Source organism: Streptomyces sp. cf386 (genome assembly GCF_900103585.1).
GTDB lineage: Bacteria > Actinomycetota > Actinomycetes > Streptomycetales > Streptomycetaceae > Streptomyces.
Genome location: NZ_FNHV01000017.1, coordinates 65,471 through 122,311 on the forward strand (window position 1 = coordinate 65,471; position 56,841 = coordinate 122,311).

Annotated in this window: 53 protein-coding genes and 3 tRNA genes (1 of these 56 running past the window's edge); 42 read left to right on the forward strand and 14 right to left on the reverse strand. The window is 70.2% G+C overall.

What is annotated here, in order from left to right; genetic code table 11:
• The 3 genes from BLU79_RS35175 (at position 1) to BLU79_RS35185 (ending at position 269) form a co-directional block, all read left to right on the forward strand.
• Positions 1-73: transfer RNA gene (locus BLU79_RS35175), tRNA-Glu, on the forward strand.
• 20 nt (positions 74-93) lie between these two features.
• Positions 94-165, forward strand: a tRNA-Gln gene (locus BLU79_RS35180).
• 28 nt (positions 166-193) lie between these two features.
• A tRNA-Glu gene (locus tag BLU79_RS35185) sits at positions 194-269 on the forward strand.
• Positions 270-319: 50 nt separating this feature from the next.
• Here the strand turns inward: BLU79_RS35185 and BLU79_RS35190 are convergent.
• Positions 320-967 (reverse strand): MerR family transcriptional regulator, encoded by a 648-nt coding sequence (locus BLU79_RS35190; RefSeq protein ID WP_093910052.1) that lies wholly within the window; start codon positions 965-967, stop codon positions 320-322.
• 89 nt (positions 968-1,056) lie between these two features.
• Here BLU79_RS35190 and BLU79_RS35195 point away from each other — a divergent pair, with 89 nt between their 5' ends.
• Positions 1,057-1,581 (forward strand): DUF4188 domain-containing protein, encoded by a 525-nt coding sequence (locus BLU79_RS35195; protein ID WP_093910053.1) that lies wholly within the window; start codon positions 1,057-1,059, stop codon positions 1,579-1,581.
• A 71-nt stretch (positions 1,582-1,652) separates the two neighbouring features.
• On the opposite strand, the gene ndgR is transcribed toward BLU79_RS35195, so the two are convergent.
• Positions 1,653-2,369, reverse strand: a complete 717-nt coding sequence (gene ndgR, locus BLU79_RS35200; RefSeq protein ID WP_093910054.1) for an IclR family transcriptional regulator NdgR — start codon at positions 2,367-2,369, stop codon at positions 1,653-1,655.
• Between the two features lie 202 nt (positions 2,370-2,571).
• On the opposite strand from ndgR, the gene leuC reads away from it, so the two are divergent.
• The 4 genes from leuC to BLU79_RS35220 all read left to right on the forward strand — a co-directional run bounded on the left by leuC (position 2,572) and on the right by BLU79_RS35220 (position 5,874).
• Complete coding sequence (gene leuC / locus BLU79_RS35205) at positions 2,572-3,996, forward strand: 3-isopropylmalate dehydratase large subunit (RefSeq protein WP_093910055.1); 1,425 nt, start codon at positions 2,572-2,574, stop codon at positions 3,994-3,996.
• A gap of 5 nt (positions 3,997-4,001) precedes the next feature.
• On the forward strand, positions 4,002-4,595 hold the full coding sequence (gene leuD, locus BLU79_RS35210) for a 3-isopropylmalate dehydratase small subunit (protein ID WP_093910056.1): 594 nt from the start codon (positions 4,002-4,004) through the stop codon (positions 4,593-4,595).
• 266 nt (positions 4,596-4,861) lie between these two features.
• Positions 4,862-5,092 (forward strand): SCO5555 family protein, encoded by a 231-nt coding sequence (locus BLU79_RS35215; protein ID WP_093910159.1) that lies wholly within the window; start codon positions 4,862-4,864, stop codon positions 5,090-5,092.
• Between the two features lie 137 nt (positions 5,093-5,229).
• On the forward strand, positions 5,230-5,874 hold the full coding sequence (locus BLU79_RS35220) for an HU family DNA-binding protein (RefSeq protein ID WP_093910057.1): 645 nt from the start codon (positions 5,230-5,232) through the stop codon (positions 5,872-5,874).
• A 76-nt stretch (positions 5,875-5,950) separates the two neighbouring features.
• On the opposite strand, the gene BLU79_RS35225 is transcribed toward BLU79_RS35220, so the two are convergent.
• Together BLU79_RS35225 and cofC are read right to left on the reverse strand one after the other, a co-directional pair.
• Positions 5,951-6,154 carry a hypothetical protein gene (locus tag BLU79_RS35225; protein ID WP_093910058.1) on the reverse strand — a complete coding sequence of 68 codons (204 nt, stop codon included), beginning with the start codon at positions 6,152-6,154 and terminating at the stop codon, positions 5,951-5,953.
• 102 nt (positions 6,155-6,256) lie between these two features.
• On the reverse strand, positions 6,257-6,895 hold the full coding sequence (gene cofC, locus BLU79_RS35230; protein ID WP_093910059.1) for a 2-phospho-L-lactate guanylyltransferase: 639 nt from the start codon (positions 6,893-6,895) through the stop codon (positions 6,257-6,259).
• Positions 6,896-7,064: 169 nt separating this feature from the next.
• On the opposite strand from cofC, the gene BLU79_RS35235 reads away from it, so the two are divergent.
• Genes BLU79_RS35235 through BLU79_RS35245 form a run of 3 tightly spaced genes read left to right on the forward strand, consistent with a single transcriptional unit; the run spans position 7,065 to position 10,076 of the window.
• On the forward strand, positions 7,065-7,853 hold the full coding sequence (locus tag BLU79_RS35235; RefSeq protein ID WP_093910060.1) for a lysophospholipid acyltransferase family protein: 789 nt from the start codon (positions 7,065-7,067) through the stop codon (positions 7,851-7,853).
• Positions 7,850-8,860: an NAD(P)H-dependent glycerol-3-phosphate dehydrogenase gene (locus tag BLU79_RS35240; protein ID WP_093910061.1), complete on the forward strand. Its 1,011-nt coding sequence runs from the start codon at positions 7,850-7,852 to the stop codon at positions 8,858-8,860. The genes BLU79_RS35235 and BLU79_RS35240 overlap by 4 nt, the downstream gene beginning before the upstream one ends.
• A 58-nt stretch (positions 8,861-8,918) precedes the next feature.
• On the forward strand, positions 8,919-10,076 hold the full coding sequence (locus BLU79_RS35245) for a D-alanine--D-alanine ligase family protein (protein ID WP_093910062.1): 1,158 nt from the start codon (positions 8,919-8,921) through the stop codon (positions 10,074-10,076).
• A 117-nt stretch (positions 10,077-10,193) separates the two neighbouring features.
• On the opposite strand, the gene BLU79_RS35250 is transcribed toward BLU79_RS35245, so the two are convergent.
• Positions 10,194-10,718 carry a DUF3515 domain-containing protein gene (locus BLU79_RS35250; protein WP_093910063.1) on the reverse strand — a complete coding sequence of 175 codons (525 nt, stop codon included), beginning with the start codon at positions 10,716-10,718 and terminating at the stop codon, positions 10,194-10,196.
• 19 nt (positions 10,719-10,737) lie between these two features.
• Entirely contained in the window at positions 10,738-10,971 is a 234-nt protein-coding gene (locus BLU79_RS35255; RefSeq protein ID WP_003997603.1) for an Lrp/AsnC family transcriptional regulator, read from the reverse strand.
• Positions 10,972-11,177: 206 nt separating this feature from the next.
• Between BLU79_RS35255 and BLU79_RS35260 the strand changes: the two genes are divergently transcribed.
• Together BLU79_RS35260 and thiD are read left to right on the forward strand one after the other, a co-directional pair.
• Positions 11,178-12,146 (forward strand): thiamine-phosphate kinase, encoded by a 969-nt coding sequence (locus BLU79_RS35260; RefSeq protein ID WP_093910064.1) that lies wholly within the window; start codon positions 11,178-11,180, stop codon positions 12,144-12,146.
• Complete coding sequence (gene thiD / locus BLU79_RS35265) at positions 12,143-12,934, forward strand: bifunctional hydroxymethylpyrimidine kinase/phosphomethylpyrimidine kinase (protein WP_093910065.1); 792 nt, start codon at positions 12,143-12,145, stop codon at positions 12,932-12,934. Before BLU79_RS35260 ends, thiD begins: the two co-directional genes overlap by 4 nt.
• Positions 12,935-13,032: 98 nt before the next feature.
• Here the strand turns inward: thiD and rpmB are convergent, their stop codons facing one another.
• Positions 13,033-13,218 carry a 50S ribosomal protein L28 gene (gene rpmB / locus BLU79_RS35270; RefSeq protein WP_003993230.1) on the reverse strand — a complete coding sequence of 62 codons (186 nt, stop codon included), beginning with the start codon at positions 13,216-13,218 and terminating at the stop codon, positions 13,033-13,035.
• 256 nt (positions 13,219-13,474) lie between these two features.
• On the opposite strand from rpmB, the gene BLU79_RS35275 reads away from it, so the two are divergent.
• A complete protein-coding gene (locus BLU79_RS35275; protein ID WP_093910066.1) occupies positions 13,475-15,211 on the forward strand; it encodes a DAK2 domain-containing protein in 1,737 nt (578 codons plus the stop codon).
• 113 nt (positions 15,212-15,324) lie between these two features.
• Here BLU79_RS35275 and BLU79_RS35280 read toward each other — a convergent pair whose 3' ends face one another.
• On the reverse strand, positions 15,325-18,276 hold the full coding sequence (locus BLU79_RS35280) for an FUSC family protein (protein WP_256333581.1): 2,952 nt from the start codon (positions 18,274-18,276) through the stop codon (positions 15,325-15,327).
• Positions 18,273-20,111 carry an HSP90 family protein gene (locus BLU79_RS35285; protein WP_093910067.1) on the reverse strand — a complete coding sequence of 613 codons (1,839 nt, stop codon included), beginning with the start codon at positions 20,109-20,111 and terminating at the stop codon, positions 18,273-18,275. Before BLU79_RS35285 ends, BLU79_RS35280 begins: the two co-directional genes overlap by 4 nt.
• A 191-nt stretch (positions 20,112-20,302) precedes the next feature.
• Here BLU79_RS35285 and recG point away from each other — a divergent pair, with 191 nt between their 5' ends.
• From recG to mutM, 8 genes are all read left to right on the forward strand, one after another.
• Positions 20,303-22,519, forward strand: a complete 2,217-nt coding sequence (gene recG / locus BLU79_RS35290) for an ATP-dependent DNA helicase RecG (RefSeq protein WP_093910068.1) — start codon at positions 20,303-20,305, stop codon at positions 22,517-22,519.
• 80 nt (positions 22,520-22,599) lie between these two features.
• Positions 22,600-23,187: a 16S rRNA (guanine(966)-N(2))-methyltransferase RsmD gene (gene rsmD, locus BLU79_RS35295; RefSeq protein WP_093910069.1), complete on the forward strand. Its 588-nt coding sequence runs from the start codon at positions 22,600-22,602 to the stop codon at positions 23,185-23,187.
• 26 nt (positions 23,188-23,213) lie between these two features.
• Positions 23,214-23,693, forward strand: a complete 480-nt coding sequence (gene coaD / locus BLU79_RS35300; RefSeq protein WP_218137809.1) for a pantetheine-phosphate adenylyltransferase — start codon at positions 23,214-23,216, stop codon at positions 23,691-23,693.
• Positions 23,694-23,750: 57 nt separating this feature from the next.
• A complete protein-coding gene (locus BLU79_RS35305; RefSeq protein ID WP_093910071.1) occupies positions 23,751-24,863 on the forward strand; it encodes an ATP synthase F0 subunit B in 1,113 nt (370 codons plus the stop codon).
• Between the two features lie 138 nt (positions 24,864-25,001).
• Positions 25,002-25,643 (forward strand): YceD family protein, encoded by a 642-nt coding sequence (locus BLU79_RS35310; RefSeq protein WP_093910072.1) that lies wholly within the window; start codon positions 25,002-25,004, stop codon positions 25,641-25,643.
• A 2-nt stretch (positions 25,644-25,645) separates the two neighbouring features.
• Entirely contained in the window at positions 25,646-25,819 is a 174-nt protein-coding gene (rpmF, locus tag BLU79_RS35315; RefSeq protein WP_003951102.1) for a 50S ribosomal protein L32, read from the forward strand.
• A 19-nt stretch (positions 25,820-25,838) separates the two neighbouring features.
• On the forward strand, positions 25,839-26,639 hold the full coding sequence (gene rnc / locus BLU79_RS35320) for a ribonuclease III (protein ID WP_093910073.1): 801 nt from the start codon (positions 25,839-25,841) through the stop codon (positions 26,637-26,639).
• Positions 26,640-26,732: 93 nt separating this feature from the next.
• Entirely contained in the window at positions 26,733-27,593 is an 861-nt protein-coding gene (mutM, locus tag BLU79_RS35325) for a bifunctional DNA-formamidopyrimidine glycosylase/DNA-(apurinic or apyrimidinic site) lyase (RefSeq protein ID WP_093910074.1), read from the forward strand.
• Here the strand turns inward: mutM and BLU79_RS35330 are convergent.
• Positions 27,566-27,967, reverse strand: a complete 402-nt coding sequence (locus BLU79_RS35330) for a winged helix-turn-helix transcriptional regulator (protein WP_093910075.1) — start codon at positions 27,965-27,967, stop codon at positions 27,566-27,568. The genes mutM and BLU79_RS35330 overlap by 28 nt on opposite strands.
• Before the next feature lie 107 nt (positions 27,968-28,074).
• Here BLU79_RS35330 and BLU79_RS35335 point away from each other — a divergent pair, with 107 nt between their 5' ends.
• Positions 28,075-28,665 (forward strand): flavodoxin family protein, encoded by a 591-nt coding sequence (locus tag BLU79_RS35335; RefSeq protein ID WP_093910076.1) that lies wholly within the window; start codon positions 28,075-28,077, stop codon positions 28,663-28,665.
• A 65-nt stretch (positions 28,666-28,730) separates the two neighbouring features.
• On the opposite strand, the gene BLU79_RS35340 is transcribed toward BLU79_RS35335, so the two are convergent.
• Positions 28,731-29,897: a CAP domain-containing protein gene (locus BLU79_RS35340; RefSeq protein WP_093910077.1), complete on the reverse strand. Its 1,167-nt coding sequence runs from the start codon at positions 29,895-29,897 to the stop codon at positions 28,731-28,733.
• A gap of 152 nt (positions 29,898-30,049) precedes the next feature.
• Between BLU79_RS35340 and BLU79_RS35345 the strand changes: the two genes are divergently transcribed.
• From BLU79_RS35345 to BLU79_RS35360, 4 genes are all read left to right on the forward strand, one after another.
• On the forward strand, positions 30,050-30,331 hold the full coding sequence (locus BLU79_RS35345) for an acylphosphatase (protein WP_093910078.1): 282 nt from the start codon (positions 30,050-30,052) through the stop codon (positions 30,329-30,331).
• Between the two features lie 383 nt (positions 30,332-30,714).
• Entirely contained in the window at positions 30,715-30,918 is a 204-nt protein-coding gene (locus tag BLU79_RS35350; protein ID WP_030048901.1) for a hypothetical protein, read from the forward strand.
• Between the two features lie 262 nt (positions 30,919-31,180).
• Positions 31,181-34,789 carry a chromosome segregation protein SMC gene (smc, locus tag BLU79_RS35355; protein ID WP_093910079.1) on the forward strand — a complete coding sequence of 1,203 codons (3,609 nt, stop codon included), beginning with the start codon at positions 31,181-31,183 and terminating at the stop codon, positions 34,787-34,789.
• 226 nt (positions 34,790-35,015) lie between these two features.
• Complete coding sequence (locus BLU79_RS35360) at positions 35,016-36,431, forward strand: sugar porter family MFS transporter (RefSeq protein WP_093910080.1); 1,416 nt, start codon at positions 35,016-35,018, stop codon at positions 36,429-36,431.
• Positions 36,432-36,576: 145 nt separating this feature from the next.
• Here BLU79_RS35360 and BLU79_RS35365 read toward each other — a convergent pair whose 3' ends face one another.
• A complete protein-coding gene (locus BLU79_RS35365) occupies positions 36,577-37,548 on the reverse strand; it encodes an LLM class flavin-dependent oxidoreductase (RefSeq protein WP_093910081.1) in 972 nt (323 codons plus the stop codon).
• A gap of 105 nt (positions 37,549-37,653) precedes the next feature.
• Here BLU79_RS35365 and ftsY point away from each other — a divergent pair, with 105 nt between their 5' ends.
• Positions 37,654-38,865: a signal recognition particle-docking protein FtsY gene (gene ftsY, locus BLU79_RS35370; protein ID WP_093910082.1), complete on the forward strand. Its 1,212-nt coding sequence runs from the start codon at positions 37,654-37,656 to the stop codon at positions 38,863-38,865.
• Positions 38,866-38,975: 110 nt separating this feature from the next.
• Here ftsY and BLU79_RS35375 read toward each other — a convergent pair whose 3' ends face one another.
• A complete protein-coding gene (locus BLU79_RS35375; protein ID WP_093910083.1) occupies positions 38,976-39,632 on the reverse strand; it encodes a bifunctional DNA primase/polymerase in 657 nt (218 codons plus the stop codon).
• A gap of 458 nt (positions 39,633-40,090) precedes the next feature.
• On the opposite strand from BLU79_RS35375, the gene BLU79_RS35380 reads away from it, so the two are divergent.
• The 6 genes from BLU79_RS35380 to ftsH all read left to right on the forward strand — a co-directional run bounded on the left by BLU79_RS35380 (position 40,091) and on the right by ftsH (position 49,824).
• Positions 40,091-41,584 (forward strand): transcriptional repressor NsdA, encoded by a 1,494-nt coding sequence (locus BLU79_RS35380; protein WP_093910084.1) that lies wholly within the window; start codon positions 40,091-40,093, stop codon positions 41,582-41,584.
• A 335-nt stretch (positions 41,585-41,919) separates the two neighbouring features.
• Positions 41,920-43,263 (forward strand): ammonium transporter, encoded by a 1,344-nt coding sequence (locus BLU79_RS35385; RefSeq protein ID WP_093910085.1) that lies wholly within the window; start codon positions 41,920-41,922, stop codon positions 43,261-43,263.
• Positions 43,260-43,598, forward strand: coding sequence for a P-II family nitrogen regulator (locus tag BLU79_RS35390; RefSeq protein WP_003997576.1), 339 nt, complete (start codon positions 43,260-43,262; stop codon positions 43,596-43,598). The genes BLU79_RS35385 and BLU79_RS35390 overlap by 4 nt, the downstream gene beginning before the upstream one ends.
• A gap of 24 nt (positions 43,599-43,622) precedes the next feature.
• Positions 43,623-46,067: a [protein-PII] uridylyltransferase gene (locus BLU79_RS35395; protein ID WP_093910086.1), complete on the forward strand. Its 2,445-nt coding sequence runs from the start codon at positions 43,623-43,625 to the stop codon at positions 46,065-46,067.
• 129 nt (positions 46,068-46,196) lie between these two features.
• On the forward strand, positions 46,197-47,750 hold the full coding sequence (ffh, locus tag BLU79_RS35400) for a signal recognition particle protein (RefSeq protein WP_093910087.1): 1,554 nt from the start codon (positions 46,197-46,199) through the stop codon (positions 47,748-47,750).
• A 136-nt stretch (positions 47,751-47,886) separates the two neighbouring features.
• Positions 47,887-49,824, forward strand: coding sequence for an ATP-dependent zinc metalloprotease FtsH (gene ftsH / locus BLU79_RS35405; RefSeq protein WP_093910088.1), 1,938 nt, complete (start codon positions 47,887-47,889; stop codon positions 49,822-49,824).
• Positions 49,825-49,844: 20 nt separating this feature from the next.
• Here the strand turns inward: ftsH and BLU79_RS35410 are convergent, their stop codons facing one another.
• Complete coding sequence (locus tag BLU79_RS35410; RefSeq protein WP_093910089.1) at positions 49,845-50,702, reverse strand: class I SAM-dependent methyltransferase; 858 nt, start codon at positions 50,700-50,702, stop codon at positions 49,845-49,847.
• Between the two features lie 198 nt (positions 50,703-50,900).
• Between BLU79_RS35410 and proS the strand changes: the two genes are divergently transcribed.
• From proS to lepB, 8 genes are all read left to right on the forward strand, one after another.
• Positions 50,901-52,316: a proline--tRNA ligase gene (gene proS / locus BLU79_RS35415; RefSeq protein WP_093910090.1), complete on the forward strand. Its 1,416-nt coding sequence runs from the start codon at positions 50,901-50,903 to the stop codon at positions 52,314-52,316.
• Positions 52,317-52,577: 261 nt separating this feature from the next.
• Positions 52,578-53,174 (forward strand): hypothetical protein, encoded by a 597-nt coding sequence (locus tag BLU79_RS35420; protein ID WP_093910091.1) that lies wholly within the window; start codon positions 52,578-52,580, stop codon positions 53,172-53,174.
• 357 nt (positions 53,175-53,531) lie between these two features.
• A complete protein-coding gene (rpsP, locus tag BLU79_RS35425) occupies positions 53,532-53,951 on the forward strand; it encodes a 30S ribosomal protein S16 (RefSeq protein ID WP_093910092.1) in 420 nt (139 codons plus the stop codon).
• Positions 53,952-53,953: 2 nt separating this feature from the next.
• Complete coding sequence (locus BLU79_RS35430) at positions 53,954-54,193, forward strand: RNA-binding protein (protein WP_003973401.1); 240 nt, start codon at positions 53,954-53,956, stop codon at positions 54,191-54,193.
• A 108-nt stretch (positions 54,194-54,301) separates the two neighbouring features.
• The gene (gene rimM, locus BLU79_RS35435) at positions 54,302-54,853 is read left to right on the forward strand and encodes a ribosome maturation factor RimM (protein WP_093910093.1); all 552 of its coding nucleotides are present in this window, start codon (positions 54,302-54,304) and stop codon (positions 54,851-54,853) included.
• Positions 54,853-55,686: a tRNA (guanosine(37)-N1)-methyltransferase TrmD gene (trmD, locus tag BLU79_RS35440; protein ID WP_093910094.1), complete on the forward strand. Its 834-nt coding sequence runs from the start codon at positions 54,853-54,855 to the stop codon at positions 55,684-55,686. Before rimM ends, trmD begins: the two co-directional genes overlap by 1 nt.
• 134 nt (positions 55,687-55,820) lie before the next feature.
• Positions 55,821-56,171: a 50S ribosomal protein L19 gene (gene rplS / locus BLU79_RS35445; RefSeq protein WP_093910095.1), complete on the forward strand. Its 351-nt coding sequence runs from the start codon at positions 55,821-55,823 to the stop codon at positions 56,169-56,171.
• 60 nt (positions 56,172-56,231) lie between these two features.
• Positions 56,232-56,841 carry the 5' portion of a signal peptidase I gene (lepB, locus tag BLU79_RS35450; protein ID WP_093910096.1) on the forward strand. Its footprint extends 110 nt past the window's final position, so 610 of the gene's 720 nt are visible here — the first part of the coding sequence; the start codon lies at positions 56,232-56,234; its stop codon lies beyond the right edge, outside the window.

Genomic DNA, 56,841 nt, shown 5'->3' on the forward strand with positions numbered 1-56,841 from the left:
GCCCCCGTTGTGTAGCGGCCTAGCACGCCGCCCTCTCAAGGCGGTAGCGCCGGTTCGAATCCGGTCGGGGGTACGAACTGGTCTAAACCACATTGGTCTATGGTGTAATTGGCAGCACGACTGATTCTGGTTCAGTTAGTCTTGGTTCGAGTCCAGGTAGACCAGCTCGGACCTGCGGAAACGCAGAGTCCACGCCCCCGTTGTGTAGCGGCCTAGCACGCCGCCCTCTCAAGGCGGTAGCGCCGGTTCGAATCCGGTCGGGGGTACCACATGAAGGCCCTTCGCTTCGGCGGAGGGCCTTTGTCGTGCCCGGCGCCGGCTACTCGTCGAAGCCGTACCGCCGCGTCGACTCCTCCTCCTGGGCCAGGCGGTGCAGAGCCTGCAGTACCGGCTCGTTGAGGATCGCCCCCAGGATCGCGAACTCGACCCGCTCCGCCGCGGACGGGTGCGTCTCCATGTTGTCCAGGTCGAGGACGGCCGTCCGGTGCATCAACTCGGCGTACGGTGCGAGCAGTTCGGCCCCGAAGCCGTAGCCGAGCCGGCGGAACGCGGCCACCGCCACCACCAGTGAGCGGTACGCGGGGGAGATGCTCGTGAGCTGCTTGGCGTTCTCCCAGCCGAGTTGGTCCAGGAGTGCGGTGACCTCCTGGTGCGCGGCCTGGACGTACTCGTCCTCCTCGTCCGGCTCCGGCACCTGTGGCAGTGCCCACATGGCGGCGCCCAGGCGGATCGCGCGGGGCAGGGAGTCGTCGTCCACATGCCCCAGCACCTCCCTGACCGTCGCCACCGGCACCCGGCCGACCTGGATCATCGCGCGGATCAGCCGCAGCCGGCGCAGATGCTCCTCGTCGTACTCGGCCGTCGTCGTGTTGATCTGGCGGCCGGGCGCCAACAGCCCTTCGCGCAGGTAGTACTTGATCGTCGCGGTGGACACCCCGCTGCGCTCGCTCAGTTCGGCCAGCCGCATCTCTTGCGCCCTTCCTTGGGGAGTGTCACTATCCAAGCACCACTCGAAAGGATAGTGCCGCTATCCGACTGGGGAAACGAGGGCTCGTCATGTTCGCCAAGCCGGTACCGGGTCGCACCACCGCGGACACCGAGGGCGATGTGGTCGTCCTGCTGATCGGTATGCGCATCAACCACTTCTGGGCCGTGCATCACTGGTTCCCGGTCTTCCTGGCCATGCCGCGGATGCTGCGCGAGCTGGGGAAGGCGCCCGAGCGTGGCCTGCTGAGCCATGTCCTGCTGACGGCCAACCCGCGGACGTACTACGTCGTCCAGTACTGGGAGTCCAAGGAGAAGCTGTACGAGTACGCGCAGGCGCCGGACATGTTCCACCGCCGGGCGTGGGCGATCATCAACCGCAAGGAGAAGGCCGGGAAGGCCAAGCAGCACGTCGGGCTGTGGCACGAGACCTATGTCGTGCCCGAGGGGTCGTACGAGTCGATCTACGCCGACATGCCGGCCTTCGGGCTCGCGGCGGCGCACGGTCAGGTGCCGCTGGAGCGGCGGGGGCGTACCGGGAAGGACCGGTTCGCGCACCGTTTGGCGAAGGCGAAGGTGGCCGAAGAAGCCAGGTGACGGGGGATCGGGGGACGGGGAGGGCCTGCCGCGGCGTTGAGGCGGTCCCTCCCCGCTGACGTGTCCCGGAGTCAGCCGGTGCGGCGCAGGGCCTCGGAGAGGCGGGCGGCGGCGTCGATGACCGCCTGGGCGTGCATACGGCCCGGGTGGCGGGTCAGGCGCTCGATGGGGCCGGAGACCGAGACGGCGGCCACCACGCGGTTCGACGGGCCGCGTACCGGTGCGGAGACGGACGCGACGCCCGGCTCGCGCTCGCCGATCGACTGGGCCCAGCCCCGGCGTCGTACGCCCGAGAGCGCGGTGGCCGTGAAGCGGGCGCCCTGCAGGCCCCGGTGCAGGCGCTCCGGCTCCTCCCAGGCCATGAGGATCTGCGCGGAGGAGCCCGCCTTCATCGTGAGCGTCGAGCCGACCGGGACCGTGTCCCGAAGGCCGGACAGGCGTTCCGCCGCGGCGACGCAGATGCGCATGTCGCCCTGGCGGCGGTAGAGCTGAGCGCTCTCGCCGGTGATGTCACGGAGGTGGGTCAGGACCGGGCCCGCCGTGGCGAGGAGACGATCCTCACCGGCCGCCGCGGCCAGTTCCGCAAGCCGAGGGCCGAGAATGAAACGGCCCTGCATGTCGCGCGCCACCATGCGGTGGTGTTCCAGAGCCACGGCCAGCCGGTGGGCCGTGGGTCGTGCCAGTCCGGTGGCCGAGACGAGCCCTGCGAGGGTGGCCGGACCGGACTCCAGGGCGCTCAGGACAAGGGCTGCCTTGTCCAGAACGCCGACGCCGCTACTGTTGTCCATGAAACGATACTCGCGTCTCACTCTGTGAAACGCAAGTTCAATTTTCCGTGGAACGCGCCACTCTGGAAGAACGAAGGCAGAGCGGCCCGCGGACCAGAGCGGGCCTGGCGGCGGACGCCCGGTAGCAGGGGCGCGGGCGGTGGCCGCCTTCTCAAGATCTCTAGTTGGGCCGGTGGACCGTTTGCCGGCCGGAGGGAAAGCGATGGGTAGGACACTCGCGGAGAAGGTCTGGGACGACCACGTCGTCCGGCGCGCCGAGGGCGAGCCCGACCTCCTCTTCATCGATCTGCACCTGCTGCACGAGGTGACCAGCCCGCAGGCCTTCGACGGCCTCCGTAAGAGTGGTCGCCAGGTGCGCCGACTCGACCTGACCATCGCCACCGAGGACCACAACACCCCGACCCTCGACATCGACAAGCCCATCGCGGACCCGGTCTCCCGCGTCCAGCTCGAGACGCTGCGCAAGAACGCCGCCGAGTTCGGCGTGCGGCTGCACCCGCTGGGCGACGTCGAGCAGGGCGTCGTGCACGTCGTCGGCCCGCAGCTGGGGCTGACCCAGCCCGGCATGACCGTGGTCTGCGGCGACTCCCACACCTCCACCCACGGCGCCTTCGGCGGTCTGGCGTTCGGCATCGGCACCTCCCAGGTCGAGCACGTCCTGGCCACCCAGACGCTGCCGCTGGTCCGCCCGAAGACCATGGCCATCACGGTCAACGGTGAGCTGCCCGACGGCGTCACCGCCAAGGACCTGATCCTGGCGATCATCGCCAAGATCGGTACGGGCGGCGGCCAGGGCTATGTCCTGGAGTACCGCGGCTCCGCCATCGAGAAGCTCTCGATGGAGGCCCGGATGACCATCTGCAACATGTCGATCGAGGCCGGCGCCCGCGCGGGCATGATCGCCCCCGACCAGACCACGTTCGACTACCTCGAGGGCCGTCCGCACGCGCCCAAGGGCGAGGACTGGGACGCGGCGGTCGCGTACTGGAAGACGCTGAAGACGGACGAGGACGCCGAGTTCGACGCCGAGGTCGTGATCGAGGCCGCCGAACTGTCGCCGTTCGTCACCTGGGGCACCAACCCGGGCCAGGGCGCACCGCTTTCGGCGGACGTCCCCGACCCGGCTTCGTACGAAGACGCTTCGGAGCGCCTCGCCGCCGAAAAGGCCCTGGAATACATGGGGTTGGAGGCCGGTCAGCCGCTGCGCTCCATCAAGGTGGACACCGTCTTCGTAGGCTCCTGCACCAACGGCCGCATCGAGGACCTGCGCGCCGCCGCCGAGCTCGTCAAGGGCCGCAAAGTCGCCGACGGCGTACGGATGCTGGTCGTGCCGGGCTCCGCGCGGGTGGGTCTGCAGGCCGTTTCCGAGGGTCTGGACGTCGTCTTCAAGGACGCCGGCGCCGAATGGCGGCACGCGGGCTGCTCGATGTGCCTGGGCATGAACCCGGACCAGCTGGCCCCCGGTGAGCGCTCCGCGTCCACCTCCAACCGCAACTTCGAGGGCCGGCAGGGCAAGGGCGGTCGTACGCACCTGGTGTCGCCGCAGGTCGCCGCCGCGACCGCCGTGCTGGGCCACCTGGCCTCGCCCGCCGACCTGTCCGACGCCCCTGTGCCCGCTGGAGTCTGAGAGTCATGGAAGCATTCACCAAGCACACCGGTCGGGCCGTCCCGCTGCGCCGCAGCAACGTCGACACCGACCAGATCATCCCTGCTCACTGGCTCAAGAAGGTGACCCGGGACGGGTTCGAGGACGGGCTGTTCGAGGCCTGGCGCAAGGACTCCGAGTTCGTGCTCAACCGCCCCGAGCGCGAAGGCGCCACGGTGCTGGTCGCCGGTCCCGACTTCGGTACGGGTTCGTCTCGTGAGCACGCCGTGTGGGCGCTGCAGAACTACGGCTTCAAGGCCGTCATCTCCTCGCGCTTCGCGGACATCTTCCGCGGCAACTCGCTCAAGAACGGCCTGCTCACGGTGGTTCTGGAGCAGAAGATCGTGGACGCGCTGCAGGAGCTCACCGAGCAGGACCCGCAGGCCGAGATCACGGTCGACCTCGAGGCTCGCGAGGTGCGCGCCGAGGGCATCACCGCCGCCTTCGAGCTGGACGAGAACTCCCGCTGGCGGCTGCTGAACGGCCTCGACGACATCTCGATCACCCTGCAGAACGAGGACGACATCGCCGCCTACGAGGCGAAGCGGCCCTCGTTCAAGCCGCGCACGCTCCAGGGCTGATCCGAAGCCGCCGCGCAAGGCGACTTTCGGACACCGAAACACCCTCCCAGTACCCCCGATCGGCCCCGATCGGGGGTACTGCCATGTCTGCACCCGAACGGCCCCCGCATGGCCCGGCGCCGACCTCAACTTCCCACGTTACGAAGGGTGTTGCCGGGGTACGCGAGTCCTGTGGTCGCGGCTTCCGCAAGTGCCCGGAAGGCCATTTGAGGCCGGAGTTGCACCCCTGGCAGGCGACAACTCGCCCCAGATGGCACAATCTGTGCATGGAACACGACGGCCAACTCGAGCTCTATGCGGCAGTCGCGGACCAACTGAAGGAAGCGCACACAAGAGTGCGCGCACTGCAAGTCCCGGAGGGCGTACGGATGGCGCTGACCCGGAAGCTGCTGGTCATTACGGCCGCGGCCAAGCACGACGTAGCCGAAGCGACAAGGCGTCTGGAGCGGTTCATCGCGGACCTCGACGCGGGGCGATTCCCCGAAGAGGAACGCTGAACACCTTCGAGACCGTCGAGTCTGTTGCGGCACAAGGGTGATTAGCCCGTTTCGTGTTTGATTTGCGGTATATATCTGCCTAACGTGCGAAAAAGCTTGAACACTTTCGTTCTGGCGATGTCTCCGAAGGGGAAGACGTGAACAAGGCGCAGCTCGTAGAAGCGATTGCCGACAAGATGGGCGGCCGTCAGCAGGCCGCCGAGGCTGTCGACCATGTCCTGGACGCCATCGTCCGCGCGGTCGTCGCGGGTGAGCGGGTCTCGGTCACCGGCTTCGGTTCGTTCGAGAAGGTCGACCGCCCGGCTCGTTACGCCCGTAACCCTCAGACGGGAGAGCGGGTTCGGGTCAAGAAGACCTCCGTTCCGCGCTTCCGTGCGGGTCAGGGCTTCAAGGACCTGGTGAGCGGCTCGAAGAAGCTCCCGCGGGGCGGCGAGGTCGCCGTCAAGAAGGCGCCCAAGGGCAGCCTGACCGGTGGTGCCGCGGCGACGGTCAAGAAGGCCGCCGCGAAGAAGACCACCAAGGCGGCCGCGGCGAAGAAGACGACCGCGAAGAAGACGACGGCGAAGAAGACGACGGCCGCCGCCAAGAAGACCACCGCGAAGAAGACGACGGCGAAGAAGACGACGGCCGCCGCCAAGAAGACCACCGCGGCGAAGAAGGCCACCGCCAAGAAGGCGACGGCCAAGAAGGCCCCGGCGAAGAAGGCGACCGCCAAGAAGGCCCCGGCCAAGAAGTCGACGGCGCGCAAGTCCACTGCCAAGAGGACCACGCGCAGCAGGTAGGACCGCGAAGGGCACTCACGCGCCGGGCCGGACTCCGTGGGGAGTCCGGCCCGCGGCGTGTTCGGGGTTCGGTGCCTCAGAAGGTCTGCAGCGTGATCAGGGTGATGCGCAGGGAGTCGCCCTTGCCCTCGGTCTCGATGCGTACGCGCTGGCCGGGGCGAAGCAGCCGGAGGCCTCCGGCGTTGAACGCGGGGGCGTCGAAGGGGACGGGGGTGCCGTCGTCCAGTAGGACGCTGCCGGAGTGGGTTTCGGCGTCGTAGGTGTACGCGGTGGCCTGCATGGGGGTCAGCCTACGACGGGTTGTGGATGGGGTGCGGCGCCGTTGGGGCTGGTCGCGCAGTTCCCCGCGCCCCTGGCCGTGCGCCCCTTCGGGGCTGCACGGCTATTGGTCCGTGATCAGCAGCCTTGCTGCCATCGCCGCCGTGCGTGGGCCCACGCCCAAGGTCAGGGCCGCGCGTAGATCCTCGCCGGTGTCCACGTCCTGGCGTACGGAGTCCACGTTGTCGAGGTGGAGTTCTGTCGCTCCCGAGAGGCGGTGGCGGGCTCGGGAATCCTCGCCGAATGCGGGAAGCAATTCATATCCGGGGACTGCGGACAGCAGCGTCGTGCCGATTGCTGCCGCGTCCGGGAGGAAAGCTCGGGGGAATTCTGCGGCCGAGTCCAGGACGCGGGCCAATTCCAGGGGGCGTAGGGCGGGGAGATCGGCGTTCAGGGCCGCTACGGGGGTTTCGGGGCGGGACGACCGTACGATCGCCGCGCCGTGTGCGAGTGCCGCGTTCAGGCCGTCGCCCGGCTCGTCGGGGACGATGTGCGCGCCAAGTGCGCCCAGCTCGCGGCCGGCCAGGGCGTCGTCCGTGACGACTGCCACATCCTTCACGGCCGGGCAGGCCAGCGCCGCGGCCACGGTGTCCTGCGCGAAGGCGAGGGCCAGGCCCGGGCGCAGCCCGTCCGCCGCGGTGTCCGCGAGCCTGCTCTTCGCCCGCGCCAAGGGCTTCAGGGGTACGACCAAGGTCCACTGCACCAGCGTTCCGTCCCTCTCTCGTCGCGGTCATTGTCACTCAGCCGTCACCAGGGCCATCTGGCGGTCGCGGTCGCGAGGCGTACCGTGTTCTCGACAGACCGGCGGCCTGGGGCGACACTTGTGCGGCCCCCCGGCCCGATGTCCTTGATCCCTAGAGGAAGGTGCGCGCGTGCCCCGCCGCAGAATCGGCTTCTGGTACCGCTTCGCCGCGGTGCTCTGCAAACCGCCGTTGGTGGTTCTGATCAAGCGGGACTGGCGTGGAATGGAGCACATTCCGGCCGAGGGTGGATTTATCACCGCGGTGAACCACAATTCGCACATCGATCCCTTCGCTTACGCGCACTTTCAGTACAACACCGGCCGGGTTCCGCGATTCCTGGCGAAGAGCGGTCTTTTCAAGAAGGGATTCATCGGCGCCGCGATGCGCGGCACCGGGCAGATCCCCGTCTACCGGGAGACGACGGACGCGCTGAGCGCCTTCCGGGCCGCGATCGACGCCGTGGAGCGCGGCGAGTGCGTCGCGTTCTACCCCGAGGGCACCATCACCCGCGACCCCGACCAGTGGCCCATGACCGGCAAGACCGGTGCCGCCCGGGTCGCCCTGCAGACCAAGTGCCCGGTGATTCCCGTCGCGCAGTGGGGCGCCAACGAACTGCTGCCGCCGTACGCCAAGAAGCTCAACCTCCGTCCGCGCAAGACCCACCGGGTGCTCGCGGGCCCTCCCGTGGACCTCACGCGTTTCTACGACAAGGAGATGTCCCCGGAGCTGCTGAAGGAGGCGACGGAGGTCATCATGGCCGCCATCACCCGCCACCTGGAGGAGATCCGCGGCGAGAAGGCGCCCGAGACGCCGTACGACCCGCGCCAGGAGCGCATCGAGCAGCGGCGCAGGACTGCCGCGCAGACCCAGCGGACGCAAGGGCCGAAGGCCGAGCAGGAAGAAGGGCAGGGCACGTGAGCAAGCCCGTCAAGGCGGCGGTTCTGAGCGCCGGTTCGTGGGGCACCGCCTTCGCCATCGTCCTCGCCGACGCGGGGTGCGAGGTCACCCTGTGGGCCCGTCGCGCCGAGATCGCCGAGGCCATCAACTCGACCCGGACGAACCCCGACTACTTCCCCGGCGTCGAGCTCCCGCAAGGCGTACGGGCGACCACGGACCCCGCGGAGGCCATGGCGGGGGCCGACTTCACGGTGCTGTCCGTTCCCTCCCAGACCCTGCGCGCCAACCTCGCCGAGTGGACCCCGATGCTGGCGCCGGGCACGGTCCTGGTGTCCCTGATGAAGGGCGTCGAACTCGGCACCACCATGCGGATGAGCGAGGTCATCGAGGACGTCGCCAAGGTCGGCCACGACCGCATCGCCGTCGTCACCGGCCCCAACCTCGCCCGCGAGATCGCCGCGCGGATGCCGGCCGCCGCGGTGGTCGCCTGCACCGACGAGGCCGTCGCCCAGCGGCTCCAGGCCGCCTGCCACACGCCGTACTTCCGCCCGTACACCAATACGGACGTGGTGGGTTGCGAACTCGGCGGAGCCGTGAAGAACGTCATCGGCCTCGCCGTCGGCATCGCGGACGGCATGGGCCTCGGCGACAACGCCAAGGGCTCGTTGATCACGCGCGGTCTCGCCGAGACGACCCGGCTCGGGGTCGCGCTGGGCGCCGACCCGCTGACCTTCTCCGGACTCGCGGGCCTGGGCGACCTGGTGGCGACCTGCTCCTCGCCGCTGTCCCGCAACCACACCTTCGGCACCAACCTCGGCAAGGGCATGACGCTCCAGGAGACCATCGCGGTCACCAAGCAGACCGCCGAGGGCGTCAAGTCCTGTGAGTCCGTGCTGGATCTGGCCCGCAGGCACGGCGTCGACATGCCGATCACGGAGACGGTCGTCGGGATCGTGCACGAGGGCAAGCCGCCGGTGGTCGCCCTCAAGGAGCTGATGTCGCGCAGCGCGAAGCCCGAGCGACGCTGAGCGAACGCACCCTCCGGACGCTGACTCGGCCCCTACGGGCGGGTACGCTCAACGCGATATGAGCACCGAGAACCTCCCCCAGAGCCCTGACCAGCAGCCCCGCAAGCCGCGCGTGGCCGTCGTGTTCGGCGGTCGCAGCTCCGAGCACGGGATCTCCATGGTCACCGCCGGCGCCGTACTGCGCGCGATCGACCGGACGAAGTACGACGTCCTGCCGATCGGTATCACGCAGAGTGGCCGTTGGGTGCTCACCGCCGACGAACCGGAACGCATGGCGATCACCGAGCGCCGTACGCCCAACGTCGAGCAGCTGGCCGAGTCGAGCGAGGGCGGCGTCGTGCTCCCCGTCGACCCGGCGAACCGCGAAGTCGTCTACGCCGAACCCGGATCGGTGCCCAAGGCCCTCGGCGAGATCGACGTAGTCTTCCCGGTGCTGCACGGGCCCTACGGCGAGGACGGCACCCTCCAGGGCCTGCTGGAGCTCTCCGGGGTGCCGTATGTGGGTTCGGGTGTGCTCGCCTCGGCCGTCGGCCAGGACAAGGAGTACATGAAGCGGGTGTTCACCTCGTTCGGGCTCAAGGTGGGCCCGTACGTGGTGATCCGGCCGCGTGAGTGGGAGCAGGACGAGTCCGGCGCCCGCAAGAAGATCATCGACCTCGCCGGTGACCACGGCTGGCCGCTCTTCGTGAAGCCCGCGCGCGCGGGTTCGTCGATCGGCATCACCAAGGTCGAGGACCCGGCGGGACTGGACGAGGCGATCGCCGAGGCCCGGCGGCACGACCCGAAGATCCTCGTCGAGGCGGCGCTGCGCGGCCGGGAGATCGAGTGCGGGGTGCTGGAGTTCGAGGACGGGCCGCGCGCCTCCGCGCCGGCCGAGATCCCGCCGCCGGACGCCCACGCGTACTACGACTTCGAGGCCAAGTACATCGACTCCACGCCGGGGATCGTGCCGGCGCCGCTCACGCCGGAGCAGACGGCCGACGTGCAGCGTCTGGCCGTGGACGCCTTCGAGGCGGCCTCCTGCGAGGGCCTGGTGCGGGCGGACTTCTTCCTCACCGAGGACGGGGAGTTCGTGATCAACGAGATCAACACGATGCCCGGCTTCACGCCGATCTCGATGTACCCGCAGATGTGGCAGGCGAGCGGGATCAGCTACCCGGACCTGGTGGACCTGCTGATCCAGGCGGCGTTGCGGCGGTCCACCGGGCTCAGGTGACGGGCGTACCGGACGGACCCGTACCGGACGGACCCGTACCGGACGGACCCGTACCGGACGGACCCGTACCGGTCGGACCCGTACCGGTCGGACCCGTATCGCTCGGCCGCGTACCGCTCAGTTGCTCACCGTCAAGTCGGCGATTCCTTCGGGGATCGCCTTCTTGATGGCCGGGGCCAGGTCGATCAGGGCTCCCGAACTGTCCCGGCCTTCCTCCACGCTGACCTCGACATACGCGCGACGGCTCGCGCTCGTGAACCGGTACCCCCCGCCGTCCTGCTTCTCCATCAGCCACTTGACGCCTTCTACGCCACCGGCGACCGCGTCCGGGTCCCGGCCCTCGGCCACCTTGGGGTCGACCATCTTCGGCGGCCTTGCGACACCGCACCGCAGTATGATCGCCGAGTCCCCCCACCCCGCGGTCAGCGCGGACGCGGGCGAGGGGTCCTCACGGCGCTCACCGTCCACCTTGGCCGGCAGTACCTTGTCGAGGTTCTGACACAGCTTCTCGGCCGTCGTGCCGGGGCTGGGAACCGCCGCCGACGCACTGTCGTCTGCTGATGAGCAGCCCGCGGCGCTGATCAGCAGGACGAGCACGGGCAGCCCGAGGGCAGAAATGCGCCGGTGACGGAAAGAGTTCACCGGCCAACAGTAGACGGGGCTACAGATGGACGACCGGGCAGGTCAGGGTGCGGGTGATGCCGTCCACTTGCTGGACTTTGGCGACCACCATGCGGCCCAGGTCGTCGACTGTGTCGGCCTGGGCGCGCACGATGACGTCGTAGGGTCCCGTCACGTCCTCGGCCTGGATGACTCCAGGGATCTTGCTGATCGTCTCGGCGACGGTCGACGCCTTGCCGACCTCCGTCTGGATCAGGATGTACGCCTGTACCACGGAACCTCCAGGGCGGCCACGAGGATCATGTGGGGAAAAGGAACGCCACGGTATCGCGTCGCCGCTTGCCGCGGGGAGACCTGCGGGGACCGGGGCTTGCGCGCCGGGGTGCAGGCACGACAGAAGTTGACGTACACCTCGACCGTAGCGAGGACCGAAGTGACGCGCGACCGGGTGCGGACAGGGACAGAAGGGGCGTAAGGGCAATGAAGGGCACTGTTGGTGAGCTCGGTGAGTTCGGGCTCATCAGGGAGCTCACCTCCCGTCTCACCACCACCCCGGCGGTCCGGGTCGGCCCCGGCGACGACGCCGCGGTGGTGGCCGCGCCCGACCGCAGGGTGGTCGCGAGCACCGACATCCTGCTGGAGGGACGGCACTTCCGCCGCGACTGGTCCACGGCCTACGACGTCGGCCGCAAGGCCGCCGCGCAGAACCTCGCGGACATCGCCGCCATGGGCGCCGTACCGACCGCGCTGCTGCTCGGCCTTGTCGTGCCGGCCGAACTCCCGGTCACCTGGCCGAGCGAGCTGATGGACGGCCTGCGCGACGAGTGCCAGGTGGCGGGTGCCTCGGTGGTCGGCGGGGACGTCGTACGGGGCGACACGATCATGGTGTCGATCACCGCGCTCGGCGATCTGCGCAACCAGGAGCCCGTGACGCGGGCCGGCGCACAGCCCGGCGACCTCGTCGCCGTGACCGGCTGGCTGGGCTGGTCCGCCGCCGGATACGCCGTGCTCGCCCGGGGTTTCCGCTCACCGCGCGCCTTCGTGGAGGCGCACCGGCGTCCCGAGCCGCCGTATCACGCGGGTCCGGCCGCCGCCGGGCTCGGCGCCACCGCGATGTGCGACGTGAGCGACGGACTGATCGCCGACCTCGGGCACATCGCCGAGGCCAGCAAGGTCCGGATCGACATCCGCTCGGGCGCGATCGACATCCCGACCCAGATGAACGACATCGGGCAGGCCGTCGGCGTCGACCCCATGCAGTGGGTGCTGACCGGGGGAGAGGATCACGCGATCGTGGCGACCTTCCCGCCGGACGTGAAGCTCCCGGCCCGCTGGAAGGTCATCGGCGAGGTCCTCAACCCCTCGGCGCTGCCCCAGGTCACGGTCGACGGGGCGCCGTGGACCAAGAAGGGCGGCTGGGACCACTTCGGCGGGGACATCGAGTCATGATCCCGCGCGTCCTTACGGTGGCGGGCTCCGACTCCGGCGGCGGTGCGGGCATCCAGGCCGACCTGAAGACCATGCTCGCGCTCGGCGTGCACGGCATGAGCGTGATCACCGCGGTCACGGCGCAGAATTCCCTCGGTGTGCAGGGTGCGTGGGAGCTTCCGGTGGAGGCCGTGCGGGCGCAGTACCGCAGTGTCGTCGACGACATCGGCGTCCAGGCGATCAAGACGGGGATGCTCGCGTCGGCGGAACTCGTCGAGACGGTGGCAGAGTTGATCGGGGGCACGGACGCGCCCGCCGTGGTGGACCCGGTGGGGGTCTCCAAGCACGGGGACTCGCTGCTGGCCGCTTCCGCGCTCGACTCGGTACGTACGAAGCTGCTGCCGGTCGCGACCGTGGCGACGCCGAACCTCGACGAGGTGGCGCAACTGACGGGCGTGCGGGTCGAGTCGGAGGAGCAGGTGCGCGAGGCCGCAGCGGCCGTTCTGGCGTACGGGCCGCGGTGGGTGCTGATCAAGGGCGGTCATCTGCCCGGGGACGCCGTGGATCTGCTCACGGACGGCTCGCGGGAGCACTGGCTGCGGGCGCCTCGCTACGACAACCGGCACACGCACGGGACGGGCTGCACGCTCGCCTCCGCGATCGCCTCAGGGCTCGCGAAGGGGCTTCCGGTGCCGGAGGCGGTGGCGGCGGCCAAGGAATACGTCACCGGGGCGATCAGGGCCGGGTTCGCGCTCGGTGCGGGAATCGGGCCGGTGGATCATGGGTGGCGGTTCCGCGAGGGCTCGTAGCCGGGACGTAGTCGCTCAGGAACAGCAAGAAGCCGGTCCACGCGAGGTGGACCGGCTTAGTGCAGCGAACCGGCAGTGGCCGCGCGCTCAGCTGAGCGTCAGCGCGAGACCTTGCCGGCCTTGATGCAAGACGTGCAAGCGTTCACGCGCTTCGGCGTCCCGCCGACCACGGTACGAACGCGCTGGATGTTGGGGTTCCAGCGACGGGACGTACGGCGGTGCGAGTGCGAGATGTTGTTGCCGAAGCCCGGCCCCTTGCCGCAGACGTCGCAGTTGGCAGCCACGGGTCACTCCAAAGACTTCAGATGCACTTACGGATAATCCCGGCTTGCCGGGATCGAGATCTAGGATCAGAGATCTGAGTGGCGTTGCCAGGGGAACGGCCCGATGCGTATCGGGCAACCGGAGCAGCATACAACGACTGCGCCAGCAGTACGAAACTACCATGGCAGCTCAGGGCCCCGCTCCCGGCCCTCTTCCGGCGCACACCGGGCCTGGGTCTACGCTGCGTGCCACGTTCGGCAGCTCAAGGAGGCGCAGGTGGCGCAGGTGCCGCAGACATTCTTCGATGCTCTCGCGGTGCGCACCTGGTGCGGCCTCGCGTTGGAGTCGCTCGGTCGCGCGCGTGAGGAGATCGACGCGATCAACGTCTATCCGGTGGCCGACGGGGACACCGGGACGAACCTCTATCTGACCGTGGAGTCGGCCGTGGCCGCGGTCGAGGCGGTGTTCGCCGGGTACGAGCTGGATGCCGTACGGACGGGCGGCCCCTCGCTGGCCGATGCCGTGCGCGCGATGGCGCACGGGGCCCTCATAGGCGCCCGGGGGAACTCCGGGACGATCCTCGCCCAGCTGCTGCGGGGCATGGCGCAGGTGCTCGCCGCCGACGGTGACTCCGCTCACACCGACGGACAGGGACTGCGGCTGGCGTTGCGGCACGCTGCCGACGCCGCCCGGCTGGCGGTCGCCCACCCCGTCGAGGGCACGGTGCTCTCGGTCGCCTCGGCGGCGGCCGACGCTGCCACCGGGGCGGAGGGGGACTGCGGGACGGTCGCGTGGGCGGCCTACGAGGGGGCGCGGGCGGCTCTCGCGGCGACTCCGGGGCAGCTGGCGGTGCTGGAGCGGGCCGGGGTCGTCGACGCGGGCGGGCGGGGGCTGGTGGCGGTGCTCGCGGCGCTGGTGGAGACGTTCACGGGGGAGGCTCCGCGCGCGGTCGCCGTGGAGGCGGTGGCGGCCGCGGCCGTGGCGCACGAGCCGGGCGGCTCAGCGGGCCCTGGTGATCTCGGTGGCTGTGCCGGCGGGGCCGTGGGCCATGAGTCGGGCGACGGTGGACAGGGTGACCATGGACAGAGCGGGCCCGCCTTCGAGGTGATCTACCTCCTGGAGGCCGACGACGCGGCCGTGGCGCGGCTCCGGGAGCGGCTGGACGCCCTCGGGGACTCGCTCGTCGTGGTCGGCGGTGACGGGCTGTGGAACGTCCACGTGCACGTCGACGACGCCGGGGCGGCCGTGGAAGCCGGCGTCGAGGCCGGGCGGCCGTACCGGATCCGGATCACCCACTTCGGCGTCGGCGACGTGCACACCACCGGGGGCGGACGGCCGCCCCGGGAGCGGGCCCAGCGTGCCGTGGTCGCCGTCGTGCCCGGTGAGGGACTGGACGGGCTGTACCGAGAGGCGGGCGCGACCACCGTCCTCGCGCGCCCCGGGGAGCCGCCCGCGAGCGGGGAACTGGTGGAGGCCGTACGGCGTGCCCACGCGCGCGAGGTCGTGCTGCTGCCCAACGACGCCGAGCTGCGCCACACCGCCGCGGCGGCGGCAGAGCAGGCCCGCACCGAGGGCATCCGCGTCGCGCTGATCCCGACCCGCTCGGCGGTCCAGGGCATCGCGGCGCTGGCCGTGCACGAGCAGGAGCGCCGCTTCGACGAGGACGTCGTGTCGATGACCTCGGCGGCCGGCGCCACCCGCTACGCCGAGGTCGCCGTCGCCGAGCGCCAGTCCTGGACCATGGCCGGCATCTGCCAGGCCGGCGACGTCCTCGGCCTCATCGACGGCGACGTGGCCGTGATCGGCTCGGACGTCACGGACACCGCGGCGACCGTCCTCGACCGCATGCTCGCCGCGGGCGGCGAACTCGTCACCCTCGTCCTCGGCGACGAGGCGCCCGAGGCGATCGCCGAGCACCTGGAGGCACGCGTGCGTGAGTCGTATCTCGCCGTCGACACGGTGGTGTACCGGGGCGGGCGGCAAGGGGCGTTGCTGCTCATCGGCGTGGAGTGAGCGGAGTGGCGTGACCGGGGGCGGAGTGAGCACACGGGTGAGCGCCAGGGGCCCTGCGCCGGGGAGCTGAACACCGAGAAGCTGAACACCGGGAAGCCGGACCCTGAGCGGGCCTACTCCGTGTCGCGCTCCTCCACCACCTGAAGCATCTGCTCGGCCTCCGCCCGCCGCTCCTGCGCCGTCTCGTCGTCCTCGCCGCAGCCGTCGTACGTCGTCAGCACCGCACGCGCGCGTGCCGCCGCCTGTGCCGGACGGCTCAGGTCGGCCTCCAGCCACCCCGCGGCGAGTTCGGCGCCCGTGCGGCTGTGCAGGGCGTCGTCGCCCAGGGCGGCGAACACCGCTACCGCCTGCGTCATTTGGGACAGGGCCGCCTCCAGCGCGGCCCGGATCGACTCGTCCTCGGCGTCCTCGGCGGCGGACCGGGCGAGGAGGTCGCCGAACTGGCGGTGGGTGTGGCCGAGTTCGGCGGTGAGCCGCTGCCGCGCCTCCTCGTCGTCCACGCCGTCCAGTGCCGCCGCGCACTCCGCGACCGCGCTCGCCATCAACTCGGCCGCCGTGTCGCTCCCGCCCTCCGCCCCCTCCACGCGCAACGCCAGCCACGCGCGTGCGCGCAGGGAGCGGACGAGACCGTGCACGTTGCCGAGCGAGCGCCACAGCGCGCCCGCGCGCGCGTAGGCCTGGTCCGCCTCGGCGAGCAGACCCGCGTGGCCGAGCGACTCGGCGGCGAGGTGGGCGAGCGTGGCGTGGTCGTGCTGTTCGGGCCAGTGCCGGGCGATCTCGGCGGCCTGCAACCGGCGTTCGGCCGCCTCGCGGTGCTCCCCGAGCTCGCTCAGACAGTCGCCGAGCCACCACTGCGTCTGGACGACCGCGCCGTCGCCGTGCGTCTCGGCGGTCAGGTCGGGCAGCGCCGACTCCAGCACCTCGGCGGCCTCGGCGAACCGCTCCTGCCGCAGCAGGAACCCGCCGAGCTGCTGTCGTGCCCAGGCGCCCAGGGTGCGGCTCTCGCCCGCCTCGTCGGCCCAGTGCGCCGCCTCCAGGGCGTGTTCGGCGGCCTCCTCGGACAACCCCCGGCCGCCGAGCACCTCGGCCAGCTGGAGGTGCAGCTGGGCCCGCCCCGGGGCCTCCAGATGCTGTCCGCCGTGTTCCAGGGCCGCCCGCAGCGCCCGCTCGGCCTCAGCCGTGTCGCCGAGATGGTGCGCGAGACCCGCCAGCCGCGCCTCGTACTCCACCGCGAACCACGGCAGCCCCGCCCCGACGAACGCCGCCGAGGCCCGCGCGAACAGCTCGGCGGCTCCCTCCACGTCCCCGGTGAGCGCCGCCAGCTCCGCGAGCATCGCCTGCGCCTCGGCGGCCCGCGAGGCGAGCCGTACGTCCCCGCCCTGCCCGTCGACGAGCGCGAGCACTTCACGGGCGGCGGTCTCGGCGTCGGCGACCACGGCTTCCCCCGCACCGTCCTCGGCCGCCTCGTGCACCCGCCGCATCAGAATCCGCGCCCGGGCCATCAGCACGGCCGCGGTCTGACGTACGCCCGTGCCGTCCTCGGCGTACAGCGTGAGGACGCGGTCGTACAGGCCGGCGATCACCGTGAGGGCCTCGGCCACCTCGCCCGTGAGAGCGCGTACGTACGCTCCACGCGCGCGTGCCGCCAGGGCCTCCCCGGGGTCGCCCGCCTGCGCGTACAGCTCGGCGGCCTCGGCGAAGAGGCCGATGCCCTCGGGGCCCAGGTCCATCGCCCGGTGGTCGGCGATCTCCGCGCGGTCGAGGGCGTCCAGCTCGACGCCCTCCGCGGCCCGCGAGACGGCCGCCCAGGCCTCGATCGCGTTCGGCTGCAGGGTGTCCGACAGCCGTCGTGCCTCGGCGATCAGTGCGGGCAGGTCGGACTCCGCGTCCTGCGGCACATCGGCGACGGCCGTCACCGGTACGGACACCGCCGTGGGCCGGGCCGTCGTCCGCACCCCCAACGGCAGCCGCTCCACCAGGGGCCGCTGCTCCATACGCGCGCGTGCCCGCTCGCTGACGTGCGCCGTGCCGTTGCGTTCGTCGAAGCGCGCGGCCAGCGCGAGGGCCTCCTCACGCGCGTGGGCGGCGAGTTCGCGGGCGGTCCAGGTACGGCCCGCCGGACCGGGCACCTGCTGGTCTCCCAGCCCGAGCGCGGTCAGGCGGTTCATGAGCAGGGCCACCACCGCCATGAACTCCAGCTTGCTGCGCGGATGGCCGTCGTCCGTGAAGTACGCCGGCCGCTGCGCGAGCAGTTCCAGGCCACGCGCCTCGTTGCCGGTCAGCGCACAGAACTCCACGTGGTCCGCGTACGCCCCGCGCATGCTCTCCATGGCCCGTACGAGCCGGAAGCCGCGCAGATGGTTGGCGCGGGCCTCGTCCACGCGGCCCAGGCGCAGCAGCGGCGCCAGGGAGGACGCGAGGACCGTGTGCGGCTCGTGGGCGCACATGAACTCGCCCTCCAGGACCGGCCGCCACAGCCGCAGTGCCTCGGCGTCCCGGTCCCGAGCGACCTGCCACCACCCCTGCCCGTGCAGCTCGCACGCGTGGCAGTCGGCCATGGCGTCCCGGTCGGCCGCCAGCCAGGCCGTGTAGGCACGCTCCGCGCGCGGGACGTCACCGACATGCGCGGCCACGCTGAACTCGGCGCTGCGCACGGCCCGTTCGGAGTGCCCGGCGAGCCGGTAGCGGTGCTCCATCTCGCCGAGCCACTTCTCGATCGAGGCGAGCGGGATGTGCGGCTGGTCGAGCATGCCGGACGACATCCACTTGAAGACCCAGTGCAGCGAGTGCGTCTCGTACGCGTCGAAGTCCTCGGGCCGCTCGTCCCACATGCGCAGCAGACGCGCGAAGGGGACGAACATCTTGCCCTTCTCGGAGCTGTAGTTGTAGACCTTCAGCTGGTGTCCGAGCGCCTCGATCACGGCGAGCGGGATGGCCAGCTTCTCGGCCTCGGCGAGCAGCTGCTCCGCGCGCGCGTTGCGGGCGGGACCCTCCGGCTCCTCGGAGTTCTCCGCCATCGCGTGGCGCAGCGAGTCGAAGTCCGCGATCCCGTCGATTCCGCTCATGAGCGCCCCTCCTCGCCGTTCGTGGCCCACTCCAGCAGGCCGATGAAGGCCCGGTTCAGCAGCGCCGAGTCCGCCGGCCTGAGCGGGCGCTGCGCCATCAGCAGCGCCTGCCCGTACAGGGACTCGGTGGCGGTGCCGATCAGCTCCGGATCGCCCAGCGAACTGATCCGCCGGACCAGTGGGTTGAGGTGGTTGAGCACAAGACGCGCGCGTGGCGTGCTGCCGCGCAACGAGCCGAGGATGCCCGCCCACAGGTCGTCGGCCTGCTCCGCGGCCTCCGCGCGCGCCTGCTCGTGCCGGGCCGCCCGGTCGTCGAGATGCAGCGCGGGCACGGACAGCGGATGGAAGGCGCGCAGGACGACGTCACAGCCCAGGGGGTCGAGCTTCGCCCGCGCGGCCGCCAGGAAGCCCGACAGGGCCAGTTCCTCGGCCGGGTCGACGGCGTCCAGATGGGCCGTCACCGTGTCCGCGTCCAGCTCGGCGACGACCGTTCCCGGCCGCACCGACGGCAGCGCCTCGACGAGCTCGCTGTCGTAGGTGTAGCCGCCGTTGATCACCCCGACGCCCTGCGCGGACGCGATCGGCGCGACCTGGCGGTACTCCTCGACGCTCCGCGTGAAGTGCACCACCGGGTGCCGCTGCGCGAACTCCTCCAGGGACAGCCGGCCGTCGGTCGTCTCGAAGGGCAGCCACGGCAGCATCGTGCGCAGCATCTCCTTGTCGTGCCGCGCGAGGGACTTCACGCCCAGGTGGTGCACGGACAGGAAGGCCGCCAGTCGCTCCGGATCACCGCCGGCCAGCCCCGTCAGCCAGGACCGAATCCTTTCGCCGAGCGCCTCCCGTACGGCCGCCAGCGTCTCGTCCTCGTACAGCGACTCGCGCGAGGCCGTGGGCCGCAGGCTGTCCGTGTCGAGCACGCACCGCACGAAGAACGCCCAGTCCGGCAGCAGCTGTTCGGCCCGCTCGGTCAGCAGCATGCCCTTGAGGTGGACGCGATGACCCGCCCGCTGGGCCGGGCTGACCGCCGAGGGAAGGACGTACGCCACGCCCCGGATCCCCGCGAGCGGCACGTTCAGTTCGATCGAGTCCAGCGGGGTGAAGCCGAACAGGTCGTGACAGTGCCGGGCCAGCGCCACCCTGCGGTTGGCGGGGGAGGGGTACGGCCGGTCCCAGGGCGCGGGCAGGTCGGTGACCGCCTCGTCGCCGACCCGGACGTCGTACGGCAGCAGCGAGCCGAAGTCCCGTGCCAGCGCCAGGACCCGGTCCTCGGCCAGCCACTCGGCGGCCCCGGCCCGCGCCACCAGGTGCACGGTGGTGCCCGGTTCGGTGCGGGCGTCGTCCGGCAGCGTCCGCACGGTGTACGAACCGTCGTCCGTCGCCGTCCACTCCACGGGCGGCGCATCCGGCGTACGGGCACTGCGGCTGACCACCCGGATCCGCTCGGCGACAACGAAACAGGCCAGCAGACCGATGCCGAACTGCCCCAGGAAGTCGGACCGGGCCTCCTGAAGCCCCTCGGCACGCTTGGAGCTGCGTCCGATCGTCGCCAGCAGGTTGTGCACGTCCGCCTCGGTGAGCCCGACCCCGGAGTCCTCGACCCGCAGGGCGCCTCCGTCGGCGTACAGCCGCACCTTGGCCGGCGCGCCCGGCTCCTCGGCGCGTCTGGCGGTGATGGCGTCGACGGCGTTCTGCAACAGCTCGCGCAGATAGACCTTCGGACTGGAGTAGAGGTGATGGGAGAGCAGGTCCACCAGACCGCGCAGGTCGACCTGGAACGTATGAGGTGGCTGGGACGGCTGAGGTGCCTGGGATGACTGTGAGGTCTGGGAGTCCATCGTCGCAGCGCCGTTGGGGGGGACTTGGCGACGGCGCGGGGTCGGGCGGTCCCGGTGAGGCGGTGACCGCGAAGGGATGGCCGGAGCGCGCCATCCTAGAGCCGGAACGAACCGTCTGACCAGGGGTTTCCGGGACGTTTACGTTGACGACCGCCGCGACCTCTACGGCATTGTCAGTGCCGTGGTGTGGAATGGATCTCGTGCCCGCACTGGAAGAACCACTGAAGAAAGTGCTCGGCCCTCCCACCGCGAAGGTGATGGCCGAGCACCTCGGCCTGCACACAGTCGGCGACCTCCTGCACCACTACCCGCGCAGATACGAGGAGCGCGGCCAGCTCACCCACCTCGCCGACCTCCCGATGGACGAGCACGTCACGGTGGTCGCCATGGTCGCCGACGCCCGCCTGCACACCTTCGCCTCCGCCAAGGCACCCCGCGGCAAGGGCCAGCGCCTCGAAGTCACGATCACCGACGGCAGTGGCCGCCTCCAACTGGTCTTCTTCGGCCACGGCGTTCACAAGCCCCACAAGGAGCTGCTGCCGGGCACACGCGCGATGTTCGCGGGCAAGGTCTCCGTCTTCAACCGCCGCCTGCAACTGGCCCATCCGGCGTACGAGTTGCTGCGGGGTGCCGACGACCAGGCTGCGGAAACGGTGGAGACCTGGGCAGGCGCCCTGATCCCCCTCTACCCCGCCACGGCCAAACTGGAGTCCTGGAAGATCGGCAAGGCGATCCAGACGGTCCTGCCCAGCGCCCAGGAAGCGATCGACCCCCTCCCGGATTCACTCCGCGAGGGCCGCGGCCTGGTCCCCCTCCCCGAGGCCCTCCTCAAGATCCACCGCCCGCACACCAAGGCGGACATCGAGGACGCCCGCTCCCGACTCAAGTGGGACGAGGCCTTCGTCCTCCAGGTGGCCCTCGCCCGCCGCCGCCACGCCGACGCCCAACTCCCGGCGGTCGCCCGCAAACCCAGCCCCGACGGCCTCCTCACGGCCTTCGACGACCGCCTGCCCTTCACCCTCACCGAGGGCCAGCAGAAGGTCTCGAAGGAGATCTTCGACGACCTGGCGACCGAGCATCCGATGCATCGGCTGCTCCAGGGGGAGGTGGGCAGCGGAAAGACGATGGTGGCGCTGCGCGCCATGCTCGCCGTAGTCGACGCCGGCGGGCAGGCCGCGATGCTCGCGCCCACCGAAGTGCTGGCCCAGCAGCACCACCGCTCCATCGTCGAGATGATGGGCGAGCTGGCCGAGGGCGGGATGCTGGGTGGGGCCGACAAGGCCACCAAGGTCGTGCTGCTCACCGGCTCCATGGGGGCCGCCGGACGCCGCCAGGCGCTGCTCGATCTCGTCACCGGCGAGGCCGGGATCGTGATCGGCACGCACGCGTTGATCGAGGACAAGGTGCAGTTCCACGACCTCGGCCTGGTCGTGGTCGACGAACAGCACCGCTTCGGCGTCGAACAGCGCGACGCCCTGCGCGGCAAGGGCAAGCAGCCACCCCATCTGCTCGTCATGACGGCCACGCCCATCCCGCGCACGGTCGCCATGACCGTCTTCGGTGACCTGGAGACGTCGGTCCTGGACCAGCTCCCGGCCGGGCGCTCCCCGATCGCCAGCCATGTGGTCCCGGCGGCCGACAAGCCCCACTTCCTGGCCCGCGCCTGGGAGCGGGTGCGCGAGGAGGTCGGCAACGGCCATCAGGCGTACGTCGTCTGCCCGCGCATCGGGGACGAGGAAGACGACCCGAAGAAGGCGGGCAAGAAGAAGTCCCCCGAGGACGAGGCCGAGAAGCGTCCGCCGCTCGCCGTCCTCGACGTGGCGGACCAGCTGGCCAAGGGGCCGCTCCAGGGCCTCAAGGTCGAGGTCCTGCACGGCCGTATGCACCCCGATGACAAGGACGCCGTCATGCGCCGCTTCGCCGCCGGCGAGACGGACGTGCTGGTCGCCACGACGGTCATCGAGGTCGGCGTGAACGTCCCGAACGCCACCGCCATGGTGATCATGGACGCCGACCGCTTCGGTGTCTCCCAGCTCCACCAGTTGCGCGGCCGCGTCGGCCGAGGCTCGGCGGCGGGCCTCTGCCTCCTCGTCACCGAGATGCCGGAGGCCAGCGCGGCCCGCCAGCGCCTCAACGCCGTCGCCGCCACCCTCGACGGCTTCGAACTCTCCCGCATCGACCTCGAACAACGCCGCGAGGGCGACGTCCTCGGCCAGGCCCAGTCCGGCGCCCGCACCAGCCTGCGGATGCTGGCGGTCATCGAGGACGAGGAGATCATCGCGGAGGCGAGGGAGGAGGCGGTGGCACTAGTGGCGGCCGATCCGGAATTGGAGCGCCTGCCAGGCCTACGAACGGCTCTGGACGCCCTTTTGGACGACGAAAGGGAGCAGTACCTGGAAAAGGGGTGAGGGATGCCAACCCAGGGGCGCGGGGAACTGCGCGACCAGCCACACTGATACCTAAAGACGCCCACAAACAAGGACCGCAGATGACCCGCGTGATCGCTGGCGCAGCCGGCGGACGCCGCCTGGCCGTCCCGCCAGGGACCGGCACCCGCCCCACCTCCGACCGCGCACGCGAAGGTCTCTTCTCCACCTGGCAGTCCCTTCTCGGCGGCCCCCTCGAAGGCGAACGCGTCCTCGACCTCTACGCCGGCTCGGGCGCCGTAGGCCTGGAGGCCCTCTCCCGCGGCGCAGGCCACACCCTCCTCGTCGAGGCCGACGCCAGAGCCGCCCGCATCGTCCGCGAGAACGTCAAGTCTCTCGGCCTGCCCGGCGCGGAAGTGAGGGCGGGCAAAGCCGAACAGATCATCCAGACCCCGGCACCGACAGAGCCGTACGACATCGTCTTCCTCGACCCCCCTTACGCCGTCACGGACGACGATCTTCGCGAGATTCTGCTCACACTCCGTTCAGGGGGCTGGCTCGCGCCGGAGGCGCTCGTCACCGTGGAGCGCAGCACCAGAGGTGGCGAGTTCGGGTGGCCGGACGGTTTCGAAGGGATCCGGGCCCGTCGCTACGGCGAGGGAACGTTTTGGTACGGTCGCGCCGCCTCTACGTGCGAAGACGCACGATGACCGGACCGGAGAGCGAGGGATCACAAGTGCGCCGCGCCGTCTGTCCCGGGTCGTTCGACCCGATCACCAACGGACACCTCGACATCATTTCTCGTGCCTCCAGGCTGTACGACGAGGTCTACGTCGCAGTCATGATCAACAAGGCCAAGAAGGGCCTGTTCGAGGTCGACGAGCGGATCGACCTGATCCGCGAGGTCACCGCCGAGTACGGGAACGTCCGGGTCGAGGCCTTCCACGGCCTCCTCGTCGACTTCTGCAAGCAGCGCGACATCCCGGCCATCGTCAAGGGCCTGCGCGCGGTCAGCGACTTCGACTACGAGCTGCAGATGGCCCAGATGAACAACGGCCTGTCGGGAGTGGAGACGCTCTTCGTGCCGACCAACCCCACCTACAGCTTCCTGTCCTCCTCTCTGGTCAAGGAAGTGGCGACCTGGGGCGGCGACGTCTCCCACCTCGTGCCGCCGGTCGTGCTCGAGGCCCTGAACAAGCGTCTGCGCAAGGACTGATGGGGCTACAGTCGTCCCGTCCGTCTCCAACACAGCTGTAGAGAGTGGCGAGCACAGGTGGACGTGCAGAAGAAGCTCGACGAGATCGTCGCCTCGGTCTCCGGCGCCCGGTCGATGCCCATGTCGGCCTCGTGCGTGGTCAACCGCGCCGAACTGCTCGCGATGCTCGAACAGGTCCGTGAGGCCCTGCCCGGCTCCCTCGCCCAGGCCCAGGAGCTGATCGGCGGCCGAGAGCAGATGGTCGAGCAGGCCCGCCAGGAGGCGGAGCGGATCATTCAGGGCGCACACGCCGAGCGCGGCTCGCTGATCTCCGACACCGAGGTCGCCCGCCGCTCCCAGGCCGAGGGGGAGCGTCTCCTCGCCGAGGCCCGCAAGGAGGCCGAGGACGTCCGCGCGGAGGCCGACGACTACGTCGACTCCAAGCTCGCCAACTTCGAGGTCGTCCTCACCAAGACCCTCGGTTCCGTCGGCCGCGGCCGGGAGAAGCTCCTCGGCACCGGCCCCGGCACCGACGAGCAGGGCTACGAGGACGAGGACGCCCCCGAGCGCAGCCACGACCCGGAGACCCTGCGCCGCACGGCCGACGAGTACGTCGACGCCAAGCTCGGCGCCTTCGAGGCGGTGCTGGCGAAGACCCTGGAGGCGGTCGGCCGCGGCCGACAGAAGCTGCACGGCCGTATCGCCACCGACGACCTGGGCTCCCTCGCCGACGACGCCACCACCGTCCAGCACTCCAGCGACGCCGACTACCTCGCCGACCTGGCCGCCCTCGCGGAGCGGGACACCCCAGCGGCTCCGGCGGCCCCGGCCGAGCAGCCGGCCGTACCGGCGCAGCCGCAGTACGACCCGCAGGTCGCGCAGCCGGCGTACGGCTACCAGCAGCAGGGCGCGGATCCGTACGGCGGCTACCAGCAGGGCTACGGCGGCCAGCAGGACGCGTACGGCTACCAGCAAGCCGATCCCTACTCCCCCACCTCCGGCTACGCTCCGGCGGGAGGTGCCCCCTTCCAGGGCTACGCCCCCCAGCAGGCCGCCTACGACCCGAACCAGGTCCCGCAGCAGACCGCGCAGGGCGACCAGGGCTACGCCCTCGACGAGACCAGCCTCTTCGACACGAGCATGATCAGCGCGGAGCAGTTGCGGGCCTACGAGCAGGGGCGCGGCCAGTAGGCCACCACCGGATTGGGCCGTGAGCGAAAGGTCCAGTATCCTGGCTCTTCGGTCGCGCGTACGTCCGCGATCAAAGCTGCCCGGGAACACCGCAGGGCAGTGACCCTCTGAGCTCAGCAGATCGAAAGCAGGAATGGCGTGACAGCCCGCCTCGACCACCGCAACCCTCTCGTGTTCGACACACACGAGCTGGGTCGGCGGCCCGGTGCGCTGCAGCGCCTGACTCGCGAGATCGACGCCCCCAAGGACTTCGGTATCCAGGGAGTCGTCGGAGTGCCGGAAGGCGCCCCGGTGGAGCTCGAACTCCGGCTCGAGTCGGTCATGGAAGGGGTGCTTGTCACAGGCACCGCCCGTGCACAGGCCGAGGGGGAGTGCGTAAGGTGTCTGGAGCCGCTTCAGCTCGACGTCGAAGCGGAATTCCAGGAGATGTTCTCGTACCCTGACGCCGACGACCGGGGCCGCGTTCACCACGCGGAACCCGGCGACGACGCCGAGGACGACGAGGACAGGCTCTTTCTCGAGGACGGCATGTTCGACCTCGAACCCGTGCTGCGTGATGCGGTGGTGCTCGCACTGCCGATGCAGCCGGTGTGCCAGGAAGACTGCCAGGGACTGTGCGCCGAGTGCGGCGTGCGTCTCGCGGACGACCCGGACCACCATCATGACGCCGTCGACATCCGTTGGGCGGCACTGCAGGGACTCGCCGGTTCACTCGGAGACGGCGAGAAGGACGAGATGAGCGGCGCCGAACCGGGCGTCGACGAGAAGCAGGAGAAGTAGCCGTGGCTGTTCCGAAGCGGAAGATGTCGCGCAGCAACACGCGCCACCGCCGGTCGCAGTGGAAGGCTGCGGTCCCCACCCTGGTTGCGTGCGAGCGCTGCCACGAGCCCAAGCAGCAGCACATCGCGTGCCCCTCGTGCGGCACCTACAACAAGCGCCAGGTCCTCGAGGTCTGAGCGGCTGGTGAGAGGCACTGTGTCCACGCCTAAGAAGAACGCTGCGGACAACACAGCCTCGTCCCACACGCTGTTGGAAGGGCGGCTCGGGTACAAGCTCGAGTCCGCCCTTCTGGTGCGTGCGCTGACCCACCGTTCCTACGCGTACGAGAACGGCGGTCTGCCGACCAACGAGCGTCTGGAGTTCCTCGGGGACTCCGTCCTCGGCCTCGTGGTCACGGACACGCTGTACCGCACCCACCCCGATCTGCCCGAAGGCCAGCTGGCCAAGCTTCGGGCCGCGGTGGTCAACTCGCGTGCGCTGGCGGAGGTGGGCCGTGGGCTCGACCTGGGTTCCTTCATCCGGCTCGGCCGTGGTGAAGAAGGCACGGGCGGCCGGGACAAGGCGTCCATCCTCGCCGACACCCTGGAAGCGGTGATCGGCGCGGTCTATCTCGACCAGGGACTGGACTCGGCGGCGGAGCTGGTGCACCGCCTGTTCGACCCCTTGATCGAGAAGTCCTCGAACCTCGGAGCCGGCTTGGACTGGAAGACCAGTCTCCAGGAGCTCACTGCGACCGAGGGGCTCGGTGTGCCCGAGTACCTGGTCACGGAGACAGGCCCCGACCACGAGAAGACCTTCACTGCTGCCGCCCGCGTCGGAGGCGTCTCGTACGGCACCGGCACCGGCCGCAGCAAGAAGGAGGCGGAGCAGCAGGCCGCGGAATCCGCGTGGCGGTCCATCCGGGCCGCGGCGGACGAGCGCGCCAAGAAGGCGAAGGCGGCAGCGGATGCCGCCGAGCCCGAGCCCGATGCCGACGCGCCGTCGGCCTCCGCCTGACCGAACAGCGCGATCCGAGCGCCCGCCCCAGCCAGGCCATGGCCACGGGGCGGGCGCTCGGTCCATACCCGACAGGTGTGTACGGGGGATCCCATGCCCGAGTTGCCCGAGGTCGAGGTCGTCAGGCGCGGCTTGGAGCGGTGGGTCGCCCACCGCACCGTCGCCGACGCCGAGGTGCTGCACCCGCGTGCCGTGCGCAGGCATCTCGCCGGGGCGGACGACTTCGCGCACCGCCTCAAGGGCCACCGCGTCGGCACACCGAGCCGCCGCGGCAAGTACCTGTGGCTGCCCCTGGAGGACACGGACCAGTCGATCCTGGCGCACCTCGGCATGAGCGGCCAGCTGCTGGTGCAGCCGCACACCGCGCCCGACGAGAAGCACCTCAGGATCCGGGTGCGGTTCGCGGACGCCGTTGACACCGAGCTGCGCTTCGTCGACCAACGCACCTTCGGCGGCCTGTCGTTGCACGACAACACTCCCGACGGATTGCCCGACGTCATCGCGCACATCGCCCGCGACCCGCTCGACCCGCTCTTCGACGACGAGGCCTTCCACCAGGCCCTGCGCCGCAAGCGCACGACCATCAAACGGGCCCTGCTCGACCAGTCGTTGATCAGCGGCGTCGGCAACATCTATGCGGACGAGGCCCTTTGGCGCGCCCGCCTCCACTACGACCGCCCGACCGCGACCTTCACACGTCCCCGCAGCCTCGAACTCCTGGGCCACGTAAGGGACGTCATGAACGCCGCCCTCGCGGTGGGCGGCACCAGCTTCGACAGCCTCTACGTCAACGTCAACGGCGAGTCGGGCTACTTCGACCGGTCGCTGGACGCGTACGGCCGTGAGGGACTGCCGTGCAAGCGGTGCGGCACGCCGATGCGCCGACGGCCCTGGATGAACCGGTCCAGCTACTTCTGCCCGAAGTGTCAGAGGGTGCCGCGCGTCTCGTCGTAGTGCCGGCGTGCGTCGAGCACGTCGTCCATCTGCCCCTCCACGAAGTGGATGAGGCTCAGCAGCCGCTCGGCGACCCCGCGCCCGAGTGCCGTCAGCTCGTAGTCGACCCGCGGCGGGTTGGTCGGCTGGGCCTCGCGGTGCACCAGGCCGTCCCGCTCCAGGGCGTGCAGCGTCTGGGACAGCATCTTCTCGCTGACGCCGTCGACACGGCGACGCAGTTCGTTGAAGCGCAGCGAGCCCTCGTAGAGGGCGCCGAGCGTGAGCCCGCCCCAGCGGCCCGTGACGTGCTCCAGCGTGCCGCGCGAGGGACAGGCCTTGGCGAACACGTCGTACGGGAGGTCCTGCGCCTCCATGCGCTCCTGCGTGGTGTCCATGGCGCTAGCGTACTCGCAGGCAGCGCTAACCGGGAGGTTGCACTAACCAGAAGTTAGTGCTTTCCTTTCGTCATCGCCAGTGAGCTGCCTATTTCGGGAGTACGTACGTGACCACCCCTGTTGTCTCCATCGCCTACCACTCCGGCTACGGCCACACCGCTGTCATCGCCGAGGCCGTACGCACCGGTGCCGTCGAGGCCGGTGCCGAGGTGCACCTGATCAAGGTGGACGAGATCACCGAGGAGCAGTGGGCCACCCTCGACGGCTCGGACGCCATCGTGTTCGGCTCGCCGACCTACATGGGCACCGCGTCCGGCGCCTTCCACGTCTTCGCGGAGGCCACCTCGAAGCGCTGGGCCGAGCAGGCCTGGACGGACAAGCTGGCCGCGGGCTTCACCAACTCCGCCTCCAAGAGCGGCGACAAGCTGCACACCCTGCAGTTCTTCCAGATCCTGGCCGCCCAGCTCGGCATGCACTGGATCAACCTCGGCCTGCTCCCCGGCTGGAACAACAGCGCGGGTTCCGAGAATGACCTCAACCGCCTCGGCGTCTTCACCGGCGCCGCCGCCCAGACCAACGCCGACCAGGGGCCGGAGGCCGTCCACAAGGCCGACGTCGCGACGGCCGAGCACCTGGGGCGCCGGGTGGCCGAGACGGCGAAGGTGTTCGCGCACGGGCGGGCCGCGGTCGCCGCGTAAGAGCAGGAGTACGACGAGGGGCTCCCACCCGGTCACCGGTTGGGAGCCCCTAGCCGTACGTGGTGCTAGTACCCGAAGTCCTGCGTCCACCAAGGCCCGCCGGAGCCGAAGTGCACGCCGACCCCCAGCGTCTTGAAGTCGCAGTTCAGGATGTTGGCCTTGTGGCCCGGGCTGTTCATCCAGGCCTCCATCACGGCCGCCGCGTCAGCCTGGCCGCGGGCTATGTTCTCGCCGCCGAGGTCGACTATGCCGGCCTGCGCGGCCCGGTCCCAGGGGGAGGCCCCGTCGGGGTCGGTGTGGTCGAAGAAGCCCCGCTCGGCCATGGCCTCGCTGAAGTCCTGGGCCAGATCGGCCAGCGCGCTGTTGGCGGAGACCGCGCTGCAGCCCACCTTCGCGCGCTCCTCGTTGACCAGGCTCAGCACCTCGGCCGCGGCGGCGGACTGCGCGGACACCGCCACCGGGTCGGTGGTCTTCTCCTTCTCCGGCTTCTTCTCCGGCGCCTTCGTGGCCGCACGGGAAGGCGTTTCCTTCGGCTTCTCGCTGGGTGTCGCCGACGGCTTCTTCGACGGGGTCTTCGTCGGCGCTGCCGACGACATCGACGGGGCCGGAGAGCTGGGCCGCTGGACGTCGCGGCTCGTCGAGCCGCCGTCCTCGTGGCTCTCGGCGCTGCCGGAGGTGCCGCCCTGCTCGCTGGGGGAGTTGGTGGGGGTGTCCGCGGCCTGCACCCGGTCCGCGCTGCTGCCCCCGCCGAGCTGGTAGTTGTCGATGCCGGGCACGACGCCCGTGGCGACCGCGACGGTGCCCAGGGCGACCGCGGCGGAGACGCCGAGCAGCCCGGTCTTCACCGGAGCCGCGGCCTTCTTCTTACGGCGACGGTGCGAGCCCCCGGGTCGCCGTGAGCCGGCGTCCGGTGTGAAGCCGCCGCTGTGGAAGACCGCGGTGGCCGGGCCCGCGTCGGAGTCGTTCATGGACGCGGCGTCGCTCGGGAAGGTCGTGGGGCCGGTGATCCGGTCGTAGTCGTCGTCCGAGGCGAAGAGGTAGGCGTCACTCTTCGCGTAGGCCTCGGCGTACGCCTCCGGGTTCAGATAGGGCGCGATGCCCATCGTGGGTCTGTCACTCGCGTACGAGTCCAGGGGGTCGTGGCTCTCCGTATAGGAGCCGTCCGTGTGTGTGACCCCCGTGGCGCGGCCCCTGGCGGCGCGGCCGGCGGCGGAGCGTCGGTGGCGTCCCATGTTCTGGCCTTCCTCGTCCGTGCGGTCTCAACGTCCTCACAGAACTCACTCGATCGTGTGAGTTTCATATGGGATTCATTGGGTGGGGACGGTACCGCATGGCGCCCGGGGAGGAAGTGCCCGGAGAGACATTGGCCCGTTAGGTTGCAGTCATGAGCGAGGATGTACGGCTGGTCGCCTGGGTGCGTGGACGCGTCCAAGGTGTGGGTTTTCGCTGGTTCACGCGGGCCAAGGCCCTCGAGATCGGCGACCTGAGTGGTTTTGCTCTCAATTTGGACGACGGACGCGTCCAGGTGGTCGCGGAGGGCTCGCGGACGGGCTGTGAGGGACTTCTGGACTGGCTTCAGGGCAACGACACGCCCGGGCGGGTGGACGGTGTCACCGAGATCTGGGACACACCTCGCGGGGGTTACGACGGCTTCGCGATCCGCTGAGCCGATTCTGTAAAGCGGGCCTGGCACAAGCGGAGGGATCTGCCACCGGCAACTGCCCCGAGCAGAAAGAAGCAGGTGGTTGCCAATAACCCCCTTGCAGTGGCAGGCTCCGCAGATAAGGATGATCGCCACGCCCCGAGGGGCCCGCAGGAGTCGTCGCACCGCTGCTTTCCGGCCGTGCGCCCCCGGGTTACCCACCGATACGGGGCGTGATCGTGTTGACCGTCAAACTTTTTGGTGAGACGCTGAAAGCCCCGCGCACCTTAGCTGTTTGGCATGGCTGAACGGCAGTACAACTCCAGGCCTGCCAAGCAACCGCGGGTGCGATTCCCTCACGACCCACACCGCTTCGGTCGGTCACTCAGTGTGGAGGACCATCCATCATGGCAAAGGCGCTTCTCGGTTACGTCGGCGGCTCCGACCCTCGACTCCTCGCCGAGATGCGACGGCTCCAGCAGCGTGTCCAGGACCTGGAATCCGAGCTTGGACGGATCCAGGCGGAGAACGACGCGCTGACGGCTGCCGCTTCTCACGACAGGATCATGGAGAGCATCGACGCACACCAGGCGGAGCCTGCGCTCACCTGATCACTGCATCGCTCCACAACAGCACCAGCAGTGGTTGGGCGGCCCGTATCAACCGCTAAGTTCAACCACTAAGTTGTCAAACGGCTGGCCAGTCAGCCGAAAGAAGTTGCAAGGGACGCTTCGGCGTCCCTTCTTTCTTGCCCCCGACTTAATGCCCCGCGCATCCTTTCACCCTCTTTAACGTCTGGTGTGCCCTGCACGTTCACCGGTGAAACCGTGGGTTCATGGAGCGAGACATCCCCGGAAGGTAGAGTCCAGCGGCGTGCACCTCAAGGCCCTGACCCTCCGCGGGTTCAAGTCGTTCGCCTCGGCGACCACACTCCGGTTCGAGCCGGGTATCACGTGTGTCGTCGGACCGAACGGCTCGGGCAAGTCCAATGTCGTGGACGCGCTCAGCTGGGTGATGGGCGAGCAGGGCGCCAAGTCGCTGCGCGGCGGCAAGATGGAGGACGTCATCTTCGCCGGCACCACCGGCCGCCCGCCGCTGGGCCGCGCCGAGGTGTCGCTGACCATCGACAACTCCGACGGGGCGCTGCCCATCGAGTACGCCGAGGTCACCATCACGCGGATCATGTTCCGCAACGGCGGCAGCGAGTACCAGATCAACGGCGACACCTGCCGACTCCTCGACATCCAGGAACTCCTCTCCGACTCCGGCATCGGCCGCGAGATGCACGTCATCGTCGGCCAGGGCCAGCTCGACTCCGTCCTGCACGCCGATCCCATGGGCCGCCGCGCCTTCATCGAAGAGGCCGCCGGCGTCCTCAAGCACCGCAAGCGCAAGGAGAAGGCCCTCAGGAAGCTGGACGCGATGCAGGCCAACCTCGCGCGCGTGCAGGACCTGACGGACGAACTGCGCAGGCAGCTCAAGCCGCTGGGCCGCCAGGCGGCGGTCGCTCGACGGGCCGCCGTCATCCAGGCCGACCTGCGCGACGCCCGGCTCCGTCTCCTCGCCGACGATCTCGTACGGCTCCGGGAGGCGCTCCAGGCCGAGGTCGCCGACGAGGCCGCGCTGAAGGACCGCAAGGAGTCCGCCGAACAGGAGCTGAAGAAGGCCCTGCAGCGAGAGGCGCTCCTGGAGGACGAGGTACGGCAGCTCACGCCGCGCCTCCAGCGGGCCCAGCAGACCTGGTACGAGCTGTCCCAGCTCGCCGAGCGGGTGCGCGGCACGATCTCGCTGGCCGACGCGCGCGTGAAGAGCGCGACGTCCACGCCGCCGGAGGAGCGCCGGGGCCGCGACCCCGAGGACATGGAGCGCGAGGCCGCCCGGATCCGTGAGCAGGAGGCCGAGCTCGAAGCGGCCCTGGAGGCGGCCGAGCGGGCCCTTGAGGACACGGTCGCCCACCGTGCCGAACTGGAACGCGAGCTCGCCCTCGAAGAGCGGCGTCTGAAGGACGTCGCCCGGGCCATCGCCGATCGCCGCGAAGGGCTCGCCCGGCTGAACGGGCAGGTCAACGCGGCGCGCTCGCGGGCAGCCGCCGCCCAGTCCGAGATCGACCGCCTGGCCGCCGCCCGCGACGAGGCCCAGGAGCGCGCCTTCACCGCCCAGGAGGAGTACGAGGCGCTGAAGGCCGAGGTCGACGGCCTGGACGCCGGCGACGCGGAACTCGGCGAGCAGCACGACGCCGCGAAGCGGCAGCTGGGGGAGGCGGAGGCCACCCTCACGGCAGCGCGCGAGGCGGCCACTGCAGCGGAACGGAGGCGCGCGGCGACCCAGGCTCGCCACGAGGCGCTGGCGCTCGGGCTGCGCCGAAAGGACGGCACCGGGATACTGCTCGGCGCCCGCGACCGCCTGACCGGCCTCCTCGGTCCGGCGGCGGAAATGCTGACGGTGACACCCGGCTACGAGGTCGCCCTGGCGGCGGCCTTCGGAGCGGCGGCCGACGCGATCGCGGTGACCTCGCCGGCCGCCGCGGCGGAAGCGATCCGGTTGCTGCGCAAGCAGGACGGCGGCCGAGCCGCACTCCTGCTGGCAGGGGAGCCGGAAGCGCCCCAAAGGGGCGCGGGGCTGTATCAATCTGCGGCTCCGCCACGGGGCGCGACCAGCCACGACGCACCCGCAGACGCCCGACAACAGCACGCGGCAGATTTCGTCCGCGGTCCCTCCGAACTCATGCCCGCCGTACGCCGCCTCCTGCGCGGCATCGTCGTCGTAGGCACCCTTGAGGACGCCGAGGACGTGGTCTACTCCCACCCCGACCTCACCGCCGTAACCGCCGAAGGCGACCTTCTGGGCGCCCACTTCGCGCACGGCGGGTCCGCCGGAGCGCCGAGTCTCCTCGAAGTGCAGGCCTCCGTGGACCAGGCCGCCGCCGAGCTGGAAGAACTGGCCGTGCGGTGCGAGGAGCTGACCGAGGCGCAGCACGCTGCCATCGAGCGGCGTAAGGACTGTGCCGCGCTGGTCGAAGAGCTGGGGGAGCGGCGCAGGGCCGCCGACCGAGAGAAGTCGGCCGTGGCGCAGCAGCTGGGCCGGCTTGCCGGGCAGGCACGGGGGGCGGCAGGCGAAGCGGAGCGTTCCGTCGCCGCCGCGGCGCGGGCGCAGGACGCGCTCGACAAGGCCCTCCAGGAGGTCGAGGAGCTGGCCGAACGGCTCGCCGTCGCCGAGGAGATGCCGGTCGACGAGGAACCCGACACGTCGGTACGGGACCGTCTCGCCGCCGACGGCGCCAACGCGCGCCAGACCGAGATGGAGGCCCGGCTCCAGGTCCGTACCCACGAGGAGCGGGTCAAGGGACTGGCCGGACGGGCCGACTCCCTCGACCGGGCCGCCCGCGCCGAACGCGAGGCTCGCGCGCGTGCCGAACAGCGGCGGGCCCGGCTGCGGCACGAGGCGGCCGTCGCGGAAGCCGTCGCCTCCGGTGCGCGCCAACTCCTCGCGCACGTCGAGGTCTCCCTCGCCCGCGCCGACGAGGAGCGCACCGCCGCCGAGGCGGCCAAGGCCCGGCGCGAGCAGGAACTCACCGTCGCCCGTAACCAGGGCCGCGACCTCAAGGCCGAGCTCGACAAGCTCACCGACTCCGTCCACCGTGGCGAAGTCCTCGGCGCCGAGAAGCGCATGCGGATCGAGCAGTTGGAGACCAAGGCGTTGGAGGAGCTGGGCGTCGAGCCGGCGGGGCTCGTCTCCGAGTACGGCCCCCACCAGCTCGTACCGCCCTCCCCGCCCGCCGAGGGCGAGCAGCTTCCCGACGACCCCGAGCACCCGCGCAACCAGCCCAAGCCGTTCGTCCGGTCCGAGCAGGAGAAGCGGCTCAAGGCCACCGAGCGGGCCTACCAGCAGCTCGGCAAGGTCAACCCGCTCGCGCTGGAGGAGTTCGCCGCGCTGGAGGAACGGCACAAGTTCCTCAGCGAGCAGCTCGAAGACCTGAAGAAGACCCGCGCCGACCTGCTCCAGGTCGTCAAGGAGGTCGACGAGCGCGTCGAGCAGGTCTTCACCGAGGCGTACCGGGACACGGCCCGGGAGTTCGAGGGCGTCTTCAGCCGGTTGTTCCCCGGGGGTGAGGGGCGGCTGATCCTGACCGATCCCGACAACATGCTCACCACGGGTGTGGACGTGGAGGCACGTCCGCCGGGCAAGAAGGTCAAGCGGCTGTCGCTGCTCTCGGGTGGTGAGCGCTCACTCACCGCCGTCGCGATGCTGGTGTCGATCTTCAAGGCCCGGCCGAGCCCGTTCTATGTCATGGACGAGGTCGAGGCCGCCCTCGACGACACCAACCTGCAGCGGCTGATCCGCATCATGCAGGAGCTGCAGGAAGCCTCGCAGCTGATCGTGATCACCCATCAGAAGCGCACGATGGAGGTCGCCGACGCGCTGTACGGCGTCTCCATGCAGGGTGACGGCGTGTCGAAGGTCATCAGCCAGCGGCTTCGCTGACGCCTTCCCGGTCGGTCGGCCGATCGGTCCCTCCAACCACCTTCACCTTCACTTCAAGAAGTGAACACATCTCACCTCGTCGCGTCTCGAAAGTCACAGCACCTCGCCTATTGACTTCGAAACTTGAAGGCATAGTCTCGGCAACGTTGCTTTTACCTTCAGGTATCACTACTTGGAGCGGCTGACCCCCACCCGGCAGCGTTGCCGGTGGCCCGAGGAGTTACACGTGACCAGCACAGCGCAGGCACCCACGTCAGGAGCAAAGGCGGCGCACCCCGAACATCTCGGGCACGTCGTCTTCATCACCGCGGCGGCTGCCATGGGCGGCTTCCTGTTCGGCTATGACAGCTCCGTCATCAACGGAGCCAACGGCGGTATCCAGGCCCGGTTCGACCTCAGCTCCGGCGTCACCGGTACCGTCGCCGCCAGCGCCCTGCTCGGCAGTGCCCTCGGTGCCGCCATCGCCGGCCGCATAGCCGACCGCATCGGCCGGATCCGCGTCATGCAGATCGCGGCGGTGCTGTTCGCCGTGAGCGCCGTCGGTTCCGGACTGCCGTTCGCCGCGTGGGACCTCGCCGCCTGGCGTGTCCTCGGCGGCATCGCCATCGGTATGGCCTCGGTCATCGGCCCCGCCTACATCGCCGAGGTCGCCCCGCCCGCGTACCGAGGCCGGCTCGCCTCGTTCCAGCAAGCGGCCATCGTCATCGGCATCGCCATTTCCCAGCTCGTCAACTGGGCCATCCTCAACATGGCCGACGGCGAGGAGCGCGGGACGGTCGCGGGCCTTGAGGCCTGGCAGTGGATGCTCGGCGTGATGCTCGTACCCGCCGTCGTCTACGGCCTGCTGTCCTTCGCGATCCCCGAGTCGCCGCGCTACCTGATCAGCGTCGGTCGTATCGCCGACGCCAAGAAGGTCCTCGCCGACGTCGAGGGCGGCGCGGACCTGGACGGCCGGGTCACCGAGATCGAGCAGGCCATGAAGAGCGACCACAAGTCGACGTTCAAGGACCTGCTGGGCGGCCGGTTCGGTCTGCTGCCGATCGTGTGGATCGGTATCGGCCTCTCCGTCTTCCAGCAGTTGGTCGGCATCAACGTCATCTTCTACTACTCGAACCTGCTGTGGCAGTCCGTCGGCGTCGACCCGTCGAGCTCGTTCTTCTACTCGTTCGAGACCTCGATCATCAACATCATCGGCACCGTCATCGCGATGATCTTCGTCGACCGCATCGGCCGCAAGCCGCTGGCCCTCATCGGCTCCGTCGGCATGGGCATCTCGCTCGCGGCGGCCGCCTGGGCCTTCTCCTTCCAGAACGGCAACGACCCGCTGCCGACCGCGCAGGGCTACGTGGCCCTCATCGCCGCCAACGCCTTCGTCCTCTTCTTCGCCCTGTCCTGGGGTGTGGTCGTCTGGGTCATGCTCGGCGAGGTCTTCCCGAACAAGATCCGCGCCGCCGCCCTGGGTGTGGCCGCCTCGGCCCAGTGGATCGCCAACTGGGTGATCACGATCACCTTCCCGGACCTGTCGGACTGGAACCTGTCGCTCACCTACGTGATGTACGCGGTGTTCGCCTTCCTCTCCATCCCGTTCATCCTCAAGTTCGTGCCCGAGACCAAGGGCAAGAAGCTGGAGGAGATGGGCTGACCGCCCCTGAACTCGGGGGGAAGGGCCAAGTCCCCGCTGCCCCTCTCCCCGTAAACAGCCGCCGCCCCGGCTCGGCCACTGCCCGAGCCGGGGCGGCGGTGTCGTGTGCGCGGGTCACCCAGCGAGCGCGTGGCCAGAGAGCCGGTCAGCCTTCCAACGCCGGAAGCACCTCCTCCGCGAACAACCGCAGACTCCGCCACCCCTCCTCCACCGGCATCCCGCCCGACAACGGATGCAGCACGTAGTTGTCGAACCCCAGCGCCACGCACTCCTCAGGCGTCACGATCCGGTACACGCCCTCGGCGCGCAGTTCCTCCACCGTCGTGGCCGCCGACTTCACCGCCGAGCGGATGTCCCCGGACTGCCAGGAGGCGTACGTCCGTGCCTCGTGCAGGAAGTGCCGGCCGTGCTCGGCCCAGGCCCGGTCGGGATCCTCGGCCACGTGCAGCAGCGGTGTCTCGGCGGCCGGCATCATGGTCCAGCCCTCGGTGCCGTACTCGACGAGCAGCTCCTTGTAGTACGCCTCCAGCTCCGGCAGATGCGCGCTGGGAAAGAACGGCAGCCCCAGCCGGGCGGCCCGGCGGGCGGCGGCCTTCGAGGAGCCGCCGACCAGGAGCAGGGGGTGCGGGGCGGTGTACGGGCGCGGAGTGATCCGTACCGTACGGCCGCGGTACTCGAACTCCTCGCCGGTCCACGCCTTCAGCAGCGTCTCCAGCAGCTCGTCCTGGAGCCGCCCCCGCTGCTTCCAGTCCACGTCGAACAGGGCGTACTCCTCGGGCCGGTACCCGATCCCGGCGACCGTCACCAGTCGCCCGCCGCTCAGCAGATCCAGTACGGCGATCTCCTCGGCGAGCCGCAGCGGGTCGTGCAGCGGGCCGATGATCGCGGAGACGGTGACCGCGACGCGCCGCGTGGCGCCGAAGACCGCCGCCGCGAAGGTCAACGGTGACGGCAGCCAGTTGTTGTCGACGCCGTGGTGCTCCTCGGTCTGCACGGTGGTGATGCCGTGCTCGTCGGCGTACGCGGCCATCTGTACGGCCGCCTGGTAGCGGGCCGCGAGCGAGGCGGGGGTCGCGTCGGGCTCGACGAGGTTGAAGCGTACGACCGTGACGGGCATGGGGGTCCCCCTTCACCGGGCGGATGTGGAGAGGGACGTTAGCTGACGGTGTGTCAGACATCCAGAGGGGTGTCGCGGCACTCCATGGCCGATACTGGTCGGGTTATGGACATCGTCATCCTTGCTGTAGTCATCGCCGTGGTCGTGCTCGGCGCGCTCGGCGGGCTCATCGTCGGCACCCGGCGCAAGAAGCCGCTGCCTCCGCCGCCCCCGGCCGCCCCCGACATCACCGCCCCTCCGGCCGAGCCGCACGTCGGCGACGAGGCCGAGACACCGCGCGACGAACCGCGCCGGACCATAGAGGAGGTGGACCTCCCGGGCGGCGGAGCATCGACCGCCGTCGAGGAACCGCCCGTCGTCGAAGAGCTCCCGCCGACCGAGATCGAGGTCCCGGAGCCCACCGCCGGTCGCCTGATCCGTCTGCGCGCCCGGCTCTCCCGCTCGCAGAACGCCCTCGGCAAGGGCCTGCTCACGCTCCTGTCGCGCGAGCACCTCGACGAGGACACCTGGGAGGAGATCGAGGACACGCTGCTCACCGCCGACGTCGGCGTGGCCCCCACCCAGGAACTGGTCGACGGCCTGCGCGAACGCGTGAAGGTCCTCGGCACCCGCACCCCCGAGGAACTGCGCGGCCTGCTGCGCGAGGAACTGCTCAAGCTGGTCGGCACCGACTTCGACCGCACGGTCAAGACCGAGCCGGAGGCCAGCAAGCCCGGCATCGTGATGGTCGTCGGCGTCAACGGCACCGGCAAGACCACCACCACCGGAAAGCTCGCCCGCGTCCTCGTGGCCGACGGCCGCAGTGTCGTCCTGGGTGCCGCCGACACCTTCCGTGCCGCAGCCGCCGACCAGCTCCAGACCTGGGGCGAGCGCGTCGGCGCTCACACCGTGCGCGGGCCGGAGGGCGGCGACCCCGCCTCCGTCGCCTTCGACGCGGTGAAGGAGGGCAAGGAGATGGGCTCCGACGTCGTCCTCATCGACACCGCCGGGCGCCTGCACACCAAGACCGGCCTCATGGACGAGCTCGGCAAGGTCAAGCGAGTCGTCGAGAAGCACGCGCCGCTGGACGAGGTGCTGCTGGTGCTGGACGCCACGACCGGGCAGAACGGCCTGGTCCAGGCCCGTGTCTTCGCCGAGGTCGTCGACATCACCGGCATCGTGCTCACCAAGCTGGACGGCACGGCCAAGGGCGGCATCGTCGTCGCGGTGCAGCGCGAGCTGGGCGTGCCGGTGAAGCTGATCGGGCTGGGCGAGGGCTCCGACGATCTGGCGCCGTTCGAGCCGGAGGCGTTCGTTGACGCCCTTATCGGAGAGTGAATCCGGCACCCACGAAAATTCGTATCTGCTCGAAGAAGCGCCCGCCTCCCAAGGTGCAGTTGGGGGACGGGCGCTTCGCTGTGTACGGCTGTGACAGGTGGTGCCTCTTGTTACGCCCGCGACCGATGCGCCACGTAAGCCAGCGTTCCCAGCAGCAGCCGGGCCGCCGGCGGCTTCGTCGCCGTGTCCAGCGCGGGCGGCCGCAGCCAGCGCACCGGACCCAGTCCGCCCCGGTCGGACGGCGGGGCCGTGAGGTGCGTACCCGGGCCGAGGCCGCGCAGGTCGAGGTGGGTCGGGTCGTCCCAGCCCATGCGGTAGAGGAGTTCGGGGAGCTCGGCCGCGGCGCCGGGGGCGACGAAGAAGTGGGCGCGGCCCTCGGGGGTGGCGGTGACCGGCCCGAGGGGGAGACCCATGCGTTCGAGCCGGGTCAGCGCGCGGCTTCCGGCGGGCTCGGCCACCTCGATCACGTCGAACGCCCGCCCGACCGGCAGCATCACCGCGGCGCCCGGAACCTCCGACCACGCCTTGCTCACCTCGTCGAGCGTGGCCCCGGCCGGAACCTCGGGCGCGAAGCCGAGGGGGTGTGCGCCGGGCGCGTCACAGTCGGCGCGGCCGCACGAACAGGCGCCCGCAGCGGCTCGCGCGCCGGGCACCACGTCCCAGCCCCACAGTCCGGTGAACTCGGCGACGGCAGTGCACTCCGAGGAGCGGCCGCGTCGACGCGAGCCGGACCGGATCTCCCGGATGCCGCCGATCGTGAAGCCCATGCCCCCTCCAACGGGTCCAGCGCGCCGGTGGTTACGACGCGGATGCAAGACGTGACCCTGTGTGTTCTTAGGCGGCCCGTTACCCCGTGGCGCCGCTCGATCCACGTAGCGCTCGGAAGTGCCCCGGGTCGCGGACTCGGCAACGCGCGCCCCTGAGTGCTTCGCTCCGCCCACTTCCGGCCGTCCTATGTCAAGTGAATCGCGTGGAGGCCACCGTTAGTTCATTCGAAGGGGTGGCGAATGGTGGCGATTCCGGGATCGCCATGGCTGGAGGCGTGATCGTAGGATTACCGTGAGTGCACGGAACCTCGGGGCACATGCACTCGTGGGTATGCCGGGGGCAAGTCGGCTTTCCGTTCGAAGGGTGAGAACTGCCGGACGGGCGACCGTATTTACCGGCATTCTGATAGGGCTTGGCGCACTCGGTGACAAGTGGTCCAAGGGATGGGGGCGTTCCAGTGAGCGGCAACAGCGGAAGCGGTACGAGTGCTGGTGGCGCATCGCAGGCCGACAAGCGCCCCAACGAGCTGCTCGCGTCCTGGTTCGTGCGCAGCGGCTGGTCGAAGGGCGAACTCGCCCGTCAAGTGAACCGCCGAGCCCGTCAGTTGGGTGCCAACCACATCTCCACCGACACCTCGCGGGTGCGCCGCTGGCTGGACGGCGAGAATCCGCGTGAGCCGATCCCGCGGATCCTGTCCGAGCTGTTCTCCGAGCGGTTCGGCTGTGTCGTCTCCGTCGAGGACCTCGGCCTGCGCGCCGCCCGTCAGTCACCCTCCGTGTCCGGCGTCGACCTGCCCTGGACGGGCCCGCAGACGGTGGCCCTGCTCGGCGAGTTCTCGCGCAGCGACCTGATGCTGGCGCGGCGCGGCTTCCTCGGAACCTCGCTGGCCCTGTCCGCCGGCCCGTCCCTCATCGAACCGATGCAGCGCTGGCTGGTCCCGGCGCCGCCCGCGCCGTACCAGGAGCCCGCGTCCGTCCCGTCGTCACGCGCGCGTGGCCGGCTGTCGAAGCCCGAGCTGGACCTTCTGGAGTCCACCACGGTGATGTTCCGGCAGTGGGACGCCCAGTGCGGCGGCGGACTGCGCCGCAAGGCGGTCGTGGGCCAGCTGCACGAGGTGACCGACCTGCTGCAGGAGCCCCAGCCCGAGGCCACCACCCGCAGGCTCTTCAAGGTCGCCGCCGAACTGGCGGAGCTGGCCGGCTGGATGTCGTACGACGTGGGGCTCCAGCCCACCGCGCAGAAGTACTTCGTCCTCGCGCTGCACGCCGCCAAGGAGGCGGGCGACCGGCCGCTCGGCTCGTACGTCCTCTCCAGCATGAGCCGTCAGATGATCCACCTCGGCCGGCCCGACGACGCTCTGGAGCTGATCCACCTCGCGCAGTACGGCAGCCGGGACTGCGCGAGCCCGCGCACCCAGTCGATGCTGTATGCGATGGAGGCCCGCGCTTACGCCAACATGGGCCAGCCGGGCAAGTGCAAGCGGGCGGTCCGGATGGCCGAGGACACCTTCGGCGAGGCCGACGACTGGGACGAGCCGGACCCCGACTGGATCCGCTTCTTCTCCGAGGCCGAGCTGTACGGCGAGAACTCCCACTCCTACCGCGACCTCGCTTATGTCGCCGGCCGCAGCCCGACGTACGCCTCACTGGCCGAGCCGGTGATGCAGCGGGCCGTGGACCTGTTCGCGAAGGACGGCGAGCACCAGCGGTCGTACGCGCTGAACCTCATCGGCATGGCCACGGTCCATCTGCTGCGGCGCGAGCCCGAGCGCAGCGCGGTCTATGCCGAGCAGGCCATGCAGATCGCCAAGAAGGTGCGCTCCGAGCGCGTCAACACTCGTATTCGAAAGACGGTCGACACGGCCGCTCGTGACTTCGGGGATCTCGCCGAGGTCGTCGACCTCACCGACAAGCTCGCCGTGGAGCTGCCGGAGACCGCGGAGGCGGTCTGACCGACCCGGGCGAACCCCGGAAACCCCAGAACTCCGGCCGCGGCCGGCCCTCCCGAACTGCCCGACTCGGCTCCCCCATGCCAGGTCATCGGAAGGCCGACCGCGGCCGGTCTTTCTTCCCTCTGTGAAGGTTGCGCCACGATAACGATCGTGCAGCCGAACATCTCGGAGTTCATCAACGCGTAACACACAGGGTGCCTTCGTCACGGCGGCGAAACAACGAGGGGCTTCCATCGAAATGGTGCTGCGCCAATCTCATGGCGCATAACCGGCCCACCCCTCAATCCGCTCAGGCTTCGCCCGCACGGGGCCGTACCAATGACGAGGAGACGCCGATGGCCCCAGCCATCATGATGGCGGCAGACAAGGTAGAGCTGTCGCCCGCCAACACAGGTTTCATGCTCATCTGTTCCGCCCTGGTGATGCTCATGACACCGGGCCTGGCCTTCTTCTACGGAGGCATGGTCCGCGTCAAGAGCACCCTGAACATGCTGATGATGAGCTTCATCAGCCTGGGGATCGTCACCATCCTGTGGGTGCTGTATGGCTTCTCCATGGCGTTCGGCACCGACTCCGGCAGCCTTATCGGCTGGAACTCCGACTGGGTCGGCCTCACCGGGGTCGACAAGAGCGAGCTCTGGGGTACGTACAACATCCCGCTTCTCGCTTTCATGGTCTTCCAGCTGATGTTCGCGATCATCACGCCCGCCCTGATCAGCGGTGCTCTCGCGGACCGCGTGAAGTTCTCGGCCTGGGCGCTGTTCATCGCGCTGTGGGCGACGATCGTCTACTTCCCCGTGGCCCACTGGGTCTGGGGCGAGGGCGGCTGGGCCTTCGACATGGGCGTGATCGACTTCGCCGGTGGTACGGCGGTTCACATCAACGCGGGTGCCGCGGCGCTCGGTGTGATCCTCGTCATCGGCAAGCGCGTCGGCTTCAAGAAGGACCCGATGCGTCCGCACAGCCTCCCGCTGGTCATGCTCGGTGCCGGTCTGCTGTGGTTCGGCTGGTTCGGCTTCAACGCCGGTTCGTGGCTCGGTAACGACGACGGCGTCGGCACGCTGATGTTCGTCAACACGCAGGTCGCCACCGCCGCCGCCATGCTCGCCTGGCTCATCTACGAGAAGATCCGCCACGGCGCGTTCACCACGCTGGGCGCCGCCTCCGGCGCGGTCGCCGGTCTGGTCGCCATCACCCCGTCCGGTGGTGCGGTCACCCCGATCGGCGCGATCGCCGTCGGCGCCATCGCCGGTGTCCTGTGCGCCATGGCCGTCGGCCTGAAGTACAAGTTCGGCTACGACGACTCGCTCGACGTCGTCGGTGTTCACCTGGTCGGCGGTGTCGTCGGCTCGGTCCTGATCGGCTTCTTCGCCAGCGGCAAGGGCCAGTCGGACGCGGCGGGTGTCTTCTACGGCGACCACAAGTTCGACCAGCTGTGGAAGCAGCTCGCCGGTGTCGGCGGTGTCCTCGCCTACTCGCTGATCGTCTCCGCGCTGATCGCCTTCGTCCTCCACAAGACCATCGGTATGCGGGTCACCGAGGACGAGGAAGTGGCCGGCATCGACCAGGCCGAGCACGCCGAGACCGCATACGACTTCAGCGGCGCCGGCGGCGGTGCCGTCAAGACGGCCCCCGCGGCCCCGGCCGCAGCCGCTGCGAGCAAGAAGGTGGACGCATGAAGCTCATCACCGCCGTCGTCAAGCCCCACCGGCTCGACGAGATCAAGGAGGCCCTCCAGGCCTTCGGAGTCCACGGACTGACGGTCACCGAGGCGAGCGGCTACGGTCGTCAGCGGGGCCACACCGAGGTCTACCGCGGTGCCGAGTACACCGTCGACCTGGTCCCGAAGATCCGCATCGAGGTCCTGGCCGAGGACGACGACGCCGAGCAGCTGATCGACGTCATCGTCAAGGCCGCCCGCACCGGCAAGATCGGTGACGGCAAGGTCTGGTCCCTCCCGGTCGAGACCGCCGTACGGGTCCGGACCGGCGAGCGCGGTCCCGACGCGCTCTGACAGAAGAAGAACAGGAGCTGCTGGGTGTCGAGTACCAACAGGCGTGACGAAGCAGAAGACTCGGGACCCAGCGGCTACGCGGCGGCCCGGCTGCGCCTCCTCACCGAGGGGGCGCGGTCCGGGCCGCCGCGCCGTTCCGCCCTCGCGGAACTCACCGACGACTGGCTGACCGGCCTGTTCGCCGCCGGTGCCGAAGGGCTGCGCGGCGTCTCCCTGGTCGCCGTCGGCGGCTACGGCCGCGGCGAGCTGTCCCCACGCAGCGACCTGGATCTGCTCCTGCTGCACGACGGCGGCGACAGCAAGGCGGTGGCCGCCCTGGCCGACCGCATCTGGTACCCCGTGTGGGACCTCGGCCTCGCCCTCGACCACTCCGTGCGCACCCCCGCCGAGGCCCGCAAGACGGCCGGCGAGGACCTCAAGGTCCAGCTGGGCCTGCTGGACGCCCGGCACATCGCGGGCGACCTGGGGCTCACGGCCGGACTGCGCACGGCGGTTCTGGCCGACTGGCGCAACCAGGCGCCCAAGCGGCTTCCCGAACTCCAGGAGCTGTCCGCCGAACGCGCCGAGCGCCAGGGCGAGCTGCAGTACCTCCTGGAACCCGATCTGAAGGAGGCGCGCGGCGGTCTGCGGGACGCCACCATCCTGCGCGCCGTCGCCGCCTCCTGGCTGGCCGACGCCCCGCGCGAGGGCCTCGCCGACGCCCGGCGCCGACTGCTCGACGTACGCGACGCGCTGCACCTCACCACCGGCCGGGCGACCGACCGGCTGGCGCTGCAGGAGCAGGACCAGGTCGCCGCCGAGCTCGGGCTGCTGGACGCCGACACGCTGCTGCGGCAGGTGTACGAGGCTGCACGGGTGATCTCGTATGCGAGCGATGTCACCTGGCGTGAAGTGGGGCGCGTGTTGCGATCGCGCGCCGTGCGGCCGCGGCTGCGCGCCATGCTGGGCGGCGGGAAGCCGACCACCGAGCGCTCTCCGCTGGCCGAGGGCGTGGTCGAGCAGGACGGCGAGGTGGTGCTCGCCCGCGCCGCGCGCCCCGAACGCGACCCCGTGCTTCCCCTGCGTGCCGCGGCCGCCGCCGCGCAGGCAGGACTCCCGCTCTCCCTGCACGCCGTCCGGCGCATGGCGGCCACCCTGCGCCCCCTGCCCACGCCCTGGCCCGCCGAGGCGCGCGAGCAGCTCGTGACCCTGCTGGGCTCCGGGCAGCCCACGGTCGACGTGTGGGAGGCCCTGGAGGCCGAAGGGCTGATCACCCGCTTCCTCCCCGACTGGGAGCGGGTGCGCTGCCGCCCGCAGCGCAACGCCGTCCACATCTGGACCGTCGACCGGCACCTCATCGAGACCGCCGTCCGCGCCTCCGAGTTCACCCGCCGCGTCCACCGCCCCGACCTCCTGCTGGTCGCCGCGCTGCTGCACGACATCGGCAAGGGCTGGCCCGGCGACCACTCGGTGGCCGGCGAGATCATCGTCAAGGACGTGGCCGCGCGCATCGGCTTCGACCGCGACGACGTGGCCGTGCTCTCCACCCTCGTTCTCCACCACCTGCTGCTCGTCGAGACGGCGACCCGGCGCGACCTGGAGGACCCGGCCACCGTGCGCTCGGTCGCCGAGGCCGTCGGCTCCCAGGGCACGCTGGAGCTGCTGCACGCCCTGACCGAGGCGGACGCCCTGGCCACCGGCCCGGCCGCCTGGTCGTCGTGGCGCGGCTCCCTCGTCGCCGACCTGGTGAAACGGGTCGCGGCCGTGCTCGCCGGGGACGACCCGGACGAGCCCGAGGCCGCCGCGCCCACCGCCGAGCAGGAACGCCTCGCCATCGAGGCGATCGCGACCGGCAGCCCTGTCCTGGCCCTGCGCGCGCAGACGGAGCCGCCGACGGAGGAGCAGCCCGGCGACCCCGAGCCGCTCGGCGTGGAGCTCCTCATCGCCGTACCGGACCAGCCGGGCGTGCTGCCCGCCGTGGCCGGCGTCCTGGCCATGCACCGCCTGACCGTCCGCACGGCAGAACTGCGCGCCCTGGACCTGCCCGACGGCGTCGACGGCTCCGTCCTGCTGCTGAACTGGCGGGTCGCCGCCGAGTACGGCTCCCTGCCGCAGGCCGCCCGGCTGCGCGCCGACCTCGTACGGGCCCTGGACGGCTCGCTGGACATCGCGGGCCGGCTCGCCGAGCGTGACGCGGCGTATCCGCGCCGCCGGGGCGTCGTGGCGCCGCCGCCGCGGGTGTCGGTCCATCCGGCCGCCTCCCGGCTGGCCACGGTGATCGAGGTCCGGGCCCAGGACGCGCCGGGGCTGCTGTTCCGGATCGGCCGGGCACTGGAGGACGCGGGCGTGCGGATGCGCAGTGCGCATGTCAGCACGCTGGGCGCGAACGCCGTCGACGCGTTCTATGTCACAGGGGCCGAAGGAGCGCCGCTGCCCGGCGAGGAAGCGGCCTCCGTGGCGCGCAAGCTGGAGGAGACGTTGCGGGGCTAGGGCCAGCCCTCGCGGCGCCGAGCTGATCCGAAAGACAGGCCCTACCCCAGGGATCCCGGCAACCTGTGCCGCCGGGATACCCTGGAGGGCGATTCCCAGCTGCCACCGACCCCGAGGACCGCGAGCGCCGTGTTCGATACTCTCTCCGATCGCCTCTCAGCGACTTTCAAGAACCTGCGCGGCAAGGGACGGCTCTCCGAGGCGGACATCGACGCGACAGCGCGCGAGATCCGTATCGCGCTTCTCGAAGCGGACGTGGCCCTGCCGGTCGTCCGGACGTTCATCAAGAACGTCAAGGAGCGTGCCCTCGGCGCCGATGTCTCCAAGGCGCTGAACCCGGCCCAGCAGGTCCTGAAGATCGTCAACGACGAGCTCGTCACGATCCTCGGTGGCGAGACCCGGCGCCTGCGGTTCGCCAAGACGCCGCCGACCGTGATCATGCTGGCGGGTCTGCAGGGTGCCGGTAAGACCACCCTCGCGGGCAAGCTCGGCCGCTGGCTGAAGGAGCAGGGGCACTCGCCGCTGCTGGTCGCCGCCGACCTCCAGCGCCCGAACGCCGTCAACCAGCTCAGCGTCGTCGCCGAGCGCGCCGGTGTGGCCGTCTTCGCGCCGGAGCCGGGCAACGGCGTCGGTGACCCGGTCAAGGTCGCCAAGGACTCCATCGAGCACGCCAAGGCCAAGGTCCACGACATCGTGATCGTGGACACCGCCGGCCGCCTGGGCATCGACCAGGAGATGATGCAGCAGGCCGCCGACATCCGGGACGCGGTCTCGCCGGACGAGATCCTCTTCGTCGTCGACGCGATGATCGGTCAGGACGCGGTCAACACCGCCGAGGCCTTCCGCGACGGCGTCGGCTTCGACGGCGTGGTGCTCTCCAAGCTCGACGGTGACGCCCGCGGTGGTGCCGCCCTGTCGATCCGGCAGATCACCGGCAAGCCGATCATGTTCGCGTCGAACGGCGAGAAGCTCGACGAGTTCGACGCCTTCCACCCGGACCGGATGGCCTCCCGCATCCTCGACATGGGTGACCTGCTCACCCTGATCGAGCAGGCGGAGAAGACGTTCGACCAGGCCGAAGCCCAGAAGATGGCCGAGAAGCTGGCCTCCAAGAAGGGCCAGGACTTCACCCTCGACGACTTCCTGGCCCAGATGGAGCAGGTCAGGAAGATGGGCTCCATCTCCAAGCTGCTCGGCATGCTCCCGGGCATGGGCCAGATCAAGGACCAGATCAACAACCTCGACGAGCGCGACGTCGACCGCACGGCCGCGATCATCAAGTCGATGACGCCGGGCGAGCGCCAGGAACCGACGATCATCAACGGCTCGCGCCGCGCCCGTATCGCCAAGGGTTCCGGTGTCGAGGTCAGCGCGGTCAAGAACCTGGTCGAGCGGTTCTTCGAGGCCCGCAAGATGATGTCCCGCATGGCCCAGGGCGGCGGCATGCCCGGTATGCCGGGGATGCCGGGCATGGGCGGCGGTCCCGGCCGCACGAAGAAGCAGCCCAAGAAGGCCAAGGGCAAGCAGCGCTCCGGCAACCCGATGAAGCGCAGGCAGCAGGAGCTGGAGGAGGCCGAGCGCCGGGCCGCCGCAGCCCAGGGCGGCGGCGCCTTCGGGCTGCCGGGCCAGCAGGCCGGACAGGACTTCGAGCTGCCGGACGAGTTCAAGAAGTTCATGGGCTGAGGTTCAGGAAGTTCCGGGGTGAGCTCCAAGCAGTTTTTGCGCTGAGCCTGTTCCCGTACGTCGCCGAGGGCGCCCTTCTCCAGGAGGGGCGCCCTCTGCGCATGCCGTCGCCCGCTGTCTGCCGTAACGTCCAGATATGAGCAATGCGGCGCCACCACGCAAGGCCCCTGACCAGCCGTGGCGCACCGAGGGCACACCGGACGAGCCGCCCGAGCGGCCCCGCGGCCGGTGGCCTCGTGGCCGATGGTGGGGGCTGCTCCTCACCGGGGTGATCGTGTTCCTGATCGCCTACGTGGGGCTGACCTACCTCGACCGGGGCAACGAGCCGACGATCTCCTACACGGAGTTCAGCAGGCAGGTCGAGGCCGGCAACGTCTCCAAGATCTACTCCAAGGGCGACGCGATCCAGGGCGAGCTCAAGAGCGCCCGGGACAAGCCCGACGGCGAGGGCGAGTACAAGAAGTTCAAGACGCAGCGCCCGGCCTTCGCGGACGACGACCTCTGGCGGGAACTGAGCAGCCGTGAGGTGACGGTGACCGCGGAGCCGGTCGTGCGGGAGCGCGGCGTCCTGTCCAACCTGCTGTTCTCCCTGATCCCGATCGCGTTCCTGGTGGCGGTCTGGGTCTTCTTCGCCCGGCGGATGGGCGGGGGCATGGGCGGCGCAGGCGGCATGCTCAGCCGCAGGGCGCCGCCCAAGCCGGTCGAGCTCCAGCCGGGCAAGGAGCGCACGACGTTCGCCGACGTGGCCGGTATCGACGAGGTCAAGGGCGAACTGGACGACGTCGTCGACTTCCTGGAGCACCCCGACGCCTACCGCAGGATGGGCGCGAAGATGCCGCGCGGCGTACTGCTCGCGGGCTCTCCCGGCACCGGCAAGACCCTGCTGGCGCGTGCGGTGGCGGGCGAGGCGGGCGTGCCGTTCTTCTCCGCCTCCGCGTCCGAGTTCATCGAGATGATCGTCGGCGTCGGAGCGTCGCGTGTCCGGGAGCTGTTCGCCGAGGCCCGCAAGGTGGCACCGTCGATCATCTTCATCGACGAGATCGACACCATCGGACGGATGCGGGGCGGCGGCGCCTCGGTGAGCGGCCACGACGAGCGCGAGCAGACGCTGAACCAAATCCTCACCGAGATGGACGGCTTCTCCGGCTCGGAGGGCGTGATCGTCATCGCGGCGACGAACCGCGCCGACATCCTGGACCCGGCGCTGACCCGGCCCGGCCGCTTCGACCGGGTGGTCAACGTCTCCCCGCCGGATCGCGGCGGACGCGAGGCGATCCTGCGGATCCACACCCGCGAGATCCCGCTCGCCGAGGACGTGGACCTGACCCAGCTGGCCCGCACGACCCCGGGTATGACAGGTGCGGATCTGGCCAATCTCGCCAACGAGGCCGCCCTGCTCGCGGTCAAGCGGGGGCAGGGACAGGTGACCGCATCGGACCTCTCCGAGGCCCTGGAGAAGGTGCAACTCGGCGCCGAGCGCACCCTCGTGATGCCCGAGGAGGACCGCAGGCGCACCGCGTACCACGAGAGCGGACACGCCCTCCTCGGCATGCTGCAGCCGGGCGCCGACCCCGTACGCAAGATCACCATCGTGCCGCGCGGCCGGGCGCTCGGGGTGACGATGTCGACCCCCGAGGTGGAGCGGTACGCGCACTCGGAGGGCTATCTGCGCGGTCGCATCATCGGTGCCCTGGGCGGCATGGCGGCGGAGGAGGTCGTCTACGGAGTCGTCACGACGGGCGCCGAGAACGACCTCGAACAGGTCACCAACATCGCGCGCGGGATGGTCGCCCGCTGGGGCATGAGCGAGCGGCTGGGCCGGCTGTCCGCCCTGCCGAGCGACGCCCAGCAGGCGTACGGGCTCTCGGCCGCCCCGCAGACCCTCGACGTGATCGACGCCGAGATGCGCCGGATCGCCGACGACTGCTACGAGGAGGCGTGCCGCAAACTCCGGGACCACCGGGGGCAGTTGAACGCCCTGGCCGAGGCGCTGCTGGAGAACGAGACGCTGGAGGAGGCCGACGCGTACCGGATCGCCGGGATCACCCGGCTGGCCAAGGACGCGGACGCGTAGCGGAGACGCTCAGGGCACGCTCATTGCACGCGGGCGATCAGGTACCGGAAGACGTTCGGCATCCACACCGTCCCGTCCTGCCGCTGGTGCGGATGCAGCGCTTCCGTCACCTCCTTGTCCACCTGGGCCTGATCGGTCGCGGCGATCGCCGCGTCGAAGAGCCCCGTGGACAGCAGTCCCCGTACGGCGCTGTCGACGTCCGCGTACCCGAAGGGGCAGGCCACCCGCCCCGAACCGTCGGGCCGCAGGCCCGCGCGCTGGGCGACCTCCTCCAGGTCGTCGCGCAGGGCGGGGCGCCAACTGCCCGCGCTGCGCAAGGGATCGGCCAGCTTCGTGGCGACCCGCAGAACGGACGAGGTGGCGCAGCGCTCCGGCGGACCCCAGCCGGCGAGCACCACGGGCGCCCCGCGCTCGGCGAGCGGTGTCGCGGCCGCGAGCGACTCACCGAGCCCCTCGGCGTCGCCCGCGAGGCACCCGATGGGCTCGAACGCGGTCACCAGGGTGTACGGCGGCGCCGCTTCGTCGGCAGCGTCGCGAGGCGAGCCGACGACGAGCCGGGTGTCGGCACGCGCGCGCGTGCCCCACGTCTCGGGCAGCAAACGCTGCCGTGCGAGGGCCAGTCGTTCGGGTGAGGAGGAGTCGACACCGGTGACGGCCGCGCCTCTGGACACCGCGGTCAGAAGGGCGAGCCCGCTGCCGCAGCCGAGGCCCAGCAGCCGGGTGCCGGGGCCCACTTCCAGTCGCTCGTAGACGGCCTCGTAGAGCGGGACCAGCATCCGCTCCTGGATCTCGGACCAGTCACGCGCGCGTGCACACAGGTCCACGCGGGGCGCCGTGCCCGCGTGAGATGGGTGCTGCCGCACGAGCGTAGGTGTCATGTAAAGCGCCCCAATCAACCGAGAGTTGACGACGTGCCGGATTCAGTAGCCCCCGTGACATGCGCTCACGCTCCCCCCGTATGCCAGGAAACTCCGCGCTCGACGCCGCGTCCAGGGGTCGCGGAGCCCGGCTTGTGGGTTCGTTGTGTCCGTGGCGAGAATTCACATTCCGGCAACGTGGGCCCGTACCATCGCGCCATGGCCAAGGCACCCGTACTCACGCCACGGGCGGACGACTTCCCGCGCTGGTACCAGGATCTGATCAACAAGGCCGAGCTGGCAGACAACGGTCCGGTGCGCGGCACCATGGTCATCCGACCGTACGGATACGGGCTGTGGGAGCGGATGCAGGCCGAGATGGACGCCCGGATCAAGGAGACGGGCACGCAGAACGCGTACTTCCCGCTCCTGATCCCCGAGTCGTATCTCGCGCGCGAGGCCGACCACGTCGAGGGCTTCGCGCCGGAGCTCGCGGTCGTCACCCACGGCGGCGGCAAGGAGCTGGAGGAGCCGGCGGTCGTCCGCCCCACCTCCGAGATGATCATCAACGACTACTTCTCGAAGTGGGTGCAGAGCTACCGCGACCTGCCCCTGCTGATCAACCAGTGGGCGAACGTGGTCCGTTGGGAACTCAGGCCGCGCCTCTTCCTGCGTACGAGCGAGTTCCTGTGGCAGGAGGGCCACACCGCGCACGCCACCTACGAGGACGCCCGCGACTTCGCCGCGCACATCCACCGCGAGGTCTACGAGGACTTCATGGTGAACGTCCTCGCGATGGACGTCGTCCCCGGCCGCAAGACCGTCAAGGAGCGCTTCGCCGGCGCCATCAACACCCTCACGCTCGAAGGCATGATGGGCGACGGCAAGGCCCTGCAGATGGCCACCAGCCATGAGCTGGGCCAGAACTTCGCCAAAGCCTTCAACACGCGGTACCTGTCGCAGGAAGGCAAGCAGGAGCTCGTCTGGCAGACCTCCTGGGGCTCCACCACCCGCATGATCGGCGCCCTGGTGATGACTCACGGGGATGACAACGGACTGCGGGTGCCGCCCCGGCTGGCCCAGATCCAGGTCGTCGTCCTCGCCATCAAGGGCGACGAGACGGTTCTGGCCAAGGTCCGCGAAATCGGGGACCGGTTGAAGGCGGTCGGCCTCCGCGTCCATGTCGACGACCGCATCGACACCCCCTTCGGCCGCCGCGCCGTCGACTGGGAGCTCAAGGGCGTGCCGGTCCGCATCGAGGTCGGCCCCCGTGACCTGGAGAACGGCACGGCGATGCTGGCGCGTCGCATCCCCGGCGGCAAGGAACCGGTGGCCGTCGAGTCGCTCGTAGGCCTACTCCCCTCGGTCCTGGAGGAGGACCAGGCGCTGCTGCTGGCCCAGTCCCGGGAGCGTCGCGAGTCCCGCACCGCCGAGGTGTCGACGATCGAGGAGGCCGTCGAGGCCGCCGTCGCCGGCGGTTGGGCGCGCGTCCCGTGGGCGACGCTCGGTGAAGAAGGCGAGGCCAGACTGGCCGAGCACGCCGTGACCGTACGGTGTCTGGTCGCCGAGGACGGGTCGGTGCCGGCCGCCGACGACGCACCCGGTAACGTCGCGGTCGTCGCGCGCGCTTATTGAGATGACGCCCGTGTGGAACGAGAGCGACCGAAACGCCTCTTGCGCATCCGCGGACCACAGCCGCACCCGCGCGTGGACGGGGCGTACGCGGTGGGGCGTACGTCAGGCTACGCACCGGCTTGGTATGAGCTGTGAGGCTTATCCGCAGATCGGCGCACCCGCCCTCGTCGTGGCGCATCATTCGCAACTGACGGGTACGTGCAAATTATTTGGGATGGCCCGGAATCGGAACACAGCGGCACTCCGGCTCGTTGTCATTACGTGAGCACGACACAGACACCACCAGTTCTCGCCGCAGAGCTGGCAGAGGCGTGGGCCGACATTCAGCGGTACCACCCCGAACTGCCGGATCTCGCCGCGCCAGAGTCCCTGATCGGGGAGTCGTCGTCCGCCTGCGGTCACGAGCTCTCCTTTGAACGACTGCTTCATGAGGCAGTCCATGGCATCGCCGCCTCGCGCGGCGTCCGCGACACCTCCCGGGCCGGCCGCTACCACAACCGCAGATTCCTCGCGATCGCCGAGGAGATGGGCCTGGACCATCCCGAGGAGCCGCACCCGAGCAGCGGCTTCTCCCTGGTCACGCTCAACCCCGAGGCCAAGCGCCGCTACCGCCCGACCATCGAACGCCTCCAGCGCGCCCTGAAGGCCCACACCGCGGCGACCTCCGCCGACACGACCAGGACCTTCCGGGGCCCGGCCGCCCGCCACGGCTCCTCCGGAGGAGGTGTCCGCGTCAAGGCGGTGTGCGACTGCGGGCGCAACGTCCGGGTCGTCCCGTCGGTCCTGGCCCAGGCGCCGATCGTCTGCGGCGGCTGCGGCAAGCCGTTCCGGATTCCCGAGGTGGCCGGAGCTGCGTAACGGCGAGGGAGTCCAGTACCGGCATCTCGTGGCTGCCGGTCAGGAACGCATCGCCCTTTGGTTACGTAGGGCGTCGGGGTGCCGCTGTGGTCGGCGGCACCCCGTGGCGCCGGGTTGCGCGACCGACCCTCACGGCACCCCTGTCGCCGGGTGCCGTTCAGCCATGCCCGGCCGCCCTCGCCGCCCCCTCGGCCAAAAGCGATCCGCAGGGTGTGGCACAATGGCTAGCTGTACTCGACAGCCGCACAGGACCCCTCTCTCCTCCGGCTGACGCGTCCATCGGGCACTCGGGTACCGCAACCCCACGCGGCAGTCTCGCCGTGCCCAACCACGTCAAATCCAGGAGAACCCACTCCCGTGGCAGTCAAGATCAAGCTGAAGCGTCTGGGCAAGATCCGTTCGCCTCACTACCGCATCGTCGTCGCCGACTCCCGCACCCGCCGTGACGGCCGTGCGATCGAGGAGATCGGCAAGTACCACCCGACCTACAACCCGTCGGTCATCGAGGTGGACGCCGACCGTGTGGCGTACTGGCTGGGTGTCGGCGCGCAGCCGACCGAGCCCGTGCTCGCCATTCTGAAGAAGACCGGCGACTGGCAGAAGTTCAAGGGCGAGCCCGCCCCGGCTCCGCTGCTCGTTGCCGAGCCGAAGAAGGCGCGCCCGTCGTTCGAGGCCCTCAGCGGCGACGACGAGGGCAAGGGTGAGGCGATCACCCAGAAGAAGAAGGCGGAGAAGAAGGACGAGGCCGCGGCCGAGTCCGAGTCGGCCGAGGCCTGAGCATGCTCGAGGAGGCTCTCGAGCACCTCGTGAAGGGCATCGTCGACAACCCTGACGATGTGCAGGTCGCATCCCGCAACCTGCGTCGCGGGCGTGTGCTGGAGGTCCGGGTCCACCCCGACGACCTCGGCAAGGTGATCGGCCGCAACGGCCGCACCGCACGCGCTCTGCGCACCGTCGTGGGCGCCATCGGCGGTCGCGGTGTCCGCGTCGACCTCGTCGACGTGGACCACGTCCGCTGACGCCGAACGCAGCACCGGCTCGGGCCGGGGAGGGCCACTGGGCCGTCCCCGGCCCGTAGTCGTATGGCCGTCTCGTACGGCGAGTCGTCTGACAGGAGAGCAAGCACAGTGCAGCTGGTAGTCGCACGGATCGGCCGTGCCCACGGCATCAAGGGCGAGGTCACCGTCGAGGTGCGTACCGACGAGCCGGAACTGCGGCTCGCCCCCGGCGCCGTCCTGGCCACCGACCCGGCCGCCATCGGGCCGCTCACCATCGAGACCGGCCGCGTCCACAGCGGCCGTCTCCTCCTGCGCTTCGAGGGCGTGCGCGACCGCACCGGCGCCGAGGCCCTGCGCAACACCCTCCTCATCGCCGAGGTCGACCCGGACGAGCTGCCCGAGGAGGAGGACGAGTACTACGACCACCAGCTGATGGATCTGGACGTGGTCACCGCGGACGGCGTCGAGGTCGGTCGTATCACCGAGATCTCGCACCTGCCCTCCCAGGACCTCTTCATCGTCGAGCGCCCCGACGGCAGCGAGGTCATGATCCCCTTCGTCGAGGAGATCGTCGCCGAGATCGACCTGAAGGAGCAGCGCGCGGTCATCACCCCGCCGCCGGGCCTGATCGACGACCGGGCCGAGGTCGCTTCCTCCCGAGACGCGGAGGCCGAGAGCTGATGCGGCTCGACGTTGTCACGATCTTCCCCGAATACCTGGAGCCCCTGAACGTCTCCCTCGTCGGCAAGGCACGCGCGCGTGGTCAGCTGAACGTGCATGTGCACGACCTGCGGGACTGGACGTACGACCGCCACAACACGGTCGACGACACCCCGTACGGCGGCGGCCCCGGCATGGTCATGAAGACCGAGCCCTGGGCGGACGCGCTGGACTCCGCCCTGGCGGACGGCTACGAGACCGGTTCGTGCGCCCCCGCGCTGATCGTCCCCACGCCCAGCGGCCGCCCCTTCACCCAGGAACTCGCCGTCGAGCTCTCCGAGCAGCCCTGGCTGCTCTTCACCCCGGCCCGCTACGAGGGCATCGACCGCCGAGTCATCGACGAGTACGCGACCCGTATGCCGGTCCACGAGGTGTCCATCGGCGACTACGTCCTCGCCGGCGGCGAGGCGGCCGTACTGGTCATCACGGAGGCCGTGGCACGCCTGCTGCCGGGCGTCCTGGGGAACGCCGAGTCCCACCGGGACGACTCCTTCGCACCCGGCGCCATGGCCAACCTCCTGGAGGGCCCCGTCTACACCAAGCCGCCCGAGTGGCGCGGCCGGGGCATCCCGGACGTGCTGCTCAGCGGCCACCACGGCAAGATCGCCCGCTGGCGCCGCGACGAGGCGCTCAGGCGTACGACGGCCAACCGGCCCGACCTCATCGAGCGCTGCGACCCCAAGGCCTTCGACAAGAAGGACCGCGAGATGCTCTCCATCCTGGGCTGGATGCCCGACCCGGAAGGGGAGGGGTTCGGCCGATTTTGGCGCAGGACCGAGGGCGTGGAAGAATAGGCCGCTGTTGTGCGTCGTCCGGCGTGCGCCCCTGCCACAGGGGGACACGACGCCCGCCCCGACGCGGACAGCATCCTCTTGGAACACCTAGCTCCCGTTGATGACCTGTGGCATCAGCGAAGAAAGCAGACGAAATGTCTCACCTGCTCGACACCGTCGACGCCGCGTCGCTGCGCAGCGACGTCCCGGCCTTCCGCCCGGGCGACACGGTCAACGTCCACGTCCGCGTCATCGAGGGCAACCGCTCCCGTGTGCAGCAGTTCAAGGGCGTTGTGATCCGTCGCCAGGGTGCCGGCGTGCGCGAGACCTTCACGGTCCGCAAGGTCTCCTTCTCCGTCGGCGTCGAGCGCACCTTCCCGGTGCACACCCCGATCGTCGAGAAGATCGAGCTCGTCACCAAGGGTGACGTCCGCCGCGCCAAGCTGTACTACCTGCGCGAGCTCCGCGGCAAGGCGGCGAAGATCAAGGAGAAGCGCGAGAACTGAGCGCTTCAGGGGGCTCGCCCCCGCGGGGTCCAAAGCGGGGCCGGATAACATCTGGCCTCGATGGACACCGAAGCACAGCCGACGGAGCGCGACCGCTCCTCCCGCCCTTACGACTCCGAGGAGACCTCGGACCCGGAGGGGCCGGAGGAACGGTCGCGCTTCGCGTTGGTGTCATGGATCACGCAGTGGCTCCCGGGCGGGCGGATCAGCCTGACGCTGCTGGTCTTCCTGGTGTTCCTGCTGCTGCTCAACACGTTCGTCCTGCAGCCCTTCCAGATTCCCAGCGGATCCATGGAGTCCGGATTGAGGATCGGCGACCGCGTTCTCGTAAATAGGTTGGCGTACCGTTTCGGTGCCGAGCCGCGGCGCGGCGATGTTGTCGTGTTCGACGGAACTGGGTATTTCGGGGATGCGGACTACATCAAACGCGTTGTGGGTGTGGGGGGAGACCACGTGGTCTGCTGTGACAAGGAGGGGAGGATCCAGGTGAACGGCCGGTCGGTCGACGAGTCGACGTTTCTGTACCCCGGCGACAGTCCGTCCACGGTGCGCTTCGACATCGTCGTGCCCGACGGCACCCTGTTCGTCCTCGGAGACCACCGCAGCGAATCCAGCGACTCCCGTGACCGACTGGGCTCGCCCGGCGGGGGCATGATCCCGGTCGACGACG

Excerpts from the sequence above, each read along its gene's own strand:
- BLU79_RS35190 (WP_093910052.1), bottom strand. The coding sequence starts at position 967 with ATGCGGCTGGCCGAACTGAGCGAGCGCAGCGGGGTGTCCACCGCGACG.
- BLU79_RS35195 (WP_093910053.1), top strand. The coding sequence starts at position 1,057 with ATGTTCGCCAAGCCGGTACCGGGTCGCACCACCGCGGACACCGAGGGC.
- ndgR (WP_093910054.1), bottom strand. The coding sequence starts at position 2,369 with ATGGACAACAGTAGCGGCGTCGGCGTTCTGGACAAGGCAGCCCTTGTC.
- leuC (WP_093910055.1), top strand. The coding sequence starts at position 2,572 with ATGGGTAGGACACTCGCGGAGAAGGTCTGGGACGACCACGTCGTCCGG.
- leuD (WP_093910056.1), top strand. The coding sequence starts at position 4,002 with ATGGAAGCATTCACCAAGCACACCGGTCGGGCCGTCCCGCTGCGCCGC.
- BLU79_RS35215 (WP_093910159.1), top strand. The coding sequence starts at position 4,862 with ATGGAACACGACGGCCAACTCGAGCTCTATGCGGCAGTCGCGGACCAA.
- BLU79_RS35225 (WP_093910058.1), bottom strand. The coding sequence starts at position 6,154 with ATGCAGGCCACCGCGTACACCTACGACGCCGAAACCCACTCCGGCAGC.
- BLU79_RS35245 (WP_093910062.1), top strand. The coding sequence starts at position 8,919 with ATGAGCACCGAGAACCTCCCCCAGAGCCCTGACCAGCAGCCCCGCAAG.
- BLU79_RS35260 (WP_093910064.1), top strand. The coding sequence starts at position 11,178 with ATGAAGGGCACTGTTGGTGAGCTCGGTGAGTTCGGGCTCATCAGGGAG.
- thiD (WP_093910065.1), top strand. The coding sequence starts at position 12,143 with ATGATCCCGCGCGTCCTTACGGTGGCGGGCTCCGACTCCGGCGGCGGT.
- BLU79_RS35280 (WP_256333581.1), bottom strand. The coding sequence starts at position 18,276 with ATGAGCGGAATCGACGGGATCGCGGACTTCGACTCGCTGCGCCACGCG.
- BLU79_RS35285 (WP_093910067.1), bottom strand. The coding sequence starts at position 20,111 with ATGGACTCCCAGACCTCACAGTCATCCCAGGCACCTCAGCCGTCCCAG.
- recG (WP_093910068.1), top strand. The coding sequence starts at position 20,303 with ATGGATCTCGTGCCCGCACTGGAAGAACCACTGAAGAAAGTGCTCGGC.
- rsmD (WP_093910069.1), top strand. The coding sequence starts at position 22,600 with ATGACCCGCGTGATCGCTGGCGCAGCCGGCGGACGCCGCCTGGCCGTC.
- mutM (WP_093910074.1), top strand. The coding sequence starts at position 26,733 with ATGCCCGAGTTGCCCGAGGTCGAGGTCGTCAGGCGCGGCTTGGAGCGG.
- BLU79_RS35330 (WP_093910075.1), bottom strand. The coding sequence starts at position 27,967 with ATGGACACCACGCAGGAGCGCATGGAGGCGCAGGACCTCCCGTACGAC.
- BLU79_RS35340 (WP_093910077.1), bottom strand. The coding sequence starts at position 29,897 with ATGGGACGCCACCGACGCTCCGCCGCCGGCCGCGCCGCCAGGGGCCGC.
- BLU79_RS35345 (WP_093910078.1), top strand. The coding sequence starts at position 30,050 with ATGAGCGAGGATGTACGGCTGGTCGCCTGGGTGCGTGGACGCGTCCAA.
- BLU79_RS35350 (WP_030048901.1), top strand. The coding sequence starts at position 30,715 with ATGGCAAAGGCGCTTCTCGGTTACGTCGGCGGCTCCGACCCTCGACTC.
- BLU79_RS35365 (WP_093910081.1), bottom strand. The coding sequence starts at position 37,548 with ATGCCCGTCACGGTCGTACGCTTCAACCTCGTCGAGCCCGACGCGACC.
- ftsY (WP_093910082.1), top strand. The coding sequence starts at position 37,654 with ATGGACATCGTCATCCTTGCTGTAGTCATCGCCGTGGTCGTGCTCGGC.
- BLU79_RS35375 (WP_093910083.1), bottom strand. The coding sequence starts at position 39,632 with ATGGGCTTCACGATCGGCGGCATCCGGGAGATCCGGTCCGGCTCGCGT.
- BLU79_RS35385 (WP_093910085.1), top strand. The coding sequence starts at position 41,920 with ATGGCCCCAGCCATCATGATGGCGGCAGACAAGGTAGAGCTGTCGCCC.
- BLU79_RS35390 (WP_003997576.1), top strand. The coding sequence starts at position 43,260 with ATGAAGCTCATCACCGCCGTCGTCAAGCCCCACCGGCTCGACGAGATC.
- ftsH (WP_093910088.1), top strand. The coding sequence starts at position 47,887 with ATGAGCAATGCGGCGCCACCACGCAAGGCCCCTGACCAGCCGTGGCGC.
- BLU79_RS35410 (WP_093910089.1), bottom strand. The coding sequence starts at position 50,702 with ATGACACCTACGCTCGTGCGGCAGCACCCATCTCACGCGGGCACGGCG.
- proS (WP_093910090.1), top strand. The coding sequence starts at position 50,901 with ATGGCCAAGGCACCCGTACTCACGCCACGGGCGGACGACTTCCCGCGC.
- BLU79_RS35430 (WP_003973401.1), top strand. The coding sequence starts at position 53,954 with ATGCTCGAGGAGGCTCTCGAGCACCTCGTGAAGGGCATCGTCGACAAC.
- trmD (WP_093910094.1), top strand. The coding sequence starts at position 54,853 with ATGCGGCTCGACGTTGTCACGATCTTCCCCGAATACCTGGAGCCCCTG.
- rplS (WP_093910095.1), top strand. The coding sequence starts at position 55,821 with ATGTCTCACCTGCTCGACACCGTCGACGCCGCGTCGCTGCGCAGCGAC.